This is a genomic window from Sorangium sp. So ce131, from assembly GCF_051519095.1.
Classification (GTDB): domain Bacteria; phylum Myxococcota_A; class Polyangia; order Polyangiales; family Polyangiaceae; genus Sorangium.
The window spans coordinates 3,502,844-3,560,514 of record NZ_CP150455.1; the positions used below are offsets into that span (position 1 = coordinate 3,502,844).

The following is a 57,671-nucleotide window of genomic DNA, read 5'->3' on the forward strand; positions in this document are numbered from 1 at the left end:
GCGCTCGTGCGCGACGGCTTCCCGGAGCTCACGCCGCGCAAGACGGTCGTGGTGGGCGCCGAGCCCGAGGCCGGGACGCGGATCGAGCCCGGCGCGACCCTGACGATGGCCCTGCCGCTGCGCGGGCACGTGCAGGTGCGCGTCGAGGAGGTCGCGCCCCGCGCGATCACCCTCGCGACGCTCGAGGGGCACCCGCTCGCCGGCGCCGTGCGCTTCCTCGCCGAGCCGGCGCCCGGGGGCGACGGCGCGGTCCGCTTCGAGGTGCAGACGTGGAACCGCGCGTCGACGCTCGCGGACCTCCTGGTGATGGAGACCCTGGGCGGGGCGATCCAGACGTACACGTGGACGTCGCTCGTCGAGAAGATCGTCGAGCAGACCGGCGGCAAGGCCGAGAAGGGCGTCGAGGTGACGCGCGACGACCCCGACGAGCACGAGGCGAAGGACTTCGAGCGGTGGCTCGAGGAGCTCATCCTCCGCCGCGTGCGCAGCCAGCACGCCGCGTAACGAGGGCGAAGGTCGCCCGCTTCGGAGACGGGTTCACCCCCACGTTTTCGGTGCTCCGCCTGCGCGAGCGCGCCTGCGCGCCGAAGACGCCGACCTGGGCCCGCCTTCGAAGCGGGTGACCTGCGCTCTGCCCATCCACACAAGCCAGACCAGCACCAGCGGAGACGGAGACGGAGACGGCGCTGCCGGTTCAGGTTGGAACCGAGCTGGACGGATTGGCGCGCAGCGAGAACGGAACGCTGCTGAGGGCCGGTGATGGCTCGAGCAGGCACTGCTGCGTGGGCCAGCGTGCACTCGGCGGTTGATCGCGGAAGCGGCGAGGGGCGCCGTGGTGGCGGTCGCCGCGTCGCACAAGCCATCTCCGAGAGGACCTGCGCGGCGAAGCGCGCGTAGGACAGGCAGCTCCACGCCGGCGTGCACCGACGGGGAGCGCAGGGCCGCGGTGTCGAAGCGTTTATGCCGCTCGCGGCGCGCTCACATGCGCTGCGATGGGCACGCTGACTCGCTGTCTCGCCTCTGCGCCGCGTGCGTCGTCGATGTCGTGAGACTCCGATTTCAACACGTCGGGGTGCTGGCTCGAGCAAGCAGGTGCTGATGACTGCAGCATGCACCCACGCCCGGGGAATCGATGCAACTGGCGCTATGCAGCGCGGACGTTGGTGCGAGGCAGAATCGCGACAAACAAGTCGCTTGACTTCGAATGGTGTCTAGTAGAACAGTTCGCCAGCGACGGCGACGACATCGTTGATACGTCGTCTGTCGTGAGCGAAATAGGGCCGGGGATTCAATCCTATCGTTCAGCCCTGACAGCGAGGGAGGGTCGCCATGTGGCGACTACCGCGCTGCTCGGCTGAGCAACCGTGTTTTTGCCAGGGGCCGCCCAGGGGAGCAGCCGCAGGGGCCGCCGCGAGCGCTCTCCAGCGCTCGCGGGCGGGGATGCCCCTGCGTGAACTGAACCAGCACGACGAACGAAGGAGAACTACGAATGGCAACCACAGAGGTCACCACGCACGCGTTTCGCGTCCTCAACTCCGATGGATCCACCTTCGGCAAGGGCAGCTTCACCTACGAAGGCCCCTCCACCGGGGTGAACATCGCCTACACGGCCGGCGCAGCCGCGGGCCAGGGACCCAAGCTGACGGCCTTCTCGTACCGCGACCCCGTCGTCGGCACGCTCGACCTGAGCAACGTCCTCACCCTGGAGTTCGCGAACGGCGAGGGAACCGCGCCGCGCTTCTCCATCAACCTCGGGGACCCGCCGCGCTACGCCCGCAACCTCGTCGCTGGCGCGGCGTCGCCGGGCCGGCACGGCGACGTCACCGTCCACCGGGGCGTGGCCGGCGCGCTGTGCTGCCACGGGAAGAAGCTCGAGTTCCCGGGCGGGTTGTCGGTCAACCCCGATTTCAAGGCGAGCGTCCCCGCCGTCGACCTGGTCGTGGTCATCGACACGAGCTCCTCCATGGTGGATGAAGCGGAGACCCTCAGCAAGACCATCAGCGGCGCCGTCGCGGCCGCCCAGTCGAGCTGCCCGTCGGACCTGCGCGTCTCCTACCTGGGCATCGAGGGCACGTTCAAGAACACGCGCTTCGACAACACGGTCCGCAGCTACCTCACGAGCAAGGTGAACGTCGACCCCACGGCGCTCCGGGGACGCACGGCGGAGAACGCCGGCAACAAGGACGTGGACCCCTACAGCTACAAGGAGGACGGGGCGCGCGCCATCGAGGACGTCGCGCGCCACTTCGACTGGCGGCCCGGCGCCGCCCGCGCCATCTTCTTCCTGGGCGACGAGCCGCTCGAAGCCGGCCTCGGCGCCACGGGGACGGGGCAGGACGACGAGGACATCGAGGCCGCGAACCGCGCCATCGAGGCCGCGAAGCAGGCCGGCGTCCGCGTCCACATGTACCAGGGGACGGCCAAGCTCTCGGATCGATCGCTCAAGGCGATCGCTGGGGAGTTCGCCCGCGTGGCCCGGGAGACGGACGGCCAGTTCTTCCCCACGCAGGAAGGGCTGAGCGCCTTCCAGGCGATGCTCGAGCGGGTGATCTGCGCCAGCAACCCGCGCGGCCACCTGTTCGACGGGGCGACGACGCCGTGGCTCTACGACATCGGCAAGGGGATCGGCAAGTACGAGTTGGACGGTGCGGCCCTCACGTTCAAGGCCACGGGCACGCCCTTCAGGAACGACTCCACCGACCATTTCAGCTACCTCGCCGTGCCCCTCCTCGGCGACGGCGCGATCACCGTGCGGGTGACGCGCCTGGAGAAGAACGCCGATTCGACGGTGGGGGTCCAGATCCGCGAGACCCTCGACGCCGACGCCCGCTTCGTCATGAGCCACTGGGAGGCGGACAGGAACCTCCACCAAGCGTGGCGCGAGACGGCGGGAGCAGGCGCGAAATGGACGTGGAGCAAAGCCGGCGTCGATCTCCCGCTATGGCTGCGCATCGAGCGCAAGGGGAACGAGTTCATCGGGTCGTTCTCCAGGGACGAGAAGGGCGAGAAGTTCGAGGAGTACTACCGGATCACCGTGGCCATGGCGCCGAGGGTCTACATCGGCGTCGCGGCGACCTCCAATGAGAAGGAGTCGGCCATCGCCGCCCTCGAACAGGTCTCCGTCACGCGTCCGCAGGGCTCGGACGAGCCGCCCTCGGTCCCGCTGGAGCAGTGGTTCGGCGCGCCGGGGGTGCCTCACCTCTACGATATCGGCAAGGGGGTCGGCCGCTGGGAGTGGGACGGCGACAAGATCACGTTCAAGGCGGCCGGCACGCACCTGTGGGGCGTCACGCAGGACGATTGCAGCTTCCTCGCCGCGCCGCTCACCGGCGACGGGGAGCTGACGGTGCGGCTCTTGAGCCTCGACGAGCCCAGCACGGAGGCGAGGGTGGGCATCATGATGCGCGACGCGCTCGACCCGGGCGCACGGTATGCCATGCTCGCATGGGAGACCGACGAGATCGTGTTCCATTACCGCAATAACGAGGAGGTCTCGTCATCGTACCCCTACGCGGGCGTGCCCAGGCTCCCCTCGGGCGCCACGCTCCCCCTGTGGCTGCGCCTCACGCGGAAAGGAGACGAGTTCTCGTGCTTCTACTCCACGGACGGCGCGAGCTTCACCCTGCTCGCCACGACGGTCGTGGAAGCGGGACCCGCGCGGAAGACCATCCCCATGCACCGGACGACGTACGCGGGCATCGTGGTGGCCTCCCATGCGAACAAGGCCGCCACCGCCGTCCTCGATCAGTACTCCCTCAAACCTACCCAGGACACGTCCACGTCCGCCTCCCCGGTCTCGCTCGGCAGCTTCTTCGAGGGCAAGGAAGCGCCGAAGCTCTACGATATCGGCCGAGGGCTCGGGAAGTTGGAGCGAGACGGCGACAGGATCAGGTTCAAGGCGTCTGGCACGCAGCTCTGGCACGTGGCGGTGGACGACTTCAGCTTCCTCGCCTTGCCCTTCACCGGCGACGGGCAGCTGACGATCCGCGTGCTGAACCTGGAGAACACGGACGGTGACGCGAGGGTGGGCGTGATGATCCGCCAGAGCCTCGACGTGGGCTCGCCCTACGTCATGACGGCGTACGAGCCCACGCATACCCTGTTCCACTTCCGCGCGAAAGAGAAGACGGCGACGCCACACCATCTCGTGGGCTCGCCCAAGACCCCCGTATGGGTGCGCGTCGTGCGCGCGGGATCGACGATCACGGGTCTCTACTCGACGGATGGCAAGGCGTTCCAGGTGCTCGGCAGGCCGGAGAAGGTCGAGCTGAACGGACAGGTCTACCTCGGCATCGCGCTGTCCTCGAACGCGATGAAGGCCAACGTCGCGCTGATCGATCAATGCTCTCTCGTCACGGGGACGGTCAGCGACCCCACCCGCTGAGCGCCAGCGCTCCCCGCCGCCGTGACAACCCACCTGCCCGCCCGGCGTCCCCCGGGCTGAGGAGGCCGGCGCGAGCCGACCCGCCCTGAGCCAGGAACACGCGGCCGCCGCGGCGGTTGAGGCGCGGCGAGGGGCGGTCGATGGCGGCGCCGCCCGAGCCGGGCGGCGCGCGCGGCGAGGCCCCGGGCGGATGACGCTCTCGCCCGGGGACCGCCTGTGCTAGGCGAAAGGCGCCCCGCGCGGCGCCCGCGCGGCGGAGCGAGCCGCCGTGTCCCACCCCCTCGTCATCAACGATGCGCTGACCGCCCCGGCCGCGCTCCTCAGCTGGAGCGCCGTGCGCGCGTCGGGCCCCGGCGGCCAGAACGTCAACAAGGTCGCCTCGAAGGTCGAGCTGCGCTTCGACTTCGCCGCGTGGCCCGAGCTCGACGAGGGCGCCAAGGCGAGGCTGCGCGAGCTCGCGCGCGGCCGGCTCGACGCCGAGGGGCGGCTGCTCATTGTGAGCCAGCTTACGCGTGACCAGCAGCGCAACCTCGACGACGTGCGCGAGAAGCTCCGCACGCTGATCCTGCGGGCGCTCGAGCCGCCGGTGCTGCGGAGGCCCACGCGGCCGACGCGGGCGTCGAAGGCGAGGCGGCTCGACGACAAGCGGCGCACGGGCGAGAAGAAGCAGGTCCGCCGCGGCGGGGACAACGACTGACACGCGGCGCGCGCGCCGGGCGCCGAGGCGCTCCTGCGCGCGGCCGCGCGCGCCTGCCGCCACGGACGCGGTCCGCGGCTCCCGGCGGCTCGCGCTCGACCGTCAGGTCGAGAAATTGCTTATCTGGTGAACCTGCTTGCCTGATGCCAGGCTATCCAGGCGAAGATCGATCTTCGGGAAGGGGACCTCCATGAGCCATGACGTGAAGGCGCTGCACCGCGCGCTCGGGTACGATCCGGAATCCATCGTCGAGCTGAGGCCAGATCCGCTGGCGTTCGGCCCTGATCCGCAGGAGTCGTCGCCGGCGTCGGGGGGGCCTCCGGTCGAGATCCCGCCGCTCGACGTGGAGGGGGCGCAGCTGCTCGAGGACATCTTCGAGCAGGATCCGGAGCACGTCGTGGAGCGGTTCCGGAGCCTGTGGGACAGGTCGCTCACCGCGCCGCAGGTGGGCCACGCGATCCGGCGGGCGCGCGCCATGCTGTCGCGCCCTGAGCGCGCCATCGAGTTCTTCGGCGCGAACGAGGAGCTCGAGGCGGCGATCGCGTCGCTCCCGTCCGAGTACTCGTTCGAGGGCATCGACCTGGCGAGTTGCCCGATCGACCCGGGGAACACCATGTTCGAGACCGTGGCCGACGCCGCGCGCTGGGTGATCATGACGGGGCCGTTCGTCGTGCACTCGGCGCTCGCGCGGCTCGCGCCCTTCCGGCGCCACGACGCGCCGAAGTACCGCTCGCGGTTCGTCTACCAGCTCCCGGAGCCGTCGAGGGAGTCGTCGCTGGACATCGCCCTGCTCGCCGATTTCGGCACCGGGCTCTACCATTCTCGCTACATCGCGAGGCAGCTCCAGCGGAGGGCCTTCCCGTACGCCATCCACCTCGGCGACGTCTACTACGCGGGGCGCGAGTCGGAGTTCGCGCAGTACTTCAAGCGGGAGCTGCGCCCGATCCTCGCCAAGACGAAGCTGTTCACGCTCGCGGGCAACCATGAGCGCTACTCGCTGAACGAGCCCTTCTTCCGGTACATCGACGAGCGGAAGCAGGCGGCGCCGGCGGTCCAGGAGCAGGAGGGGAGCTACTTCTGCCTCCGCTCGGAGCGCTTCCAGATCGTCGGCATCGACACGCAGTACTTCGGCTCGTTCCGGTACAAGAACGCGGAGCTGCTCAACTGGGCGGAGTCGATGCTCGACGAGGGGCGCCGGAGCGGCCGCGTCAACATCCTGCTCAGCCCGGACGAGCCCTACACCTACGGATCCAAGGGCACGACGGACCTGTTCACGGATCTCCGCCGCATCGTGGTCCAGCGGCGGCTCGTCGACCTGTGGTTCTGGGGGAATACCCACTACTGCGCCCTCTTCGGCGCCACGAAGGCCCTGCCGTTCGTGGGGAGCTGCATCGGGCACGGCGGGTACCCCTACGAACGGGAGCGGGCGGGGAAGCCGACCCCGGCGCCGCTGCTCTTCCTCGAGACCAAGGGGCGCTTTCCCGACTGGACCCGCCTCCGGCCGGATCGGGGCAACAACGGCTATTGCGTGCTCCGGCTCAAGGCCGACGGGAGCGTCGAGCTTCGTTATATCGACTGGATGGCCCACGAGCGCTGCATCACGACGCTCGAGCCCACGCCGTCCGGCCTCGCCGTGAAGTCGTTGAACGTCGTCTGAGGGCGTTTGCCCTCAAGGGCCCGCGCCGGGCCCCTCCCGCGCGCCCTCTCCGGGGGCGGGAGCGCCCGGCTCAGGCGTGCACCTTCAGGCAGCCGAGCGCGTAGAGCCCCATCCACCCGACCTCCGGGTCCGTGCACGCGCCCTCCCTGAGCTGCGCGATGAAGTCCTCGATCGGCTTCTCGAGCACCTCGATGAACTCGGTCTCGTCGAGCGCCTGCGCCTGCTTCCGCACGCAGTCTACGGCCAGGAACGCGTGCCGCTCGATCGTCGAGTAGGCGCACTCGAGCGGGCGGCCGAGCGGCAGGAGGTCCCGGGCGACGTAGCCTGTCTCCTCGAGCAGCTCGCGCGCGGCGGCCTCCTCCGGCGCCTCTCCCGGCTCGACGCCCCCCGCCGGCAGCTCGTCGAGGATCCGGTCGGGCCCCGGCCGGTACTGGCGCGCCAGGACGACGCGCCGCTCGGGCGTGATCGCGAGGATCGAGACGACACGCCCCTCCTTCTTGAGCGAGAACGTCCGGACCTTCCCGTCCGGAAGCTCGAAGAGGACGTCCTCGATCCTCCGCCACGGCGAGTGCTGGTGCACGCGCCGCTCCAGTGCCTTCCACCGCCCGATCGCCATGGGAGTCGACCTACTACCACGCGGCCTCCTCCCCTGGGCAGGCTGACGCGGCTCACCCGCCGAAGCCGCCGGCCGCCGCCCTCGAGAACGACGCGCCGCCCTGGCTGGCGCGCACCGCCGACTGCGAGAACAGCGCGAACGCCTTGCGGATCTCGGCCGCGTCGCTCCTCGGCGTCAGGATCCAGCGGTCCTCGATGCCCATGTCGCGGAAGACCGCGCGGTAATTGGTGTTCCCGTCGTCGATTCCGATCGCCGCCACGATGTGGGCCTCGGCCCGGCGCATGTCGCGGACGAGCGCGCACACGTCCTTCGCCTTGGCCCACGTGGAGCCCGCGTCGGCCCCGTCGGTGATGAACAGCGTGACCGTGCGCGCGGGCACGCCGCTCAGCGCGAACTCCTGCGCCTTCGCGATCACCGTCCCGAGCAGCACCACGGCCTGGTCGTAGAGCGGCGTGCCGAGCTGGGGATCGTAGTTCTTCGAGGTCATCTTCTCCGCCTGCGCGATCGGGCAATACGGGTACAGCACCGCCCCGTTCAGGTAGCGGTTGTGGGCGAGGAGCGAGTCGCGCTGCTTCGAGTCGGCGAGGGCGGAGACGACGAGGTTGTGCCCGTCCCGCACCGCCTGGGCGTTGCCGGCGAACTTGATGGATCCCGAGTCGTCCGGCATCACCGTCACGAGCACGACCTCCGACGACGCCACGTCGTCCACCTGCACGCCGAAGCCGGCCTGGATCTGGGCGCCCAGGTCGGTGATGTGCAGCGCCTGCATCGCCTCGGCGGAGAGCGCGCCCTCCTCCCGCGCCGCCTCGAAGAGGCCCTCGATATCGATCGCATTCCCATTCTTCGTCCCGCTCTTGGATTCGTTCTTCATGGTGTATCGCTCCTTCATGGCCGGCGTCCGGCCTGTCTCCTCCGGGCTCCGCCCCGCGCCCGCGTCACGCGAGCCAGCGCGCCATCGGGTCCGTGCTCTTCACGAGGTTCATCCCGGCGGCCGCGAAGCGGCTCAGCGCCTTGTCCGCCTCGGCGGTGAAGTCGGCGAGGAAGCCGCCTTTGCCGTCCGGCACGGCGACCGAGGACATGCAGTCGGTCATGACGTAGATCTTCTTCGCGAGCGCGCGATCGGTGAGCGCGATCTCCGTCAGGATGTCCTCGATCGAGCTGCGCACGCAGTGGCTCGCCGCCTGGCCGGCGATGATCACCGCGTCGGCGTGGAGCAGCGTCTTCAGGAACTGGGTGCTGCGCTGCGCGAGCGGCTGGCCGTCGTGCCGCGTGAGCACCTCGGGCTGCATCACCGAGTAGTTCTCGGTGAGGGGGTTACCGCCCTTGACCTCCACCCACGACTGCACCCCGCGCGCGAACGCGTGGAACATCCGCGCCTCGTGCACGACGCCGGCGAGCGCGTGCCCGTCGCTCCCGAGGATGCAGTGCGGCGGCCAGAGGTACAGCCGGTATTTGCCCGCCTTCTCCAGCTCCTCGCAGTAGTAGCGGACCTGCTTCATCAGCCACGGGTAGCTCCCGCCGCACAGCCACCGCGCCACCGCCGGGTTCGGCCGCACCTCGCCCGCGTCGATCTGCGCCGTCGTGATCTCGCGGTGCGCCGAGAGCGGCCGATCCTCGCGATCCACCCAGAAGGCGGGGAAGAAGATCTGGTAAGCGAAGTGCGTGTCCATCGTGACGGTGATGTTCGTGATCGACGCGAGGTTCTTGTAGATGAACTCGGCGATGCGGCGGCTGTCGTCGACCGCGCCCGTGCCGCTCCTGCCGGCGACGTAGAGCGAGCCCTGCGGGAAGCAGAAGTCCTTCTGCACGTCGATGAGCAGGAGGTGCACGTTCCGCGCGTCCGCGGCCGAGGGCTTGAGCCCGTGGGCCTTCTTCCACGCCGCCGCGGCGCCGTGCAGCGCCTCCTCGCCCGGGTGGTATCCCCACCGCTCGGCGTTCTTCGGGTCGTAGAAGGCGGGCAGCGGGAGCTCTGTGGTCTTCATGGTCTCTCTCTCTCCTCTCAATCGGCCCGCGGTCGCGGGCGCTCACACGGTTGACAGCGGTTGATTCACGCGATGCGAAGCAAGGTGATCGTCTGCGCGTCCACGACGAAGAGCCCCTCGGGCCCGACGAAGAGCCGCGACGACTGGCTCACGAACGGCTCGGTGCCGGGGAACTGCCGCGCCTCGACGAGCGCGCCCCCGCGGGCCTCGATACGGACGACGCCGGCGTCGGTCGCCGAGAGCAGGAACCCCGAGGCGGCGCACTTGCCGGTGAGCGCCCCGAGCCAGGAGCCGTCCCCCGCCTCGGCGTCGGCCGCGGCCTCCACGGCGCCGTCCTCGCGCACGACCACGCAGCGGTGGACCGTGCGCCCGGCCTGCTCGGCCACGAGGAAGAGCCAGGCGCGCCCGCGGCCCCGGCGGGGCGGAGATCCGGAGTCCGCGTCGAACACACACGTGGCCCCGGTGAGCTTGCCTCCGGGGAAAGGCAGCTTGACCGTGTCCTTGATCCCCGGCCGCTCGGCGTCGAAGACGAACGCGATCGAGACGTTCCCGGCGCGGTAGAAGCCGAGCCCGAAGCTCGGGCCCACCCAGAAGACCGTCTGTCCCGCGAGCACCTCGCCGAGGGGGACGGCGGCGGCCGCGTCGCCGGGAAGCGCCGCGTCGCCCGGCTTGCCGCTCCGCAGGAGCTGCCCGCCGCGCGCCCAGTAGCGGGCGCGGTCGTTCGCGTCGAAGACGGGCCTCGCGCCCACGCAGTCCACCTGGACGCGCTCCGGCGCCGCCCCCGGCGAGAGCACCACGAGCTCGCCGCCGCGGCCGATCAAGGTCGCCCGCCCGTGCACCGCGAAGCGCATCGCGGGGTGGGGCGCGCCGGCCATCACCACGGACCCGTCTTCCCGCAGGAAGCGCCCGTCCTCGTGCACCAGTACCGCGAGCCCGCCGGCCCCGACCGCCGCCGCGAGGATCACCCCGCGCGTGCTCAGGATCCGCGTCGCGACGACCTCCCCGCGGGCCGCGGCCGACTCCCTCGCCGGGCCGGCGATCGAGCACGCCGCGCTCGCGCACGTCGGGCAGGAGGCCCGCGCGTGCTCCACGCCGCACGCCGGGCACCTCGTCCAGGCGAGCGCCTCGATCAGGCGCTTCGGGAACACCCCGCGCTGGTCCTTCACGAAGATCCGATAGAGCACCTCCAGGAGGTCGTCCGGCAGGACCTGGTACGGGATCGCCGGCTTCGGATACCGCACGTCGCGATCGAACACGGTGATCCGGTGGAGCGGCCTCGCGCATTGCGGCACCCGCGCCGCCGCGGATCGCGGCCGGAAGACGCCGCCGTAGGGGCCGACGCAGAGCAGGCTCTGCATGACCATCACGGCGAACGCGTACCAGTCGGAGCCCTGCGTGTACGGCCTCGCCAGCGTCGGCCGGGGGAGGGAAGGGTCGCAGAGCAGCGGATCGACGAAGCGCTCGGTGAACACCTGGCAGAGGAACGGACCGAACTGGAAGCTGTCGGCGTCGATGACGAACGCCTCGCCGCCGGCGACGAGCACGTTGAGATCGTTGAAGTCGCCGATCACCACCCCGCGCGCGTGGATCCCGTCCACGGTCCGGTGCAGCCGCGCGAGCACCTCCGAGGCCGCGGCCGCCGTGAGCCCGCCCTGGCGCATCGACGGCTCGCCGTACCGGAGCAGCGGCTCCGCGCCGCGCACGAGGCGCATCGCGTAGCCGACGATGCGCTTCTTCGCCTTGTCGGTCGCGAGCTCGACCGGCGCGATCACCTGATCCGGCAGCGCCGGCGGGAACACGCGCAGCTTGTCCTGGTGGCGCTCGATGCGGCCCTCCGCGGCGCGCTGCTCGGCGTCCTGCCCGGCGTAGTCCGGGTGATCGGGCGTCTTCCACACCTTGAGCGCCCTCCCGTCGCCGAGGTCGAAGACGTCCGCCTCTCCGCCTTTGCCGATCGAGGTCCGCGGGTCGAGCCGGACCCGCTTTCCGTTCAAATACACGTCCACCTTCGCCTCCTCCGGGCGTGATCCCGACAGCGATGTCATCCGGCGCTGCCGCGACTCCAGCGCGTCAGCCCCGCTCCGGCGGCGCCCTCCGCGCGGCGACGAGCGTCGTGTCGTCGCGGAGCAGGCCGCCCTCCCGCGCCATCCGCTCTTCCTTCCACACGGGCCGCGCCACCGACCGGTTGATGAGCGCGAGCCGCCTCCTCACCGCGTCCGGGTTGCGGAAATAACGATCGTCCTCCCAGAACCTCGAGAGCGGGCCGACCTCGCCGCCGCCGCCGGGAAGCGCCCGTGACGACGACTCCAGCAGATCGACCGCGCCGTCGGTCCCGAGCAGGGCAGTCCGGAGCGCGCTCGACGGGAAGGCGCGGTGCACGGTGAAGCGCGGCGCCTCGCCGCCGGGCGGCCGATCGAGCAGGCCGTAGCCGAGGTAGGGAGGCTCGTTCCGCGGGAACGGGCCGAGCCGCAGGACCTCCTCGCCGAGCGCGATCAGGCCATCGCCGATCGAGAACACACACGCCGTGTCCCCGGAGACCGCGAGGCCGACCACGGTGAAGAGGAAGTAGGTCGACACGACCTCGGCCAGGCTTTCGCCCATGCCGGCGGCCATCACCCGGAGCGGCGCGAGCGCCCCGCGCCGCACGTCCTCCCAGGTCTCCGTCGACTCGAGATCTCCGCCCCGCCGGAGCGCGGCGAGGACCTGCTCGGCCACGAGCCGCGCGCCGAGCGCCGCGCCCACCTCGCTGCGCGCGCCGCTGCCGCAGCCGTCCGAGACCACCGCGACCAGATGCCGGCCCTCGGCCCGGAACGTATAGGCGTCCTGGTTGGGCCGCCCCGTCGCGAGGTGGTCCGTGCCGGTCGCCGTGCCGCCGGCGAGCTCGAAGCGCAATCCCCCTCCGAGGTCAGCCAGGAAAGCGGCCTCGCACGTCATGATAATCCCTTCTGCGCCCCGCCTCGGGCGCGCCGCGGACGTAACGTCCGAGGAGCGGGCCGGACGGGCCGTGGCGATCCCGACATGGGAGGTCCACGGACGACGCCGGCCGCGGGCGCTCCCACGCGGCGAGCGCCCGGCTGTGTGTTCAAGATACACGAAGCATGGTGTCTAACGGACACTATGTCAACCCCGATCGCTCGCCCGCGTGCGCGGCCGCCCGTGTTGTGGGGAGCGCGCGCGGAGGTGCGAGGCCTACCCCTGAGGAGCGACGCTCGGTCGGACCCCGCTCTGTACAAGCATGAAGCTCGCGCGCGTGGACTCGTTCCGTGCCTCGAAGGTCTGGCCAGGGATCCCGAGAGATTTCAACGCAAAGGCGCAAAGGCGCAAAGACGCAAACCAGAATTTTCTCTGTATTTTTGCGCCTTTGCGCCTTTGCGCCTTTGCGTTGAATCTCTCTTCTCTCGCCGTGGCGGCTTCAGGGCTCGTCGGGGGCGACCCGTGGATCGATGTCTCCGGCGTCGTGCGTGACGGGGCGGGCAGCCCGATCAGGGTGCAATGTCGTCACGCTGGATGCCATCCTGTGACGCGCCGGAGGGGCTCGCCCCGCGCGCCTCAGATCTCGAAGCTGAACCCGTCCTTCTCGAGCCGCTCGTACTTCCGCCGGTCGAACCGGTAGAGCCGCGCCGCGCGGTGGGCCACGTCCTGCTCGACCTCGTCGAGCTCCACGAGCAGCCCGGTGCCGAGCACCTTCTTGCGGAAGTTGCGCTTGTCGAGCGGCCGCTCGAGGATCTTCTCGTAGAGCCGCTGGAGCTGCGACAGCGTGAACTTCGGCGGGAGCAGCTCGAACCCGATCGGCCGATACCGCACCTTGCCCTTGAGCCGCTCCAGCGCCGTCGCGAGGATCTCCTCGTGATCGAACGCGAGCGCCGGCGTGTCGTCCACGGAGAACCACGCGGCCTCCCGGGCGTCGGTCGCCGCCTTCACGCGGTGGTCGCCGAGCTTGACCAGCGCGTAATACGCCACCGAGACGACGCGCTCGCGCGGGTCGCGCCCGACCGCCCCGAAGGTGTAGAGCTGCTCCAGGAACACCCCCGAGAGCCCCGTCTCCTCGGCGAGCTCCCGGCGCGCGGCGTCGTCCAGCGCCTCGTCCACGTGCACGAAGCCGCCCGGGAGCGCCCACCGGCCGCGGAACGGCTCGAGCTCCCGCCGGATGAGCAGCACCTTGAGGTCGTCGTCATCGAGCCCGAAGACGACACAATCCACCGTCAATGCCGGCCGCGGGTACTGGTACGTGAAGGGCATCCGAGCGCTCCGGGGCAACCGAACACGGTAACTTAGTGTATGCTGTACACCATGTCAACCCGGGCGCCCCCGGCGGCGGGTGGGGGGAGCCGCCGCGCCTCGCCGCGGCGCCTACGTCTTCGGCTCGATCTCGAGGTCGGGCAGCCCTTCCAGCTTGGCCTCTACCTCCGGGGCGGACGGCGGGAGGGGGACCTCCTCGCGGCGCGGGACCATGACCTTCAGGGCGCCCGGGAGGCACTCGACCACGAGCGGCGTGGTCCCGGCCTCCTCGCCGTCGATGAGCACGTGCTGGGGCGGATCGGTGGTGACGCGGACCTTCCGGACGGCCAGGAAACCCACGTTGTCCCGCTCGACGGGCTCGCCGTCGATCGCGGTCTTCAAGAGGTGCAATCCGGTCGCGACCGCCTCCACCAGCGTGGTGGCCGACACGATGGTCAGATCGAGCTGGCCGTCCGCGGGCGAGACGACCGCCGGCCCCTGCGCCAGGACCGTGCGCGCGGGCGCCATGTTCGCGATCGTCACGGCGGTGGCCCGGCAATGGATCCGCTGGTCCTCGGTCTCGATCTCGACCTGGAACGGCTCCAGGCTCATCAGCTTCTTGAGCCCGGTGCCGATGTACGCGAGCACGCCCCAGCGCTGCTTGGCGTCCTGCGGCGTCTCGCCGACCGTGTCCGCGTGCAGCCCGAGCGCGGAGAGCAGGACCATGGTCCGCCCGTTCGCGCGGGCGGCGTCCACCTGCACCGGCTCGCCCTGGACGAGCACATCCATGGCCGCGTCGAGCGCGCTCGGGATGCCGAGGGTATGCGCGATCGAGTTCGCGGTGCCGAGCGGCAGGATCCCGAGGCAGGTGTCCGTCCCGAGGAGCGCGGAGGCCACGCTCGAGACGGTCCCGTCGCCGCCCGCCGCGATCACGAGGGAGGCCCCGTCGCGGCGCGCGGCCTCGGCGCACGTCGCGGCGCAGCGGTCCTGCGTCGTCTCGTAGACGCTCAGCGTGAACGCGCCCTGGAGCCGGGCGGGGAGCGACGCGACCGCATCGCCCGCGTGGCCCGCCGCGGGGTTCAGGATCAGCGCAGCCCTTCGTTCGGTCATCGCGTCATCCTAGAGCATGGAGAGCCGGGGCGGGAGGGGGGCGCGGCGACGAGCGCGCCGCCTTCCCGCGAGTTCCCGCGAGGCCGGCGGGTCAGCGGTGGATGATGACGCGCGTCGAAGGGTCTTTGCGCGTGACCTGGACCGCGTGCCACCCCTCGGGCAGGGCGGGCTCGGTCCAGTGAAAGAGCCATTTCGCGTCGATGGGCGAGAGGTTCACGCACCCGCCGCTCTGCCCGTCGCCCCAGCTATTGTGCCAGTACGCCGCGTGCACGAGGTACTTGCTGAAGAAGTGCTGGCTCCAGGGCACCTCGGCCTCGATGAAGTCGTCCTCGTTGACGTGAGGCGTGATGAGCGTCTTCGTCACCCATTTGTTGTTGATGTGGTACTGGCCGAGCGGGGTCGTCGAGGGCGGCACGAACGGCTCGGTGGACACCGGCTTCTCGGCCCCGTTGCGCCCGGCCGAGATGAGCGTCGCGAAGACGGGCCGGTCGTCCTCGTAGGCGATCATCCAGCCCTCGAGGGCCGCGATCTCGAGCCACGTGTTCCTCGGCCCGTCGGTCCGCGCCTCGCGCGCCTCGCCGGCGAGCCGGATGGGGCGGCCCCAGGGGGTGCGCCCCTTCCGGGGCTTGACGACCACGGCGTCGCGCTCCAGCACCCAGCGCCCGTCCTCGCGGGTCTCGAGGTACGTCGACGTGCCGACCCGCTTCGACTTGCCCGTCAGCCCGACCCGATCGAGGCGCTCCCACACGTCGTCCATCTTCGCGAGCTGGCCGTCCTCGGTGAGGCGGTACTTGGGGCGCGGCTTGCGGCGAAAGAACGCGATGGGGAGGCGGACGTCGCCGGTGAGGAGCACGCCCCGGAAGCTGGTGGGCTCATAGGGCTTCACCTTGCTCTTCGGGGCGAACGTCAGATCGGCTGTCCAGAGCCACGTTTGCCCGCCGGCCTCGACCTCCTTCGTCCAGGCGACGGACGACCGCGGGCGGACGTCGACGTGGCGGAGATCGTGGATCCCCTCGGGCCAGGACGGCGCGTCGATGCCTTCCACCTGGAAGAGGCGCTTCAGGCCCAGCGACTCTCCGTAGCGGTACGGCAGCGGCTCATCGACGAGCGGGGCGTGGGCGAGCAGCGTTTTGAGCATCGGGTCGCCCGCGTCCAGGGTGGCGCGCTCGCCGTCGACACAGACGTACCCGCGCGGCTCGACGGCGTAGAACGCGGGGCAGTCGCGGCCGCCGCTGCGGGCGGGCTCGGCGCTCTTCAACCGCACCGAGCCGCCGATGGAGAGCGCGCCGATCCACGAGGCGCTCTCCCGCGGCGCCGACCGGATCCACACGTTGCGCCCCTTCGAGTACACGCGGGTCGCTCCCCCGGGCGCCGCTGCGGTCGCCGTCGCCGGGACCGCGGCGGACGGGCTCGTCGCTGCCTGGGCCTCGGCCGCCGGCGAGGACTCCGGAACGATGGCCGGCGCGCCCGCGTCCTGGGAGCCCGCCGGGCGCTCGTCGGAGGGCTCCGCGACCGCGACCCCCGCGCTCGCGGACGGGTCGGCGCCGCGGCGGGTGTCGTCCCGCGCCGGCGTGCACGCGAGCCACAGGACACCGAAGGCGGCGGTACAGAAGCGGCCGGACATAGGCGGGAGCACGGTAGCACGTCCACCCTGTTTGGCGGAATGACCTGCGGCGCTCGACCGAGGCGCTCGCGCCGCGGCGGCGACACCGCGATCTCGCTCGCGCCCCGGATCCAGGCGCGGCACCCTGGGTGTGACATGGAGAAGGCAAGATCGGGCGCCGGGGAGGCGTCGCCCGTTGCAAGCAGGAGCGCGGCGCCGGCCGAGGGGTCGGCGCGCTCTCCCTGGCGCCGCGGCGCGGACCGCCTCCTTTCCGCGCTGGTGTGGCTCACCCTCGCCGCGGTCGCCGCCGCGTGGGGGCTGCTCGTGTTCTTTTCGGATCGGTGGTGGCCGGCGACGCTGCTGCTCTTCGGGCCCCGCTGGGTGCTCGTCGCGCCGGTGCTCGCCCTCGGCTCGCTCGCGCTCGGGCTCCGCCGCCGCCTGCTCCTTCCGCTCGCGGCGGCGGCGGCGATCGTCTTCGGCCCGATCATGGGGCTGCAGCTGCCGAACCCGCTCCGGTCGGAGGCCGAGGGCCCGCGCGTCCGGGTGCTCACCCAGAACCTCGGCCGGGTGAAGCTCGCCTCGGACCCCGTGAGGGCGTTGCTCGCCGAGCTCAGCCCCGACGTCGCCGCGTTCCAGGAGTGCTCTCCTCCCGCAGATCGTGTGTCGCCGATCGACGGCTACACGCTGCACGTCGATTACAACACCTGCCTGCTCACGCGGTACCCGATCCGCAAGGTCGACGCCCGCGATCGCAAGGATGTCTGGCAGAAGGACGGCTCCGGGGCGATCACCCTCTACGAGCTCGAGAGCCCCCACGGCGTGTTCTCCCTCCTCAACGTCCACCTGGATACGGTGCGCGACGGGCTGGAGGCGATCGCCGTGAAGCGGCTCGGCGGCGTGCCCGATCTCGAGGCGAACACCGCCGCCCGCCGCTGGGAGTCGGAGCTCGCGAGGGAGTGGGCGAGGCGCGCCGCCGGGCCGCTCCTGATCGCCGGGGACTTCAACTTGCCGGTGGAGAGCGGCATCTACCGCGATCTCTGGTCGGGCTTCACCAATGCGTTCTCCGCCGCCGGCCTCGGTTACGGCTTCACGAAGAAGACGAGGCTGATCAGCGTCCGGATCGACCACATCCTCCTCGGCGAGGGCTGGGACGCCGAGCGCGCCTGGACGGCGCGATCCATAGGGAGCGATCACCACGGGATGGTCGCCGATCTGCGGTGGACCGGCGCGCCGGCGGCCCGCTAGCTCCGTGTCTCACAAGTTTGGCCAGGGATCCCGAGAGATTTAAACGCAAAGGCGCAAAGGCGCAAAGGCGCAAACCAGAATTTTTTTTCTCTGTATTTTTGCGCCTTTGCGCCTTTGCGCCTTTGCGTTGAATCTCTCTTCTCTCGCAGTGATCCCTGCCAAGACTCCTGACAGGCCGAACTAGCCTACCGCGACCTGCGCCGGCATGGGCTCCGGCGTGCCTACGCCAGGAGCTCCGGGCTATTGCAGCGTCACGGTGTAGGAACCATTGGGTCGGATGCCGAGCATCTGGATGACCCGGACGACGTACTCGCCAGGTTGCTCGAAGAGCGACGACACGTCATTATCACCTTCCATAAGATATGCCTCGAGGGGGAGCTCTTCGGCCGGCGCGTCGCGCCGGATCACTTCGACGCGGCCAGTGTCCGTATCCCGCATCACGACGTGGAGGTTGGTCGACGCGCCTGCGCTCACCAGGAACCAATCCTCGTCTTCTCCCTTCGCCGGCTCCCACTTGCCCTCGACGGCCTCGCCGGCCTCCAGCGTGGTCGCCGTCTCCAGGGACGCCCCGTGATCGTCCGCGTAGAGGGAGATGTACCGATCGATCTCTTCGGGGCGCGGGAGCAGCGGCGACGAGACCATCTGTTCCCCCAGCGAAGCTCGGAGGTAGTATGTGCCCGTCTGGCTCGGCTTGAACGAGACCACCCGGTCCGAGGCCGATGCCACGAGGTTCTGCTGGGCGTCGAAGAGCTCGAGAGGCACGCGGCCACCGAGGGAGTAAAGCGAGCTCGCCTGGAGATCGACGGCGAACATGTCCACATCGCCGGGCGGCTCGATGCGCGCGCTCCATTCGCCGGGATCGACCACGCTGGCCGAATCGGGGCGATCGCCGTGGTCGTCCTCTACGTGGCACAGGGGCCGCGACGCGTCGTCCGTGTGACCCTCGCACTCGCGGAAATCCCGGAGGAGACCCAGGTAAAGCGAGAGCCAGCGGGAGAAGACCTCATGGTTCTCCTCGTTCATGTTCGACTGATCGACGGCGCCTTGCATCTGGTCGGCGCGAGCCAGCATCACCTCGATCTGGTCGAACAGCGTGGGGCTCTGGTTGCGCCGCAGCCAGTCCGCGAACGCGTCTCGGTTCTGTTCGAGCGTGCGCCCCTCGTTGGCCACGTAATCCGGCCGGGACACGCCGACCAGGTCGAAGTCGTAGGGAGCGTGAAATATCGCCTTGCGCTCGGGGTCGACCAGTTTGACCAGGTTCTTCCCTTCGATCCCGTCGTATTGAATCACGAAGTCGTGCAGCAGGTTGAGCAGCACTTGACCAGCCTGGTCCACCTTGAGCTGCGAGGTATCGACATCGACCTCGGACAGATCCTCCTCTTCCACCATGCCGCAGCGCTCGGCCATCTCGTCCTCGGGCTCGCGCACGAACGCGAAGTGCGTCTCCTCCTTGCCGGTCGGCGTGTCGTGGTAGGTGAGCCGTACGAGCCGCGTCTTGAGCGAGGGCACCTGCAGCTGATCGAGCACTTGATAAACAGTGTCCTCCATCAGCACGCGCTGTTCGTAGGTCTCGATAGAATCCGCCTTGAGCGTGGGTGACAAGCCTTCCCTGTCTCCGCAATGCGTGACGAACTTCACTGACTTGCCGAGGTGCGCGAAGATGTTATCTTTCTGCTTTTCCCCGAATTTGATCGAGAACGGGCGAAAGCCGCAAGTGAAGCGCGAAGCGCCCCGGGCGATGATGTTCGCGGTGATCGGCGCCGCGCCGCTCTGGTCGCTCAGCTCGATCACGGCCTGCGAGCCCGATTCCTCTTTTGTGGGTGCGCTGTTCAGCTTCGTAAAATCGGCAGAGATCCGCATGTTCAACACGTCGCGGCTCTCGAACATGGGCGACTTTGAAGCGTGGCAGGTGAACGCCTGCCAGTCCGGCGACGTGTCGGCGGGCGTGTCGTCGCCATTGTCGGCGGGCGTGTCATCGCCATTGTCGACGGGCGCCTCATTGACATCGGGATCCAGAATGGATTGCTTCGGGCTGTTGGACGGCTCACTGGAGCATGCCCCGCTCAAAGCGAGTCCAGGCAGGAGCAGGGTCGCGAGGGTAATCAAGCGTGCTTGTTTCATGGGGCATTCAACCATTGCAAGTGGGTGGTGCCGCGAGCGGAAACATCTCCGCTGCGGATGAAATCTTCGGAACACAACGAACGACAATGCTTGCGTTCAAGTGCAACTACATCGTCGATGGCCGCACACCGGGATTGATGCCGCCAGGGGGCGCGAGCCTTCAGATTATTTGCCGTGGCGGCCTCGATTCGCTCGCCTGACAACTGGAGGGGGTATCGTTGCGGAGTTTTCGATCCGTCGAAGCGCAACACTTGCTATCGTACTAAACTTCGGACGCGTTGACGGCAGCCACACGTCTTAGCCGCTCGACCGCGCTTCCCCGCCCGACGGGAATGCGATGAGGCCGTCCGGGGCGGTCTCGCCGAAGCAACGCTCGAAGGTCGCCGCGGCTTCGGGTGCCGCCTTCGCTCCACGAACAAACATCTCTTCTTCGTATTCGGCGAGCGCGGCTTCGAGGTCGTTCGGGTGCGCGGCGATGGCCTTGCCGAGCTCGGCGCCGCGTGAGCGCGTAGAGCGCGCCCCCGCCGACGAGCTTGGCGCTGGCGGAATGCCGCGCGTCGGCGTCGAGCAGGTACGTCTCGATGTAGGCGGTGCCGACGTAGTCGGGCTTCACGTCGGAGAGGAGCGGCCGAACCTTCGACGGACGCTAATTGACGGGGCCCGCAGAGAGACGCCCGCGCCGTTCAGCTTGAGAGCGAGCCCACCCTAGAGCGACAAACGGGTTGAACCAGCCTGAAACGAGCAGAATTCGAAGCGCCAAGGACGCCAAGGCGCCAAGGCGCCAAGGACGCCAAGAAGAAGAGAATATCTTGGCGTCCTTGGCGCCTTGGCGTCCTTGGCGCTTGATTTCTCGCTCGATGCAACGTGATCGGTGCCCTAGGGCAGATTGGCAGAAGAGACCTGCCAGGATCTGTCGGTGCAGAAGCGGCAGCTCGCGCCGACGAGCATGCCCTTGCCGGTGGCCGATTCGTCGCCCTTGAGCCACCAGTTGAGCCACGCCAGGTTGACCTGAGTGAACTCGCCGCCGTTCCGGGCCCACAGATCGCCCCCGTGGTCCGCGCCGACCTTGGCGAACATCATGACCGGGATATCATCCCGGGCGGCGATGTACTCGAAGTCCCTCGCGCCGTTCGCGTACGCGCCCGCGCTGTCCGCGGTGCCGGTGACGATCAATACGGGGGTGTGAATCGAGTCGTAGAAGGCCTGATTCGGGGAGAACGTGCCGCTGCTCGTGTGTCCCCAGGTCGTCATCCTGGGATCTGCGGCGGTCCCCGCCGCCATCAAGCCGCCGCAGGAGAAGCCGTTCGAGGCGACCTTCGTGGTCTCGATCTTCCGGTAGTAGGCGCTGCAAGGCTTCGCGTTCTCAGCGATCGCCCAGCCGACGTAGGCGAGCAGCACGTCGCCTCCGCTCCCGAGATCGCGGTTGGGCTGCGTGTTTTCCGGTGTCCCGTCCGCCACCACGAAGTAGCCATGCGAGGCGATCTCGACCATGGCCGCTTCATTCGCGAGCCCATCTCGCGAACATCCGCCCTGGCCCCAGACGAAGATCGGATACTTGGCGTCCCCACCGAGATCCGCCGGACGAAAGATGGTGCCTTGGTTGATGCCCGGCTCTGAGTTCGTCTCGACGACCACCTGATGAGGGCCGCTCCCCGACCGGGGTCGACCGACCGATTCTGACGCGGTGCACGTGCCGGTGAAGCCGCCGCCGTCGCCCGAGCCTCCGTTCCCGCCCGACGTCTCCCCGCCGCCGGCAGGCGCCCCGCCCGAGCCGGAGGGCTCGGACCCTCCGGTGTTTTGTGAGCCGCTTGAGCCCGCAGGCAGAGCCCCTCCGGTGGAGCCCGCCTGCTCGCCGCCCGAGCCGCTCACGCTCGCTCCGGCGTCCGCCGGGGCTCCGCCGCCTCCACCAAGGTTGCCGTCGTCATTCGAGCCGCTGCAAGCGCCGACGATCATGCCAAGCGCGGCCCAGGTGAAAGCCCGAATCAAGTCATTTTTCATAGCGACACCGTGTTACCTCGAGTGAGGAAAGAAATATCTGAGCTTGCCATCCTCCCGTGGTGCTGACGGGGCACATGTACACGGGTCTTCAGGCGCCCCACGGCCCCCGGCGGCGCGCCGTCGATCGCCAAGTGATCGCCGAAGCAAAAGGATGCCCACAACGAGAGTGTGAACGTTCACATTCCGGATGTCAATTCCAATCGGCCGGCCTGCGGCTGTCCTCGATCCCGAGGGAGGACGAGGCTGGCGGGTCTCCGGGTCGCATGACGGGATAATGTACTTTGGCCAGGGCTCCGTGGGCTTGCAGGGCGTCGTGGTGCCCGAGGGCTTCACCGTGGACCTCGCCAAACACCCCCACGCGCACGACGTGCCGGGCCAGGACGTCACGCTCACCGGCGATACCGTATGGGCGCGCGACCCACGCCTGCCCTTCCCCTACTATGCCGAAACCGGACCCTTCCAGCCCTATCTGGCGCGTGACCAAGCGGTGAGGGAGGGCAATATGGTGGATGGAGTCGACGTGGCCGATCCCGAGGGCGCCGAACCCGCGGCGATCGAAGGCCCCTACCTCTTGAATCTCCACGGCGAGACCTGGGACGTGCACCTCGACGCCATGGGCGCCTTCGCCATCGCCGAGCAACTGGGTCTCGCCCTCGCCCATCACGAGCTGCGCGACCTCGCCTTCGCTGTGGAGGCCGAGAAGTCCACCGACCAGCTCATCCTCAAGGAGCTGATGCTGGAGATGGCGGCGGTCTCCATCCTCTACGGCGAGCAGGTCTGAGGCGTGGCCGCGCTGCGCCGGGGACTGCTCGTCGTCCGCCCGGCTGCAAAATTCCACTCCTGTGGTTCCTTCGGGATGTCTCACCAAAAAAGGCGAGTGGACGTCTCAGAGTGGTGACCGAAAGCCAGCACCTCATCCCACATACCCGTCGAGTTCTGGAAGCGGCGATCTCGGACGTTCCGCAGCGGCGGCTCAGCGGCCCCTCGGCAGCGGAGTGATCCGCGACCAGCTCACGTACGCCACGTCCGGCAGCGCCGGCGTCGGCGTTCGTCTACTTTTTGATTGGCTTGAAAGGCGAGCACTACAATGAGAGACATTGCGTACGGGACCATGGCGCTGGTCGTGGCGGGAGCCCTGAGTGCGTGCAGCGGGTCCGAGTCGGGCGATGACGGTGCCGGCGGCGCTCCGAACGCGGGCGGCGCGTCGGGGTCGACGTCCAGCGGCGCGTCGGGGCCGGCGTCCAGCGGCGCGTCGGGGCCGACGTCCAGCGGCGCGTCGGGGCCGACGTCCAGCGGCGCGTCCGGCGGTGGAACATCCGGCACCGGCGGCACGAGCAGCCCAGGCGAGTCCATCTGCGGGGTGACGCCGGCCGCCGCGACTGGCCACGTCACGCTGGAGAACCTGTGCCGCGGCGTCGTGGCCGTGCGCGCGGGCGAAGGCAACTTCATCAGCTGGCGGCTCATGGGCTACGAGGATCCCGAGATCGGGTTCAACGTCTACCGCGACGGCACCAAGGTGAACGACGCTCCCATCACCGACTCGACCAACTACTTCGACCGGGGGGCCCCCGGAGACGCGAAGTACACCGTCCGCGCCGTGATCGACGGCGCCGAGCAGGGCGACTCGGCCAACACGCGTGACGGGGACCCGGGCACACCCACGTGGGAGCGAAACTACCTGACCATCCCGCTCGAGACGCCCGACAATTACAAGGCCGGCGACGCCTCTCCCGGCGATCTCGACGGCGACGGCGACTACGAGCTCGTGGTCAAAGAGCAGAACAACCCGCGCGATCCGTCGCAAGACGGCCGCACCGGCCAGCCCAAGCTCGCGGCCTACGACACCGACGGCACCTTCTTGTGGCGCATCGACCTGGGCATCAACATCCGCGAGAGCGAGCACACCACGCCCTTCGTCGTGTACGATCTGGACGGCGATGGTCGCGCCGAGATCGCCGTCAAGACCGCGCCCGGCACACGCGACGGGAAGGGAGCGTTCCTGCACACCGGTCCCGCCGCCGACGATGACGACGCGCGAGACTACCGCAACGGGGCGGGCAAGATCTTGAGCGGGCCGGAGTACCTCACGGTCTTCAGCGGCGTCGACGGCGCGGAGCTCGCGACCATCGAGTACCACGCCCTCATCACGAGCGGCAGCTTCGGCGACAACAACGGGAACCGCTCGGATCGCTACAACGCCACGCTGGCGTTCCTCGACGACTCGGGCCGACCGAGCGTCGTCATGCAGCGGGGCTACTACGCCCGAACGACGTTCGGGGCGTACAATTACCGCGACGGCCGGCTGAGCCTGGTGTGGCGCTTCGATTCGTCCGCGATCGGCAACGGCGCCTTCGCCGGCAAGGGCGTTCACAGCGTCATGGCGGCGGATACGGACGGCGACCTGAGGCAGGAGATCATCCCTGGCGCCGCGACGATAGGCCCCGACGGCAAGGGCAAGTGCGCCGTCGACTTCTACGGACACGGCGACGCGATCCACGTCGCGGACCTGGTCCCCTCACGCCCCGGGCTCGAGGTGTTTCAGCCGACCGAAGCGGACGGCGTGCCCGCGTACTTCCTTCGAGACGCGGAGACCTGCGAGATCCTCTGGCGCGGCCCGAACAGCGACGGCGAGGGACCGGGGCGCGGCGCTGCCGACGACATCTCTCCCGATAACCCCGGAGGTGAGGCCTGGACCAACACCGCAGGCCTGTTCAATGCGGAGAGCGGTCGCAACATCGGCTCCCGTCCCCGCCAGGTGAACTTCCTGATCTGGTGGGACGGCGACGAGAGCCGCGAGCTGCTCGACGGCAACACCGTCACGAACTTCGACGGCGAAGGTCGGGGCTTCACCGCGAGCGGCTGCACCTCGATCAACGGCAGCAAATCGGTGCCGACGCTCAGCGCGGATCTGTTCGGCGACTGGCGCGAGGAGGTCGTGTTCCTTTGCGGCGACAGCCTGCGCATCTACACCACCGACCAGATCACCGAGCGCCGCATCTACACGCTGATGCACGATCCGCAGTACCGCGCGAACGTGTCGGCGCAGAACGCGACCTACAACCAGCCGCCGCACACCAGCTTCCACATCGGCGACGGCATGAGGGAGCCCCCCAGACCCGACATCACGGTGCGGTGATGCGGGCGTGCCGTCGCGCGGCCGGAGCGCTGCCGTCAGCGGCTTCGCTCCGCCGCGCGACGGGCTGGGCGCACGGGTATGAACGACCTCGCTCTCCTGCGCTGTCCTACATGGTCGCCATTCAACTGTGAGCCATCGCGCGTCCGGCGAGCGAACGGATTGGATCCGATCGCCGGACGACGTACGCTCGTTCGATCGTGGCAGCGCTCGAACCGCGTCAGAGCGACATTTGGATCAGAGGCCATGACGAAGAAACGCCGGACGATCGCCCTGTTGATGGACTACATGCGCGGCGAGTACCAATCCGCCGTGCGGATCGGCGTCGAGCGCGCCGCGGAGGCGCACGACGTCAACCTCATCTTCGCCGTCGGGGAGATACTCCCCGGCGACGCCTCCTCCGCGGCCGTCCGGAACAGCATCTATCGCCTCGTCGGCGCCGAGGCGGTCGACGGCATCATGGTCGCCTCGGGGACGCTCTGCAACTACCTCGGCGTCGAGGAGCTGCAGCGCTTCTGCCGGGACTTCGCGCCCGTTCCCCTCTGCAGCATCGGGCTCGTGCTGGAGGGCATCCCCAGCATCGTCGTCGACAACGGCCTCGGGATCGAGATGACAGCCGGGCACCTGATCGACGACCACGCGCGCCGGCGCATCGCGCACGTCGGCGGCTCGCCGAGCAACGGGGAGGCGCGGATCCGCGCCGAGGCGTACCGGAGGGCGCTCGCCGCGCGCGGGATACCCTATGACGAGCGCCTCGTCGCGTTCGGCGAGTTCACGATCGACACCGGGCGCCGCGCGATGCGCGAGATCCTCGAGCGCGGGGTCGACTTCGACGCCGTCGTCGCGGCGAACGACAACATGGCGCTCGGGGCGATCGAGATGCTCAAGTCACAGGGCATCGGCGTCCCGAAGGACATCCTCGTGTGCGGCTTCGACGACGTCGGCGTGGCGCGTTACACGAAGCCGTCGCTGACGACGGTGCGCCAGCCGATCAAGCGGCTCGGGGCGATCGCGGTCGAGACGGTGCTGCGGATGCTCGACGGCGAGGAGGTCCCGGAGCTCAACCTGCAGCAGATCGAGCTCACGCGGCGCGAGTCGTGCGGCTGCGCGTTCCGGCCCGTCGTCGTGCGTCCGCTCACGACGCCGCCGCCGCGCGGCGCGCCGCCGTCGCTCGGCGGTGGGCGCGACGAGCTGGAGCGCGCGCTCGAGCAGGCCGTGGGCATCCCGGCCGCCGCCTTCGGGGGCTGGCCCGCCGAGCTCCTCTCGGCGCTCGAGGAGGAGCTCGAGGGACACGAGGGCCGCTTCGTGCAGGCGCTGGAGCACCTCCTCGACATGGCGGCGCGCGAAGGCGTGTTCCTCGACCTGTTCCAGAGCGTGATCACGCTCCTCCGCGCGCGGCTCCGCCGTCCGTCCGGGGATCCGGCCGCGGCCGCGACCAACGAGACGCTCGAGCGGCTCTGGCACGCTTGCCGCGTCCTCATCGGGAGCGCGTCGGTACGCGCCGAGGGGCGCCAGCGCCTCCAGGTCGAGGTCACCTCGATCAACCTGAGCTGGAGCGGCCGGTGGTTCTCGACGTGCCTGAGCCTGCCGCTCGTCAAGCGCATGCTGGCCTCGGAGATGTCGAGGCTGCACTTCACGCACGCCGCCGTCTCGCTCTACGAGGACGCCGAGCGGACCACCCTGACGCCGCTCTTCCTGATGCAGGACGGCCGCGAGGTGGAGCCTCCCTCCGAGGGCTTCCCGGTCCAGAAGCTCGCCCCGCCCGGGTTCCTGGACACGAGCGAGCGCAGGAGCGTCGTCATGATGCCGCTCATGCTGGGCGACACCGAGCATTTCGGCATCATCGCGGTCGACAGCGGCGCGAACGAGATGGTCTACGGCTCGATCTGCCTCCAGCTCAGCTCTGCGGTGAAGACGGTGGGGCTCCACCGGGAGGTGGTGCGGCAGGTGGCGCTGCGCGAGCGGCTGGAGCAGGAGCGGGGGCGGGAGGAGAGCCTCGTCGCGGCGCGGATCCAGACGACGCTGGTGCCTGAGGGGCGCGAGCAGCTGGAGATCGAGGGGCTCGAGATCAGCGCGGCGATGACGCCGGCCACCGAGGTCGGCGGCGACTACTACGACGTCATCCCCACGCCCGAGGGCGGGTGGCTCGGGATCGGCGACGTCGCGGGGCACGGGCTCGCCGCCGGGCTCGTGATGCTGATGATCCAGAGCATGGTATCGGCGCTGACGAGCAGCGACCCGGGCGCCAGCCCGAGCAAGCACATCGCCGCGCTCAACAAGGCGATCTACAAGAACGTGCGCGGTCGCCTGAAGCGGGACGAGCACGCGACGCTGCTGCTCTTGCGGTACGAGCGGAGCGGCCGCGTGACGTTCGCGGGGGCGCACGACGACATCATCGTGTGCTCGGCGCGCACGCGGCGCTGCGTGTGCATCCCGAGCACCGGGATCTGGATGGGCGTGTTCCCCGCGATCGACGCGATGACGCGGGACTCCGAGTTCTTCCTGGAGGACGGGGACGTCCTCGTGCTCTACAGCGACGGGGTGACCGAGGCCCGCAACGACCACCGCGAGCAGTTCGGGCTGGAGCGGCTCTGCGCCGCGATCGAGGCCGCGCAGTCCGCGCCCGTCGAGGTGATCCGCGACCGGATCCTCGGCGAGGTCGAGGGCTGGTGCTCGAGCCCCGACGACGACATCACCGTCGTCGTGGCGAGGTACCGCGCGCCCCGGTAGCCGCCCGGGGATGCGCCGGGCGGCGTTCTTCGAGGCGCGCTGGCCCTCCTGGTCAGAAGTACTCGACGAGGCTCTCCTTCGTGAACGGCTTCAGCTCTGAAGCGCGTCCGGTCTCGATCTTCTCCACCCAGGCCGGGTCGGTGAGGAGCGGTCGCCCGACGGCGACGAGATCGAACTCTCCGCGCTCGAAGCGGCGCACGAGCTCGCCGATCCCCTGGGGCGCGGAGCTCTCGCCTGAAAAGGCCCCGATGAGATCACCCGACAGCCCGACGGATCCCACGGTGATGGTGGGCTTCCCGGTGATCTTCTTCGCCCATCCCGCGGTGTTCAGATCGGAGCCGGCGAACTCGGGCTCCCAGTAGCGCCGCTGGGAGAGGTGGAACACATCGGCGCCCGCCTCCGCCAGCGGCAGGAGCCACTGCTCCATCTCCTTCGGCGTCTTCGCGATCTTGTCGTCGTAGACTCCGACCTTCCACTGCGAGAGACGGAGGATCACCACCATCTCCGGCCCGACCGCTTCCCGGACCGACCTGAGGATCTCCACGGCGAAGCGGTTCCTCTCGCCGATGGTCTTTCCTCCGTACTCGTCGGTGCGCTGGTTCGTCGCCGCGTCGAAGAACTGATAGATGAGGTACCCGTGGGCGCCGTGAATCTCGATGGCGTCGAAGCCGAGGCGCTTCGCGTCGGCCGCCGCCTTGCCGAAGGCGCGCACGGTGGCCTGCACGTCCTCGCGCGACATGTTCTCCGGGCCTTCGAGCTCCGCGGGCTGTACGTAGGCGTTCGGGTCCGTCTTCGCGAGGCCGACGTGCCACAGCTGAGGAGCTATCTTTCCCCCCTCCCTGTGTACGCCGTCGACGACCCTCTTCCAGCCGTCCAGCGCCCGTTCACCGTAGAAGTGCGGCACGTCGCGGTAGTGGAGCTTGCCCGGCCGTTCCACGACCGTCCCTTCCGACAGGATCAACCCGACGCCGCCGGCGGCGCGACGCGCGTAGTACTCGGCATTCGACTCGTCGGGCGCATTGCCCGGCGAACGCTGGCGCGTCATGGGCGCCATGACGAACCGGTTCTTGAGCGTCAGCCCCTTCAGCTCAAAGGGCTGGAAGAGCGCGCTGACGTCCTGGTTCTGCTTCGGGTCCTGATCCGTCATCTCTCGATCCCTTTCGGCGCGCCGCCGTCGGCGCGATCCATGATGTAAAGCCAACCAGACGTCCCGTGCTCGACATCCGGCGAGCCACGGGAGAGACCTCGATCTCCTGCGTCACCATCACGGAGGGCTCCGATGCCGCCTGGCGGCCGCAGGGAGGGAGGCGCGTGCTCCTCGACAAGCGGAACGCGGTTGCGCGCCTCGTCGAGGAGCGACGTGGACTCGCCTCTGGACATCGTGGCCACGGCTTACTTGACATCGCGAACGATGCGCAGCAACAGGACATTTTACAAATAATCCCTCTGGGCGGCAGGGTCTTGCGGACCTGAACGCTCCAGGGGGCGGCGCCGTCGCAGCGCCTAACCCACGTTCAGCCACGCGCGAGGGGGATGCGCGCGGCGCCCCCTTGCTCGAGCCAGGTCGCGAGCGTCCTCAGCCCCGGGTGAAGCGCGCGGAGCGACGCGACGTCGACGTCGACGCGGAGCTGGATCGCGGCCTCGACGATGCGCTCGAACAGGGGGTTCGCGCGCAGGGCCTCGGCCGGGATGCGCGCGTACGCGAGGGGCCGCCCCGTCGCGCGCTCGATCGCGGCCGCCACCTCGACGCTGGTGAGCACGTCGCCCGCGAGCTCGAGCGTCCGGCCGGCGAAGGCCTCGGGCGCCGCGATGACCGCGGCCGCGATCGCGCCGATGTCGTCGGCCGCGATGAAGGGAATGGGGTGCGCCGGCGGGTAGAAGAACGTGAACGTCCCCGGCGTCGAGTAGAAGTGTGCCTGGGTGAGCAGCTCGAAGAACGCCCCGGGACGCAGGATGGTGAAGGGCACATCGAGCGAGCGAACGTACGTCTCGATCTGCCACTTGCTCTCGAAGTGGCCGACGCCCGTGCCCGGCACGAGGCCAGCCATCGAGGTGTAGACGAGGTGCCGGGCCCCCGCCGCGCGCGCGGCGTCGGCGACGTTCTTGCCGAAGCGCAGCTCGTCGTCCGAGGTGATGCCGTACTCTGGCTGCCCCTCGCTCGGCTGCACGCTGAAGATGGCGTCCACCCCCCGGGCCGCGGCCTCGATCGAGGCGCGGTCGCCCAGATCGCCGCGCGCGATCTCGGCCCCGAGCCGGCGCAGCGCCGCGGCGGGCTCGCCCTCGGGGTTCCTGACAAGAGCCCGGACGCGGACGCCGCGCGACAGCAGCGCTCGCGCGGCGCCGCCGCCCTGCTGTCCGGTGGCCCCCGTGACGAGAACGAGCTTCTCCTTCGTGGTCATGACTGGGTCTCCCTTCGCTCGTGGGTCGGGCCCGTCGCGCCGCGGCGACGCCGCCCACACACGCCACGATAGTGGCTGGCGTGCGGACGAGTAGCGCTGTATCGTCCAAAGAAATGGTTCGATCGTCCAGCATGGGTCGACGTTTATGGATGTCCTGACCGAGGCGCTCCGCAGCGTGCAGCTGCGCAGCCAGATCTATGGGCGGCTCGAGCTGAAGGCGCCCTGGGGCATGCGGGTCGACGCGCACGACGTGACGAGGTTCTACGCGGTCTCGCGGGGCGGGTGCCTGCTCGAGGCGGGCGGGCGGCGCCTGACGCTGGCGCCCGGCGACGTCGTCTTGCTGCGCGCCCGGCTCCCGCACGTGCTGCGCGACCGCCCCGGCTCGCGCGCCGCCTCGCCCGAGGAGGTGTACGCCCAGCGCGGGGGCCGGTGCGGGGGCATCGTGCATTATGGCGGCGACGGGGCGCCGACGACGATCGTCGCGGGCGGCCTTCACTTCTCCGATACCCGCCTGAACCCGCTCGTGTCGAGCCTGCCCGAGCTCATTCACGTGCAGGGCGACGGCGGCGTGGGGACGCGGTGGCTCGAGTCGACGTTGCAGTTCGTCGCCGCCGAGATGGACGCGGAGATGCCCGGCTACGAGCTGGTCGCGGGCCGCCTGGCCGACGTGCTGTTCGTGCAGGCGCTGCGCACCTACGTCGCGGGCGTCGCGTGCGAGCAAGCGAGCTGGCTGCGGGCCCTCTGGGACCCCACGCTCGGCGTCGCCTTGCAGCGAATGCACGAGCGGCCCGCCGACGCCTGGACGGTCGAGTCGCTCGCGCGCGCCGCGGGCGTGTCGCGCTCGGCCTTCGCCGCCCGCTTCAAGGGGGCGCTCGGCGTCCCGCCGCTCGAGTACCTGACGCGCTGGCGCATGCACCGCGCGGCCGAGATGCTCGCCGACGGGGCCGCGCGCACGGCGGAGGTGGCGAGCGCGGTCGGCTACGAGACCGACGGCGCGTTCGTGAAGGCGTTCAAGCGCCACACCGGCGAGACGCCGGGCGCCTACCGGCGCAAGGCGCGCGCCGGGGCCGACCGGTAGCTCGGTCCGGGGACGGCTGCGATATGCTCCCGCGCGCGCCTGCCCGGTGATCGCCCGGCGACTGGCGCTCATCGCGGCACACTGACAACGGTAGAGAAAGGTTCTCATGGTCACTCCTGGTCCGGCGCGCGCCATTGGCTGGTGGGCGCTCGCGCTCTTGTGGGCAGGCATGCTGGGGGCGCTGTGCGGCTGCAGCGAGGCGGCCGATCGGCTGGACGCGCGGGCGCTCCGGCGGCAGTTCCCCGAGCAGGCAGCCGCGATCCTCGAGGCGGAGCGCGCGTTCGCCTGGGCGGGCGACGGGTTCGAGGCGGCGCGGCCGCTCGGCGCGGAGGCCGGCGAGGACGGCGAGGACGGCGAGGACGGCGCGGGCGCGCTTTCGCCGCGGTTTCCGCGGGAGGGCGCGGGCGCGGTCCGGTTCACGCTGGCGGACGGCGCGGAGGTGGCCGTGCAGGAGCTCGACGCGGCCGGGGAAGGGGAGATCGCGGACAACGCGGTGGCGTACACGCGGCGCGGGGGGACGTCGTTCTGGACGGCGCTGTCGGACGACGGCTACGAGGAATGGCTGCTGCTGGAGGCGAGCGCGGTGGTGCGCGACGCGCCGGTGGCGGTCTGGCAGGTGCAGGGCGCTGCGCTGCGGCAGCAGGGGGAGGCCGTGGAGCTCGCGGACGCGCGGGGCGCGGCGCAGCTGCGCGTGACGGCGCCGGAGGCGTACGCGGCCGGAGGCCGGCCGGTGGGGACATGGCTCGTGGCGCGGGGGGAGCGGCTGGAGCTGTGGGTCGAGGCCGAGGGGGAAGCGGTGCTGGTGGATCCGCAGTGGAAGCCCGTGCGGAACATGAACATCGCCCGGCACCTGCACGCCGCCGCGCGGCTGCCGGACGGGCGGGTGCTCGTGACCGGCGGCCTCACCGCGAGGGCGACCTCGCAGAAGGTGATCGTCGACAGCGTCGAGGTGTTCGACCTGGACTCCGGGACCTGGTCGCCTGCCTCGCCCATGAGCGCCGCTCGCTTCGGGCACTCCGCGACGGCGCTCACGGATGGCCGGGTGCTCGTCGCGGGCGGCGAGGGGCCTCGAGGCGTGCTCGCCAGCGCCGAGGTGTTCGACCCGGTCTCCGGTGAGTGGGCGCCTGTCGACACGCTGGAGGAGATCCGCTCCACGCACTCGGCGACGCTGCTGAAAGACGGCCGGGTGCTCATCGCCGGCGGCCAGGATCAGGATGGAACACCGCTCGGCACCGCCGAGGTGTTCGACCCGGCCTCCGGGAAATGGACCGGTGTCGGCGACATGAATGCTGCCCGGCTGTGGCACACGGCGACGCTGCTGAAAGACGGCCGGGTGCTCGTCGCCGGCGGCGATAGCACGGAGGGCACGGTCGCCAGCGCCGAGGTGTTCGACCCCGAGCTCGGCGCCTGGTCGGTCGTCGATTCCATGGACGATGTTCGTTACGGACACGGCGCGACGCTGCTGAACGACGGCTGGGTGCTCGTCGCGGGCGGCTACAACGTCGACCAAGGAGCGTTGCCCGGCGCCGAGGTGTTCGATCCGAGCTCCGGGAGGTGGCACCCCGTCGGGCCCCTGCGCGACGCCCGCTTCGGGAACTCGGTGACGCTGCTGGAGGACGGACGGGCGATCGCCGTCGGCGGCTACGAGACCACGCTGGGAAAAACCTCGTTTGGTACTCTCGCCAGCGCCGAGGCGTTCGACCCGGAGTTCCGTGTATGGCTGCCCCTCGCGCCCATGCAGCGCGCGCACAGCGAGCACATCGCCACGCCGCTGGAGGGCGGTCAGGTGCTCGTCACCGGCGGTCAGGGGCACGGCGTGATCGCCAGCGCCGAGGTGTTCGACCCGACCTCCAGCACGTGGACGTCCCGCGAGCGCCTGAGCGTCGCCCGGACGCGGCACACGGCGACGCGGCTGGAGGACAAGCGGGTGCTCGTCGCCGGCGGGTCCAACGAGGACATGGCGAGTTCAGGAGGCGTCGTCGGCATCACCGAGGCGTTCGACCCGGTCTCCGGCGCGTGGCAGCAGCTCGGGGAGATGCGCGTCGCCCGCGCCGATCACACGGCCACGTTGCTGCAAGACGGGCGGGTGCTCGTGGCCGGCGGCACCGAGGACGGCTTCTCCTCGAGAGGACAGATCGCCAGCGCCGAGGTGTTCGAGCCGGGCGCCGACGCGTGGCGTCTCGTCGGGGAGATGCGCGAGGTCCGGGCGTTGCACACGGCGACGCGGATGAACGACGGCCGGGTGCTCGTCGCTGGCGGGTTCCACGTGGAGGGGAGGGAGGGCGGCAAGGTCATCGCCGGCGTCGAGGCGTTCGATCCGGCCACCGACGCGTGGCAGCACGTCGCGCCCATGGCCGCCGCCCGGTACTATCACACAGCGACGCTGCTGGAAGACGGCTGGGTGCTCGTCGCCGGCGGCTACAACGCAGAAGAAGGGGCGACCGCCAGCGTGGAGGTGTTCGACCCCGCGACCGGCGCGTGGCGGTCGCTCGAGCCCATGCTCACCGCCCGCTACCGGCACGCGGCGACGCTGCTGCAAGACGGCCGGGTGCTCGTCGCCGGCGGCTTCAACGCCGGAGGCATCGTCGACACCGCGGAGGTGCTCGAGCCGGACTCTGGCAGGTGGGTCCCCGTCGGGTCGCTGCGCGCCGGGCGCAACGAGCACAGCATGACGCTGCTGCCGGACGGGACCGTGCTCGTCGTCGGCGGCGCCGACTTCGCGGGCCGGACCCTCCAGCCCTACAGCGTCGAGGCGTTCGACCCCTCCTCCAGCGCGTGGGCAACCGTCGATTCCATGCTGAACGCCCGGTTCACGCACACCGCGACGCTGCTGGACGACGGCGGCGTGCTCGTCGTCGGCGGCGGCACGACCACCGGCGACATGCGCGATGATCTCGAGCTCAACAGGGTCGAGGTGTTCCGCAAGCTGCCGCAAGGCCGCGGTTGCGCGACGGCCATCGAATGTCAGAGCGGCTCCTGCACCGACGGCGTCTGCTGCGACCAGCGCTGCGACGTCTACCTCTGCGAGGCGTGCTCGGCCGCTCGGGGCGCCTCGGCGGATGGCGTCTGCACGCTCCTCCACCCCGACTACGAGCCTTACGCCTGCGCACCTCGCACCGGGGAGCCGACGGACCCCTGCAAGACGGTCCGCGACTGCGCTGACGGCTATGTCTGCGATGGCGAGGGCCATTGCGTCCCGCCGCCGCCGAGCAGCGGTTACGTCGACAAGGGCGGCTGCCACCTCGCCACGTCGGCGGGGCGGACGTCGCGTGGGCCGGTGGAGCTCGGCCTGCTGATCGTCGCCGCCCTCTCCGCGGCGCTGCGCCGGCGCCGCGATGGCCAGCGCGGCCGCGCCTCCTGAACACGAGAGCTCACCGCCGCGACCGCGGGGCTCCTGCTCGCCCGAGCTCCGAGCTCGGAGCGCGCGGCGCGGCCGGCCAGCCGGCGCACGGGGCGAGCACATGCAAAACGATTCGACGATGTCAAGGACGAAGCGCCGCTCGGCGCGGGCAGGAACGTGGTAGGAAGCTGCGACGGCGGGAGCGCAGCGTGGGAAGGTATGATAACAACGCGGCGCAAAAGCTTGCAGGTGGCGGCGTGCAGCCGCGGCATCCGCGGCACCGGCGCGTCGGCCGCGTGCTTCGCGTTCTCGCCATCATCCGCCGTCACATGACCGGCGTTTGTGATCTGAACAACTTACCTGCACCACGGAGCGGCATGTCGCGACCGAAGCCCCTGGTCTCCCACATCTACACCGCGGACCCGCGCGCCCACGTCTTCGAGGGGCGCGTTTACATCTACCCGTCGCACGACATCGAGAGTGGCATCCCCGAGAACGACAACGGGGATCACTTCGCCATGCGGGACTACCACGTCCTCTCCATGGCGAGCATCCCCGGCGAGGTGACCGATCACGGGGTGGCGATCGACATCAAGGACATCCCCTGGGCGGGGCGGCAGCTGTGGTCCGGCGACGCGGCGTACAAGGACGGCACCTACTACCTGTACTTCCCGCTCAAGGACGAGGGCGGCGTCTTCCGCACCGGCGTCGCCACCAGCAAGCGGCCGGAGGGGCCCTTCAAGGCGGAGCCCGAGCCCATGAAGGGCAGCTACAGCATCGACTGCTCCACCTTCCAGGACGACGACGGCACGCACTACATGGTCTTCGGCGGCATCTGGGGCGGGCAACTGCAGCGCTGGCAGAGCGGGCAGTACGACCCCGCCGTCCCGCCCGAGCCCACGGAGGCGAAGCCCGCCATCGGCCCGCGCATCGCGCGCCTGAGCGACGACATGCTGCAATACGGCGAGACGCCGCGCGAGATCCACATCCTGGACAAGGACGGCGAGCCCCTCCTGCAGACGGACCATGAGCGCCGCTTCTTCGAGGCGCCGTGGATCCACAGGTACAACGGCAAGTATTACCTGTCGTACTCCACCGGCGACACGCACCTCCTGGTGTACGCCACGGGCGACAGCCCGTACGGCCCCTTCACGTACCAGGGCGTCGTGCTCACCCCCGTGCTGGGGTGGACGACGCACCACTCCATCGTGGAGTTCGAGGGCAAGTGGTGGCTCTTTTACCACGACTGCGAGCTCTCCGACGGCAAGACGCACCTGCGGAACGTGAAGGTGACAGAGCTCACCTACCGGTCGGACGGATCGATCGTGACGGTCGACGGCAGCTTGTAAAGACCAGCATGGGCCAGCCCGGATCTTCGGGCCGGCGCGGCGGGTGACGCGAGAGAGCTCTCCTCGGGCGACGGGCGCCGGCGGAGAGCTCTCTTGTTGTGCGGGCACGGGCGTCGAGCGCGCTCTGCTCGCTTGACCTCGGTAGACCACTCTCCAGAGGGCGACGAGCCTGGGTGACGGGGCGCCGGCGGCCGCGCGGCGTCGAGCCCTCTTCCTCCACAGCCCGGCGCCGCGGCCGCGCACATCCCCTCACGTGGCGCGCGGCGGTCCGGCGGTTTGCTTTCGCGCGCCTTACGCGGCGCGCGCGGGATGCGTATCCTGGCCGCCCTCCAGGACGACGTGGTGTGAAGGCGGACAGCGACGCACGCGACGGCGACCCCGGCGCATCGAACGGGCAGGACGACCGGACGCTCGAGCGCCCTGTCGACCCCGACATGGGCGCGTCGGGGCCGATCAGCTCCACCGGGCGCGGCGCCACGCGCGCCACGATGCCCGACGCGCACGGCGCCGCGGCCCGCGAGGCGCGGGGCCTCGCGGCCGGGGCCGCGCCGGCCGGCGCGCGCCCGCGCTCGTTCGACCCGCCGACCCGCGAGGACGCCGACCTCGCGGCCATGGTGGGGCGCCGGATCGGCGCCTACGAGATCACCGGGCTCATCGCGCGGGGCGGCATGGGCATCGTCTTCGCCGGCCGGGACACGCGCCTCCAGCGGCCCGTCGCGATCAAGGCGCTCCCGCGCGCGTTCACGGACGACCTCGCGCAGCGCGCGCGGCTCCGGCGCGAGGCCAAGCTGCTCGCCTCGATCTCGCACCCCAACATCGCCACGGTCTACGGCCTGGAGCAGGACGACGCCGACTACCTCGTCATGGAGCTCGTCGTCGGCTCCACGCTCGCGGAGCGGCTCGCCCGCGGGCGGCTCGCGGTGGTCGAGGCGCTCTCGCTCGCGCTGCAGATCGGCCGGGGCGTCGAGGCGGCGCACGAGGCGGCCCTCATGCACCGCGACCTCAAGCCGAGCAACGTCCTGCTCACGCGCGACGGCAAGGTCAAGGTGGTCGACTTCGGGCTCGCGCGGGCGGTGCACCCCGAGGCGGACGAGGGGGGCGCGCTGCTCGCGTCGAACGTGCCGCCCCTGTCGGCGAGGACGCTCACCCAGCCGTTCGTGATCCTCGGCACGCCGGGGTACATGAGCCCCGAGCAGATCCGGGGTCGCAACGTGGATCGGCGCGCCGACATCTTCGCGTTCGGCGTGATCCTGTACGAGTGCCTGACCGACGCGCCGGCCTTCCCGGGCGAGACCGTGGCCGATCGGCTCGCGGCCACCCTGGAGCGGGAGCCCGACATGGCCGCGGTCCCGCCCGAGGTGCCCGCGCGTGCGGTCGACGTGCTGCGGCGTTGCCTCGCGAAGGACCCGGCCCGGCGGATCCTCCACATCGGCGAGGTCTGCCTGGAGCTGGAGGAGGTGCTGCTCGAGGTGCGCGCGCCCCGCGCGACGTTTCCGTCGGCGCCCACGCCGGCGCCGGTGGGCGGAGCCGCCGCCTTCGCGCCGGCGCCTGCGCGGCCCGCGTCGGCGCCGGCGCCCGCGCCAGCCGGCGGAGGCCCTGCCGCGCCCGCGCCGGCCGGCGGAGGCCCTGCCGCGCCCGCGCCCGGCGGCGGAGGCCCTGCCGCGCTCGCGCCGGCAGGCGGAGGCCCTGCCGCGCTCGCGCCGGCAGGCGGAGGCCCTGCCGCGCCCGCGCCGGCAGGCGGAGGCCCTGCCGCGCCCGCGCCGGCAGGCGGAGGCCCTGCCGCCGCCCCGCCAGCCGGCCGCGCCTCGGCCCCCCCGCCAGCCGGCCGCGCCTCGGCCCCCCCGCCAGCCGGCCGCGCCTCGGCCCCCCCACCCGTCGCCGGCCGCGCCGCCGCGAGCTCGTCCTCCGCCGCCGCGCCCGCGCCGGCCGGCCGCACCTCGGTCGTCCCCGCGCCGCCGAGCCGGGCCTCCGCCGCCGCCGCTCCCGCCGGCCGCGCCTCGGTCGTCCCCGCGCCGCCGCGCGCCGCGCCCCGGTCGTCCCCGCGCCGGCTCGCGCTCGCCATGGCCGGCGCAGCCGCGGTCGGCGCCGTGTCCGCCGCGGGGCTCACGGCCGCCCTGCGGGCCCCGCCGCCGGCCCAGCCCGCGCGGCAGCTCGACCTCCTGTTCCCGGGCCCCCAGGCGCAGCTCGCGAAGCTGCGCCTCGCGATCTCCGACGACGGCCGCCGCGTCGTCTTCGGCGCGGCGGGCCCGGACGGCGCCTTCGGGCTCTGGTCGCGGAGCCTCGACGACGGGACCACCGCCCCGCTCCCGGGCACCGAGGACGGCTGGGACCCCACCCTCTCGCCCGACGGCCAGTGGGTCGCCTTCTACCGCGGCGGCGAGCTCTGGAAGCGGCGGCTGGTCGGCGGCAACAGCGTCAAGGTCGCCGCCACCGCCTGGTCCGCGGGCTCCACCTGGGGCACCGACGGCGCCCTCTCGTTCTTCGCGGAGTGGGGCAAGGGGCTCGTTCGTGTCCCGGAGCTCGGGGGCGAGCCCCAGCCCGTCACCGCGGTGCGCCCGGAGCTCGGGGATTACGCCGAGGCGCTCCCCTGCGTGCTGCCGGACAACCGCGCGGTCCTGTTCACCTCCTGGGACGGCAAGAAGATCACCCGGATCGAGGTGGTCGAGCTCGCGACCGGCGCGCGGTCGACGGTGGTCAACGACGGCTCCACCCCGCGCTTCGCCCGCACGCCGCGCGGCGATCACCTGCTCTGGGAGCGCAAGGGCACGATCTACGCGGCCCCGTTCGACGTCGCCGCCCGGCGGGTCGCCGGTCCGGAGCGCGCGATCGTGGACGGCGTGCTCACCGACGGCGCGGACTGGGCCGCGTTCTTCGACGTCTCCGACGAGGGCACGCTCGTCTGGGTGCCCGGCTCCATCTTCCAGGAAGAGAGCCAGCTCGCGTGGCTCGGCGAGGGCGGCGCGACCGCGCCCTTCGCCGCCGACGTCCTCCCGTTCGCGGAGCCGCGCTTCTCCGCCGACGGCAAGAAGCTCTCCGTGGTCCTCAAGCAGGACGTGTACGCGGCCTTCGTGCGCGAGGAGGGTCGGGGCACCTTCGATCGCATCGTGTTCGACATCGACGTCCAGTCGGCCGCCATCTCGCCGGACGGGGCCTGGCTCGCGTTCAGCAGCCTGCGCGACGGCCGCTTCGGCGCGTGGGTGAAATCGCTCGCCTCCGGCGACGAGCGGCGGCTCACCGACGCGCTCGGCAGTTATGCGTTCGGCCTCGACTGGTCCCCCGACAGCCAGCATGTGGCCGTATCCATGGCCCCCGCCGGGCAGCAGCAGCGCGACATCTGGGTGTTCTCGCTGAGCGATCCCGCCGAGGCGCGGAGCTTCATCGCCGACGCGGCCGACGACCGGTATCCCCGCTTCTCGCCGGACGGCCGCTGGCTGGCGTACACGTCCGACGACGCCGCCGGCCGGCAGGTCTACGTGAGCTCCTTCCCCGACGGCAAGGTGAAGCGGCAGATCTCGACGCGCGGCGGCACCGAGCCGACCTGGGCCCCCGACGGCGCGCGCATCTACTACCGCGCCGACGGCAAGCTGTACGCCGTGCCCCTCTCGCCCGGCGACGCCCGTCCGGTCGGACCGCCGACGCTCGTGTACGACAAGCCCTTCGGTCAAGCCGACGTGGACCTGCGGAGCTACACCGTGGCTCCGGACGGCCGGATCCTGATCATCGGACCCCCGCCGCAGCGGACGCAGGTGACCCACCTGCGCGCCATGCTCGGCTGGTACAGCCGCCTTCCCTGATCGACGCGCCCCGCGCGACCTCCGCGCGGCGTGGATCGCGCGGTCGAGTGTCTCCACTGTCCGGAAGACACCGTGAGTGAAGGCCTATGTGAGCGACGAACGCCGGGCGATCGACCTGGACGGTAGTGATTGCTTATGTCGCAGTACTATGGCAAAGGTATTTCCTGACCTTTGTCAGGCGGCGCACGGGGGTGCTCGCCGCGCAATCGAGCCGCTCGGGCGCAGCCGGCCCCGGGCGGCTCCGTGCTGGCCTCGATGCCCGGGGGTAACTGCGATGAATCAAACGATCAACGTGTTCGATCCAGCGTTTCGTGCGGACCCGTATCCTCGTCTCGCCGAGCTCCGGCGCGTGAGCCCGGTATGTCAGATCGAGCCTGGCGGCATGTGGGCCGTGACGCGTTATGAGGACGTGCTCTTCGTCCTCAAGAACCCTGAGCTCTTCTCGTCCGGGGGCTTCAAGGCGGCGTGGGAGCCGCCGTGGGTGGGTTACAACCCGATGGCCAACTCGATGCTCGCCATGGATCCGCCCGCGCACGCGCGGCTCCGCGGCCTGATCCACCGGGCGTTCGGGGCGAGCACCGTCGCCCGGCTGGAGCCGCGCGTCCGCGCCGTCGCCGACGCGCTCGCGGGCGATCTCGTGGGAGAGGTCGAGTTCGTCGACGGGTTCGCCCTGCCGCTGCCGGCCTTCGTCATCGGCGAGCTCCTCGGGATGGACCCGGCGCTCCGCCGCAATTTCAAGCGATGGACCGACGATATCCTCTCGATCACGCCGGACCGCCCCGAGGACGCGGAGCGCGTGCGAAAGACCATCGCGGATCTCACCGGGTACATCCGGGAGGTCATCGCGGCGCGGCGCCGCGCGCCCGCGGAGGACACGGTGACGGACCTGATCCGCGCCGAGGTCGACGGGCAGCGGCTCACGGACACCGAGATCATCGACTTCCTCGTGCTCCTGCTGATCGGCGGGCTGGAGACCACGACGCACCTCCTCTGCAACTCCATGATCTACCTGGCCGCCCATTCCAGCATGATGGACCGCCTGCGGGCCGATCCCGCCCTGATCCCGCTGTTCGTCGAGGAGATGCTCCGCTACGACGGCACGGTCCTGGCGCTCCCCCGGCTCGCGACCAGGGACGTCACGCTCTCCGGGGTGACGGTGCCTGCCGGGGCGCTGGTGCTCCCGTTCCTGTCCTCTGCCAACCGGGATGAGCGGAAGTTCCCCGATCCGGATCGGTTCGACCTGCACCGCGGCTCGCAGGGCGCGGTCAGCTTCGGGCACGGCGTTCACTTCTGCATCGGCGCCGCGCTGGCGCGCATGGAGATGCGCGTGGCGCTCGAGACGCTGCTCGCGCGCTTCCGGCGGGTCGAGCGCGGCGCGGGGGAGCTCCAGTACAACCGCGCCATCACCGTGCGCGGCCCGGTGGAGCTGCCGCTCCGGTTCATCCCGGCGAGCTCCGGCGCGGTCCGGCCGGCGCACGTGCACGCCGGCGCCGCGCAAGAATCCGCCGTCGCCGAGTGAACGATCTCCCGCCGTCCGGGAACCCACCTCCAGGAGGACAGCTCGGCTCCGCCGGCGCGGAGCGGGGGGAGCGTACGCCGCGCGCCTGCGCGTGAGGCGGGCGCGCTCCTGCGCGCGCCGGGAGAGGCCCGAGCTGCCCCAGGAAGGCAGCGGGATCCTCTCTATGCGCACGTCCATCGTCCTCATCGCATTGCTCGGCGCGCACGCGCTCGCCGGGTGCACCTCCGGAGACGCCGGCGATCCGTCGCCGGACAGCGATCGCCTGGAGTCGCCTCCGCCCGGCGCCGGCGTCCAGTACCGCATGGTCTCGACGGTGGCGCCCGGGCAGGAGATCGAGCGGTGCAAGCTGTTCGTCGCGCCCCCCGAGGGGCTCTATGTGAACCGCGACGAGGTGCGGTTTTCGCCCGGCAGCCATCATGTCGTCCTGTACAAGACGGCGTACCGGGAGATCCCGGCCGAGACGCGCGAGGGCGTCGCCGTCGACGCGACCGAGGTCCATGATTGCAACAGCGGCGCCACGGCCGCCTGGGAGATCACCGGGGTGATCGCCGGCTCGCAGTCGTACGAGGGCAATTCGTTCCTCGGCGAGCTCCCGGAGGGCGTGGCGCTCCGGGTCGAGCCGGGCACCGTGCTCGTGATGAACACCCATTACCTCAACGCCACGGCGGCGCCGCTCGAGGCGGACGCGCGCGTGAACCTCTACACGATCCCGCCGGAGCAGGTGGAGCAGGAGGCGGGCATGCTGTTCCACTACAACCCGTTCATCCGGGTGCCTGCGCAGGGGGAGTCCTCGGCGCGCATGCGGTGCCCGATCGCCGAGGACATCTCGCTCGTGCGGGTCCAGTCCCACATGCACCGCCGCGGCGTGGGCTTCGTCGCCCACCACGTGCGCGCCGGCGGCGGGATGGAGGAGATCTACGCGAACGAGGCGTGGGAGCAGGTGCCGGTGAAGGTCTTCGACGCGCCGCTCGAGGTCAAGGCGGGCGAGGCGCTCGATTTCCGCTGCGACTACGAGAACACCGAGCCGCGCGACGTCGCGCAGGGCCTGACCACGCGCGACGAGATGTGCATGCTCATCGGCCCGTATTTTCCGCGCCGCCCCGGCGTCGACAACTGCAGCGACGAGCACGGCGTCCCCGCCGAGACGTGGATCGGCTCCGGCGCGGCGACGTGCGCGGACACGCTTGCGTGCACCGCCGCGGTCGCGAGCAACGCCGACTTCTTCGGTTGCGTGGTCGACAGCTGCCCGGGCGTGGCGGAGCAGCTCGCCGGCGTGCTGCGCTGCCAGATCTCCGCCGGCTACGGCGCGTGTGACGACGCGTGCGCCGAGGGCGCCGAGGCGCCCGAGTCGCCCGACGCGTGCGCCGCGTGTATGGCCGACGCGTGCGCCGCGGAGTCCTCCGCCTGCGCGGCGGCGGCCTGCGACTGACCTCCCCCGATCCTGACGAACGCCGCGCCCTCCGCGGGCGCCGGCGCCGCGGGCGCCAGCGCCGCGGCCGCCAGCGCCGCGGCCGCCAGCGGCTGCCCTCGCCAGCGGCTGCCCTCGCCAGCGGCTGACCTCGCCAGCGGCTGACCTCGCCAGCGGCTGACCTCCCCCGACCCCGACGAGCGCCGCGCCCTCTACGCGCGAGACGGCACGCGTGTGCTGGCACGCTGGCACGCTGGCACGCTGGCACGCCGGCGTTGGGCACCCGCGCGTGTCCCCTCGTGCCGCGCGGGCTCCGCGCGTCCGCCGCGCGTGACTCCCTGTCGAACTGGCGCCCTGCGGCGCTCCTGTGTCCTGGCACCAGGCTTGCTCTCGCCCTCGCGAGGCCGCGTGACACGGCCGCTGCGGCGACGCGCGCGACAGGCACCCTGCGCGCGCACGCGCTTGCTTGTTTGGATGGAGAGCTGCTCTCCACCGCAGGAGATTCGCACGATGAAACCGCATCCGTGGCAGCTTCAGTTCGGCGCCGGCGTCCCCCCTTTCGTCGCCAGGCCCAGCCCGTCGCAGGGATCCCCCCGTGAGCGCTCCGCCGCCCCGGCCCGCTGGGCGGGCCTCGGTCGAGGCGCCTTGGCCCTCGCGGCGGCGGCCGCGCTCTCCGCGGGCGGCGGGTGCATCGCGGAGCCCGTCGCGCCCGACGTGCTGTCGATCGAGGCCGATCCGGGCCTCATGCCGGCCTCGGGCGGCCCGCCGGACATGGAGGCGATCGTCCTGGAGCACCGGCTCTGGGAGACGTTCCACGACGCCTGCGACGCCGCGGTCCGCAGCCTCTACGGCGCCGCGTTCGGGGGTTCCTGCGACATCCAGCAGACGCACCGCAGGATCATCGACCCGGACTACCACATCGCCGAGTACACGGTCGCCGTGAAGGTCGGCCCGGGCGCGCGCGACTTCATCGGCCTGCACCGGGTCGTCCGCGAGGCGTCGCGCTACCGGCCTGCGCAGCTGAGCGAGGCGGTGATGCTGGTGCACGGCGACGCGTGGCCCTTCCGCGGCGCCTTCCTCGACGCGCCCGATCGCAAGACGTTCGCGGAGTTCCTCGCCAGGGAGGGGATCGACGTGTGGGGCATCGATCTCCGCTGGACCCGCGTCCCCGCCGGGACCGCCGACACCTCGTTCATGAGCGGGTGGGGGATGGAGAAGGACGCGGACGACCTCGGCATGGCGCTCTCGATCGCGCGTGTGAACCGGGATCTCACCCGCGCGGAGGGGCCTCTCCACAGCGCCGGCCCCAAGATGAAGCTGCTCGGCTGGAGCCGCGGCGGCCAGCTCGCGTATGCCTACGCGGGCCGCGAGTCCCAGGTGCCGATCCTGGCGCGGCGGCACGTCGACGGGATCATCCCCGTCGACATCTACCTGAAGACCGACCTGAGCACCCCGGAGGGCCTGCTGCGGCGGGATTACGCCTGCGAGCGCCTCGCCGTGGACCTCGCCCAGTACAACGACGCCTCGCGGAGCGACCGGTATTACTCGTCCCTCGGCTCCGTGATCTCGGCGCTCGGGGGCGCGGCGCTCGCGGATCCCACGGGCGCCTCGCCGATCCTTGCCGGCATGAACAACCGTCAGGCGGCGCTGCTCGCCGGCCAGGCGACATACCTGCTCGAGGACGGGCGCCCGCCCACGCCCTTCTATCACCTCGTCGGCGGCACGTTCGACACGAGCGGCCTGCCGGTCGATCTGACGTACCTGGCCGACGAGTCGCGCTGGTTCTCGGTCGAGACGCTGGCCGCGCCGTACCAGCCGATCAAGGGGCTCATCGACTCGGAGCGGGCGATGTGCGGCGATCCGGGGCCGACCATCGCCGATCACCTCGGCGACATCACCGTGCCGGTGCTTTACGTCGGCGCGGGCGGCGGCTTCGGGCAATCGGGCGTTTACACGACGACGCTCCTCGGCAGCACGGACAGGAGCTCGATCGTGAAGAGCGATCCCGCCGCGGGGGGCCAGCCCCGCGACATCGGCCACAACGACATCTTCCTCGCCGACGACGCCCAGGCGCTGTTCTGGAACGGGATCCGGGACTGGATCCTGGCGCGGTAGCCCTCGCGCCGCGCCTCTCCGGGAGCCGCCGAGCGCCCGGCCGCGCGGCGTCCGGCGGGGCGGCCTGCGCGCCCGCCGCGACGGCGCGACGGCGCGACGGCGCGACGGCGCGACGGCGCCGAGGTGATCCCGGGCAGGCCGTGCTAGAGCTTCCGCCGAGAGGGATAGAGATGGCGGCTGCCCACCCGGCGAGCGAGATCTCGGCGCGACACGTGAACCTCATCAGCCGATTCCTGGCGGTGCGCGACATCCCGTCGCTCACCGCCGAGGCCTGCGAGCGGGCGTTCGGCCGCCCGCGGGCCGATCTGCTGATCTTGCTCGGGAGCGGGGTCCTCGCGACGGCCGAGCGCGCGGCGGAGGCCTACGGGCGCGGGCTGGCCGATCGGCTGATGATCGCCGGCGGCATCGGCCATTCCACGGTGCACCTGGTGAACGCCGTGAAGGCCAGCCGCAAGTACGCGGGCATCGACGCGGCGGGCAAGCCGGAGGCCGTGATCCTGGCGGAGGTCGCGCGGATCCACGCCGGCGTCGATGTCCGGGAGGTGGTGCTCGAGGTCGAGTCGACCAACTGCGGCAACAACGCGACCTTCGCGCTCCGCGTGCTGAAGGAGCGGGGTTTGCGCCCGGAGACGATCCTCCTGATGCAGGACCCGACGATGCAGCGGAGGACCGGCGCCTCGTTCGAGAAGGCCTGGAGCGACGGCCAGGAGCGCGCGCGGCTCGTCAACTACGCGGCGTTCGTACCGGAGGTGGAGGCGAGGGACGGAGCGCTCCGCTTGACGGCCGCGTGCGAGCAGGAGGCGGCGCCGCTGTGGGAGATGGAGCGGTTCCTGTCGCTCCTCTCGGGGGAGATCCCGAGGCTCCACGACGACGAGAACGGCTACGGCCCGAGAGGGAAGGGCTTCATCGGGCATGTCGACGTGCCGGACGAGGTGCTGAACGCCTACCGGGCGCTGCTTCCCCTGCTGGGCGTTCACATGCGCATGTGAATCCGTTCACATGCGCATGTGAATCCGTTCACATGCGCATGTGAACGGGGTCGCGCAAGCGCATGGCCTCGGGTGGATGGTGCGTTGCTCTGGCCGAAGGCGCGGCACCTGGTGAGCGGCCAAGACGCCATGAGCGCCACGAACCCAATCCATCGGCGTAGTGGGCGTCTTGGTGGCGAAATCCTCCATGTTGCCTGACGTGATCCCGCACCATCGCTCGGGCGGACGTCGCAGTTCACCATTGACATCCTCGAACCGCTTTTGTTCTGCTTCCTCTCGCGGTGATGTCAGGATGAACCGCGAGGTCGCCCACGCCTGAGATGCTGCCTCCCCTTTTGCAATCGGACGTCGACGCGCTCTTCGAGCGAGCTCGAAGCGCCCGTGTGATCGAGGGCGGGGCCGCGCGCGGCAAACCCATGGGCGGCGCGGTGCTGGCGACGTTCGGGGCCGAGGAGCTGCCGGCGCTGCGCGAGGCGCTCCGGATCGTGGAGGACGGGCCGCCGTTCCACTGCGGGTGTCATGGGGACCTCGCCATCGAACTGCGCGGGCTGCTCCTGCGCGTGGGCGTGCTCTCGTACCACCACGGGAAGTCGGTGCGCCTCGAGGGGGCGTTCTCCGACGCGGCGCTCGTCGACGGTCCGGCGCTGCTGCGCCTGCTGGCAGCGCGCGGCGTCACCGAGCCGCTCGCCCGCCACGAGGCCGGCGAGCGGGACCTCGCACGGATGCACACCGAGCGGGATCGCTGGATGGAGGCGGCCCCCGAGGCGCTGCGCGAGCGGCTGCTCTCCCTCGAGGGCGGCCCGCTCGGCCTGCCGCCGTCCGAAGGGAATGTGGTGTTTGATGCCGGGATCGCGGCGCTCCGGGCGTCAGGGGACGACGACCGCGCCATCGCCTCGCGGCTCTTCGCCTGGCTCGGGACCAGCACGAGCCCATGGTCGGGATATCCGGCGTACGAGCACGCTCCGCTCGTGCTGCTCCAGCGCCTCTCGTCCGAGGCGGTGCTCGCCGCGCTCCTCGCCGCGCGAGACGACGACACGCTGCTCGGCGCCGCGCGTTACGCCGCGGACCATCAGGTCGTGAGCTTCCGGAAGCGGTTCGTGCGCGAGATCCCGGAGGAGACGTTCGTGCGCTTCGAGGAGCGGCTCGCGCGTGTGCCCATGACGCCCGACGGGCTCGCCGACGCGAAGGCGAGGCTCGCCGCCGCGCGGACCGTCGCGGCGTCGGTGCGCGGCAGGGCCGCGGAGCTGGCCGCGCAGCGGGGCCGCGCGCTCGCCTGCGTCGCGCTGAGCGACGACGGGCCGTTCGGCGCGCTGGTCACCGACGGGCAGACGCTGGCCGCCGTCGATGTCTACACGGTGGTGCGGATCGATCCGGAGCGCGGCTCGCTCGCGCCGCTGACCACCTACGAAGGATCCCCGTTCACCGACCTCGTCTTCGTCGACGGCGCGCTGCTCGCCGTGCGCGGCAACGAGGGGCGCGTCGATCACATCGCGCTCGATGGGGGAGGGCGCAGCGTGGTCGCCTCCGAGCTCGCCAGGCCGCTCGATCCCGTCGATTCGGGCGGCGTCCTCTGCTTCGTCTCGGCGCCGTTCGAGGATCGGATCGTGAACGGGGTGCGCTCGTCCGTCCAGCGGACGTCGCTGGTCCGGCTCGGGAAGAGCGCGGGTGTCGAGGTGATCGCGCCCGTCGAGGCGGGCGTCGCCGCGCTCGCGGCCGACGCGACGCACCTCTATTATGCGACCACCAACCTGGAGCGCGAGGGCGCGCTCTTTCGTGTGGCGCGCGCCGGCGGCAGACCTTCCATGCTGACCAAGGTCGGCCGCCTCGGGCACGCGACGGCGCAGCCTGCGCTGGTCATCGCCGGCGAACACGCCGTCTTCGCGGACGGCCGCGATCTCCGGCGCGTCCCCGTCGGCGGGGGTCAGGCCGTGACGCTGCACCGGACCGACGCGCCGATCGGGGCGCTCGCGGTCGTGTCGGACGGGATCGTCGTCATCCTCGGCGACATGTCGGACGGCTCATGGGACGTCGTTCACTTGCCGAGCAAGGGGGGAAAGCCCCGAAAGCTCGGCGCGCTGCAGCGGCGCCCCTACGACCGGCTGCGGATGGTGAGCCGCGGCGGCGAGGCGTTCTTCACGCTCGACGACAGGCTTTACCGCGCGCGGTGAGGCATCCGGGCTTCGGTGTCGCCTTTGTCACGGCGGCACGGGAGAACAGAAGAGGGGGAGAGGATCCCGCGATGCGAGCGATCGAGATCAGCTGTGCGCGGGCGCATGCCGCGAACGAGTACGTTGCCGGGCGGGGCGAGTCGTACGGCGGCGCGGGACGTCGGCTTCAGCCACGGGTTCGGCGCACTGGAGGCGAGCCGCGGGGCGTTCACATGCGCATGTGAATGGGCTGGTGGTGGTCAATTTGACCAACCGGCCCGGCGCGGTCTTGACGACGCGCGGCGCCTGCCGCCCAGCGCTGGGTAGTGGCCCATTCGCTGAAATGGGGCCACCTCGAAGCCACTGCCACCACCTCGCCAGGACCCGCTCGATGCGGGCGTCCGCCGCGGGCGGATGCCACTACTTTCTTGACGGCTGGTGCGCGTAAGGCGGACGCTTTGCAACCATGGCGGACAAGTTTGCGGGCGCTCGCGCGGTGATGGCTGTGGTCGGGCTCGCGGCTTCCTCGTCCGGCGGATGTGGATCGCTCATCGGGGCGGATTGGGACAAATATTCGTATGCCGGAGCATCTGACGGAGGTGGGGGCGACGCCAGCGGTGGGATTGGAGGCGCACAGAGCGCGGGCGGCTCGGGCGGCTCGGGCGGCTCGGGCGGCTCGGGCGGCCCGGGCGGCTCGGGCGGCTCGGGCGGCTCGGGCGGCGGAGGCGCCGTGGGTCCTGGCTGGGACTGGACCGGCATCGTCGGCACGGGACAGAGCCTGTCCGTCGGCACAGAGGGCAATCCCATCCGCGGGTCGGAGCAGCGCTTCAACAACCTCAAGCTGTCCCTCGGGGACGCGAGCGTGCCCCCCTTCGATCCGCTGAGCAGCGCCCTATCCATGGTGCCGCTCGTCGAGCCCATCCGCACGTTGTCGACGACCTACCCGAGCGCCTATCCCAAGAACATCTACGGCGAGACGCCGCACACCGCCATGGCCGACCAGATCACGTCGCTCGCGCAGGCGGCGTCGGTCGGCGACTACGTCACCGTGCACACCGTCGTCGGCGAGAGCGGGCAGGGGATCGAGGTCATCCGGAAGGGCGGCACGGAGATCGTCGAGGGCGCCACGTCGTCGGGCCGCGCGTATGCGGCGACGCTCTTCGAGGCGGAGGCGATCGCGCGCCTCGCCCGCGAGGCCGCCAAGACCTACGGCGTCGGCGCCATCGTGATCACCCACGGCGAGTCAGACGGCGGGCGGGCTACGTACGAGGACGACCTGTTCAAGCTCTGGTCCGACTACAACCAGGATATCCGGGCGCTCACCGGGCAGACGCGGTCCATCCCGATGCTGGTGTCCCAGCAGCACGCGGTGCCCTTCGAGGCGGGATCGCGGTCGGCCGTGACCCAGGCGCAGTGGCGCGTGGGCGTCGAGCACCCGGGCGACATCGTCTGCTCGGGTCCGAAGTACCAGTACCCGTACGTGGACGACCACCTCGATCTCAACGCGCACGGCTACGAGCTGCTCGGCGAGAAATACGGCCAGGTCTTCTTCGAGAAGGTGGTCCTCGGGCGCGACTGGCAGCCGCTCCAGCCGACGGGCGTCGAGCGCGCCGGCAGCACCATCACCGTGCACTTCCATGTCCCGGTGCCGCCGCTCGTCTGGGACAGCGCGCTGCCGCCTCCCCACGAGACGCTCGAGTGGAAGGAGGGCAAAGGCTTCGAGGTCTGGAGCGGCACTACCCGGATCGAGATCGCGCGCGTGGAGATCTCCGGCGAATCGGTGGTGATTACCGCGCAGAACCTCCCCGCATCCGGCGTGATGGTCGGCTACGCGGCGACGACCGACGGGACGCCGATGACGGGCGGCACGATTCGCTGGGGCCAGCTACGCGACTCCGATCCATTCGTCGGCTCGATGACGGGGGTCGAACAGCCGAACTACGCGGTGGCGTTCGAGTTGCCGGTTCCCTGAGCCGCGCGAGCGCGGCGCGTGTCGCTCTGGCACCGCGACCGCGCTCGTAGCTCCGCCTCGTCGTGCGGGTGTGAATGGGTTCATGTGCGAGTCTATACATCTCTCAATCTGACGCCCCGGAGCAATCCTCCCTCGAACAGCTCGTCCCGGTAGAGTGTCGCGCCGACCACTCCGCGCGCGGCTCATCCCCTCGCTTGGTCCTCCGCTCGGCTCCCCACCGCGATCTCCCCGACCGAGGTCTCCGCGAGGTACTCCAGCCCGGCCGCCCGCGCGAAGAGGTCCGAGTCTCCCCCGCCCACCGCGCACACGGCGAGATCCATCGCGCTCGCGACGAGGTACAGCGTCTGGTACAGCCCCCCGACGTCCTTGAGGAGCGTCGCATACGCGATCGACTCGTACGCCCAGCTGACCCTCGGAAACCGCGCCGCCACGACGATCAGCACCTCTGGCGGCGCGCTCGCGCCCATGGCCCTCCGCGCCCCTTCGAGCAGCGCAACAGCCTCTCTCGTGAGCCCGGAGAGCGCGCTGAGCGCATGCTCGTCCGCCCGGTAATGGTAGAGCCCCGACCCGAGCCCGTCGCACGTGCGCACGACCGGGTACAGCTCGAGCGCGTGGCACGCCCCTCCGCTCGGATACGGCCGCCGGGTCTGCTCGTACGCCCGGCCGGGCCCGCGCTCCTCGATCCGGTGGATCCTCGCCGCGCGGTAGAGCAGCTCGCCGAGCTGCTCCGCGCGGATCGGCCGCTCGCCGTGCTCGCGGATCGATCGGCGCTGCTCCAGCACCCGCGTGAACGGCACGTCCGTCGCCGCGAGCGCCTCCAGATCGGGCCGATAGAGCGGCACGACCTCGCCCGGCATCCGCGGCTTGATGCCCGGCAAAGGCGCAAGCGTCTCCCGGTGAGGGCAGGTCGCCCCGTACGGCGCGTCGTGGCGCCCTTGCCGGCTCCGCGTGTGGAAGGCGAGGTCGTGGAAGCTCCACCCGGCGAGCGCCTCTCCCGATCCTCGCCCGCCGCCGTCCAGCGCCCCGCACCCGAGCAGCAGCCCGACGATCGCGCGCACCACCTCGATCGACGTCGCGCACGCCCCGCTCGTCCCGCGCGCAGCGCCCAGCACCTCCTCGGCCGTCCGTGGCTCCGCGAGCGCATGGCAGACGGCCGCGGCCTCGGCGTCGTGGATCTCCACGCGCCCGCGCCCGAACGGCGACTCGAGCACCCACGCGCCCCCGTCGCTGCGGATCCACGCGAACCGCGACATCACATGCCGCGCCCCGGCCGCGGGCGCCTCGGGTGCGGCCCCCGCGAGCGTCGCGAGCCGCCGGCCTTCCCGCGCCACCGTGTACGCGAGCAGCCCTCGATGCGCGAGCCGCGCGAGCTGGTGCGCGACCTCCATGAGCCCCGCGCCCCCGTCGTCGCGCGCGGCCCGCTCCAGCAACCGCCGCTCGGTGTCGCCCTCGCCGGCGAGCGCCTCCACCACGGCGCGCAGGCCCGGCGTGGCGCGCTCGATCTCGACCGCCGGCTCCTCCGCGCGGCGGATCACGAGCACACCGTCCGGCCGCTCCGCGACCGCGACGCCGCTCCGGAACGAGAGCACCTGCACGACGCAGGGCCCCCGTGAGCCCTGGCCTCCCTCGCCCCGCTCGCCCCGCTCGCCGGGCCCGTCCCGTTCGCCGCGCCCGTCCTGCTCGCCCACGCCCTCCCGGCGCCCCTCAGCGCGCCGCGCGGTGGTCCGCGATCACGCTCGCCACGCAGCAGGTCAGCCGCTTCCCCATGCCGATGTGCAGGAACTCGTTCGGCCCGTGCGCGTTCGACGCCGGCCCGAGCACGCCCGTGATCAGGAACTGCGCCGCCGGGAACTTCTCCCCGAGCATCGCCATGAACGGGATCGTCCCGCCCTCGCCGATCCCCATCGCCGGCTTGCCGAAGAACGCCTTCGACGACGCCTGCATCGCCGCCTCGAGCCAGGGCGCCGTCGCCGGCGCGTCCCATCCCCCCGACGGCTCGGACACGTGGAACCGCACCTCGGCGCCGTACGGAGGATCCTTCTCCAGCGCCGTCTTCAACGCCTTCGCCGCGGCGCTCGGGTCGACGCGCGGCGGGATGCGCATCGAGAGCTTCGCCTTCGTGAACGGCCGCAGCACGTTCCCCGCGTTCGCGAGCGGCGGCAGCCCCTCGGCGCCGGTCACCGAGAGCGCCGGCCGCCAGGTGCGGTTGAGCAGGAGCTCCGCCGCGTCGTCCGTCACCGGGCGCGCCCCGCCCACCCAGGGGAGCTCGCTCACGACCGTCGCGCCCAGCACCTCGGCCGCGGCGCGCGCCTGCGCCGCGCGCTCCGACGGGATGTTCACGTGCAGCGCGCCGACGAGCACGCGGCCGGTCGCCTCGTCCTCGATGCGCGACAGGAGCTGCCGCAGGATCCGGAAGCTCGAGGGCACCACGCCGCTGCCCACGCCCGAGTGCACGCCCTCGCGCAGGATGTTCACCTCGAGCGTGCCCTGCACCAGGCCGCGCAGCGACGTGGTGGTCCAGAGCTGGTCGTAGTTGCCGCAGCCCGAGTCGAGGCACACGACGAGGCTCGGCCTGCCGATGCGGCCGGCGAGCGCGTCGATGTACGCCGGCAGGTCGCGGCTGCCGCTCTCCTCGCAGCCCTCGATGAGCACCACGCAGCGCGCGTGCGGGATCCGCTGCTCGTGCAAGAGGCGCAGCGCCGCGAGCGACGCGAAGCTCGAGTAGCCGTCGTCGGCGGCGCCGCGGCCGTAGAGCCTGTCGCCCTCGCGCACCGGCTCCCAGGGGCTCAGGCCCTCGCGCCAGCCCGTCATCTCCGGCTGCTTGTCGAGGTGCCCGTAGAGCAGCACCGAGTCGTCGCTCTGGCCCTCTCCCGGCACCTCCATGAAGATCACCGGCGTGCGGCCCTCGATGCGCACCACCTCGACCTTGAGCCCGGGGATCGGCTGCGCCTTGCACCACGCCTCGATGAGCGACGTCGCCCGGTCCATGTGGCCGTTCTCGCGCCAGGCGGGATCGAACGCGGGAGACTTGTTGGGGATGCGGATGTAGTCGTGCAGGGCGGGGACGATCTCCTGCTCCCAGATGGACTCCGAGGACGCGAGCGCTTGGGCGACGTTGAGCTTCGTGGGCATGACCTCTCCGGGCGATCGAACCGAGGAGAGCTCGGCCTGGCCAGCGTGGACCAGCGAGCTCGTTCGTTCTTGTAGCGATTCTCATGAGAATGCCGCAATCCACCGCCGTCGCAATCGCCTCGGGCGCCCCGCTCTGCGCGCCGTCCGCCGCGGCGGGCTGCGGCGGCGCGGGGCCGGCTGCCGGCCCGTCTGCTCCCGCCACGCCCCGCCACGCCCGCCGCGTCGGCCGCGCCCGCCGGTCCGTCCACGCCCGCCGGGCCTCGGGACGGCGACCGTTCGAGGTCAGCTTTCCACGCCGCCTGTCGCGTGCGACCCTCTTGGCGCCATGGGTAAAGTCACCGCGCTCCACATGGACACCATCACCGAGAAATCCGGTCACCAGATGACCGGAATGGCGGTGAGCGTGTGCCTTACCCCCGCGGCCCCGAGCCCCTTGCCGATCCCCTATCCCACGATGGGCACCGTCGCCGAGGGGATCATCGATCCGTGCATGCGCACCAAGATCGAGGGCGCGAAGATCCTCACCGTCGGCGGCTGCATGAAGGCGTGCCACGGCAACGAGCCCGGCACGCTGAAGGAGGTCGTCAGCCTCAACACCGCCGGGCCCTGCTTCCCGTGGCTCGGCGCGCCCAACGTGCTCATCGAGCTCGGCATGGCCGGCATCACCGGCAGCATGGGGCAGATGAACAAGTCGATCACCGTCGGCGCCGGCGCGAGCGCGAGCGGCGCTGGCGGCGGCGGCGGGGGAGGGGGCGGCGGCGGCGGCGGCGCGGGCGGGCCGGGCGGGGGCGGGCCGCAGGGCGCCGGCAACGGCGGCGGCGGCGGCGGCGGGAGCAACCAGGGCGCAGGGCCGCCCAGCCCGCCCGCGGCGCCCCAGGCCGACGGCCAGGCCAACGCAGGGCACCCCGTCGACATCATCACCGGCGCGATGTTCACGCCCCCGGAGACCGACTTCTCCCTGCCCGGCTTCCTCCCGGTCAGCTGGATCCGCACCTACCGCACCTCGTCGGTCCTGCGCGAGTGCGGCATCGGCCGCGGCTGGTCCCACTCCCTCTGCTGGCAGGCCGAGATCCGGGGCGATCGGCTCACCCTGATCGACGAGACCCTCCGCGCGACGACCCTCGCCGTCCCCGCCGGCGACGTCCAGGTGCTGCTCCCCTTCGGCCGGCGCGTGTACTGGGAGGGCGACGCGCTCGTCGTCGATCTCGACGACGGCATCCTCCGCGTCCTCCGGCCCGCGCAGGCGCCCGGCGCGTTCCGGCTCGCGCAGCTGCGCGACCGATCCGGCAACTTCGTCGACGTCACCTGGGACGACCGCGAGGTCGTCCAGATCGTGGACTCGGTCGGCCGCCGCGCGCGGCTCGTCGGGGAGGGCCCGTACAAGAGCTGGTGGGTCGCCATGACCGACGCGGACGGGGTGGAGCACACGAAGCGCCTCGTCACGTACGAGATCGACGCGAAGGGCGACCTCGTCCGCGCCGTCGACGCGGGCGGCGTCGAGACGCGGTACGTGTACGACGACGAGCACTACCTCGTGCTGGAGCAGCAGCCCGGCGGCCTCCGGTACCACTTCGTGTACGCCGACCTCTCGGGGGAGCGGCGCTGCGTGGAGACCTGGGGGGATCTCGAGGGCGCCGACGTGCTCCACGAGATCGGCGCGCCGGAAGCCGCGATGGAGGCGCGCCCCAAGGGCCTCTTCCACATGCGCTTCCAGTACGGGCCCGGACCGCACGAGACCACCGTCATCGACGGCCTCGGCTACCGGTTCCGCTACAAGGGGAACGCGCTCGGCCTCGTCGAGCGCTACGAGGATCCGGCGGGCCAGCAGAAGCACCTCGCGTACAACGCGACGGGCCAGGTCGTGCGCGCCTCCACGCCGGACGGGAGCGAGCGGCGCTCCTACGACGCCATGGGTCGGCTCGCGTCCTTCACGGACGCGATGGGCCGCTCGTTCAGCCTGAAGCGCCGCGAGGACGGCGCCATCCTCGAGGTGCGCGATCCCGCGGGCGCTCGGTATTCCTTCGTCGTCGACGGCCAGGGGCAGACGCTCGAGCGCACCGATCCGCTCGGGGCCACGACGCGGACCACGTACGACAAACGCGGGCGGGTGCTCAGCATCGTGGCGCCCGACGGCTCCGCCGAGACCTTCGAGCACGACGCCCACGGCAACCTCGCCGCGCGGACGCTGCCGGGCGGCGGGACGACGCGGTACACACACGACCTCTTCGGGCAGCTCGTCCGCGTCGAGACGCCGGCGGGCGCCGTCTACGAGCTCGATTACGACAGCCGAGGCCTGCCGGTGCGGGTGCGGGCGCCGGACGGCGTCGTCGTCGAGCGGCAGTTCAACGACGCGCGCCGCCCGGTGTCGATGCGCCATCCAGGCGGCGGCGTCTCGTCCGCGCGTTACGTCGGGCACCTCGTCGTCGAGGAGGTGCAAGCGGACGGCAGCCGCTACCGGTTCGGCTACGACGCGCGGGGCCGGCTCGCCTGGGTCAGGAACCCCGCCGGCGAGCCGCTCACCATCGAGCGGGACGCCTGCGGCCGCGTGATCCGGACGAGGACGTTCTCCGGCGTGGAGACGGCGTACGAGCACGACGTGCGCGGCCGCATCGTGCGCGCCGAGGTGGCCGGCGGCACCGTCCGGAGGATCACCTACAACGCGTGCGGCCAGGTGATCCGGCGGGAGGACGGCGACGTCGCGACCACCCTCGAGTACGACGATCGCGGCTTCGTCGCCCGCGGCACGCGCGGCGCGACGGAGGTGCTGCTCGAGCGCGACGCCGCGGCGCGCATCGTGCGTGAGGAGCAGCGGGTCGGGGGCTGGCGGTACCGGGTGGATCGGGCCTTCAACGAGAAGGGCTGGGCCGCCGCGAAGCGCTACTCGACGGGGTGGCAGGTGCAGCTGGGCCGCGGGCCGAGCAGCGCCATCGCGTCCGTCACGATCGAGTCCGCGGCCGGCGTGGAGCGGATCCTGCGCGAGGTCGACGCCCGCGGGCACGAGACGGCGCGCGTCCGGGAGAACGGCTATGCCGTCCGCACCGAGCGCGACAGCATGGGTCGCCCCGTGGTCACGACGCTGGAGGACGCCGCGGGCAAGCCTGTCCGCGCGCGCCGCTACGCCTGGAGCCAGACCGGCCCGCTCGCGCAGATCGTCGACAGCAGCGCGGGCAGGCGCACGTACGAGCTCGACGTCTTCGGGCGGCCGCTCGTGGTGAGCGGGCTCGGGGCCGAGGAGCGGATCCGGTACGAGCCGAACGGGACCCCGCTGCGCTCCGGCGACGATCGCGTGGGGCCCGGCGGGCGCGTGCTCCGCACGGCCGCCGCGGCGTACACGTGGGACGCGGAGGGGCGGCTCGCGTCGCGCGAGCCCGCGGGCGGCTCCTTCGCCTGGACCTACGCCTACGACGGCCTCGACGCGCTCGTGCGCGCGACGCGCAGCGACGGGCTCGTCGTCCAGTACCACGTCGACGCGTTCAACCGGCGGCTCGGCGAGGTGCGCAGCGACGGGGCGAGCACGTGGTTCGGCTGGGACGATCAGGCCCTGGTCGAGGAGGTGAGCAGCGGCGGCGCCTCGGTGCGGCGGGTCTTCGCCGACGACGAGATCACCCCGCTGCTCGAGGGCAACGCCGCGGGCCCGTGGTGCACCGTCGTCACCGACGCGACCGCGACGCCGTGGCTGATGGTCGACCCGACCGGCGCCGCGACGGGCCAGGAGCTGGGCCCGTTCGGCGCGGTGACCCGGCGGGAGGGGCCCTTCACGGCGCTCCGGTTCGCCGGGCAGCGCCACGACGATCTCACGGGGCTCACCTACCACCGCGCCAGGGTCTACGCCCCGGACCTCGGGACCTTCACCACGCCCGACCCGCTCTGGATCGACGCCTCCATGTTCGAGCTGGCGTTCGTTCCCAACGTCACGCTCTGGGTCGATCCGCTCGGCCTCATCATCCTGCTGATGAGCGACGACCCGACGTGCGTGAACGGCGCGAACGCGCGCGCGGCGTCCACGGGCCAGCTGATCGTGCATTACAGCCAGCTCGGGAACCCGCGGGCGCTGGCCGGCGAGAGCGATCTCTACGTCTACGGGCACGGATCGCCCGGCCAGCTCCACTACGCGGATCCGAGCGGGCGGTTCACGGGGGCCACGATGAACGGCCAGCAGCTCGGGAGCAGCATCGCCGGCGCCGGCTTCACCGGCAGCAACATCCACATGACGGTCTGCCACGGCGGCACCGACCCGCCCGGCCAGCCGGGTGGATCGATCGCGCAGTCGGTGGCGAACGCGACCGGCGCGACCACGGTGGCCTGCGTGGGCGACAGCATGTACGACCACCCCACGATCCCGGGCCTCACGATGGCGGGCCCGGCCGGCTCGATGCAGCCCTTCACCCGCCGCCCCTGACCCCTGGTCTTGGCAGGGATGACGGCGAGAGAAGAGAGATTTCAACGCAAAGGCGCAAAGGCGCAAACCAGAATTTTCTTTGTATTTTTGCGTCTTTGCGCCTTTGCGCCTTTGCGTTGAAATCTCTCGGGATCCCTGGCCAGACTTGTGAGGAACGGAACTAGCTCTCATGCCGCCCGTCTGCGCGAACCTGTCCACGCCGCACGCGTCTCCCCGGGAAGATCTCGTGTTCTGCGCCGCGTTCGCGCTCGCCTGGGCGCAGCTGCGGGCGCGGTTCGGCCCGATCCGGATGGATCCCCAGCCGGCGCTGGCCGACGCGCTCAACGCGGCGGCGCTCGGGCCCGAGGTGGTGGACCCGGCGTGGAGCGTGTCGGGCGCCGGGTTCGGCGGAGAGGGCGTCGTGGAGGCGCTGCGGGCCGAGCTCCTCGCGAAGTTCCCCGACGCGAAGCCGGAGTACCTGCCCGAGGTGGTGCCGGCCGACGCCCTGCTCGCGTACGGCTACCTGAGCAAGGTCCTGAAGTTCGGGACGACGTTCGCGG

At 71.2% G+C, this 57,671-nt stretch carries 34 protein-coding genes (2 of these 34 running past the window's edge); 20 read left to right on the forward strand and 14 right to left on the reverse strand.

Annotation, left to right across the window (positions count from 1 at the left end; all coding sequences use genetic code 11):
* From WMF43_RS13020 to WMF43_RS13035, 4 genes are all read left to right on the forward strand, one after another.
* Positions 1-504 carry the end of a DUF1990 family protein gene (locus tag WMF43_RS13020; protein WP_437680243.1) on the forward strand. It extends 993 nt beyond the left edge of the window, so the window shows 504 of its 1,497 coding nt (coding positions 994-1,497); the start codon falls outside the window, past its left edge; it ends in the stop codon at positions 502-504.
* Between the two features lie 985 nt (positions 505-1,489).
* Entirely contained in the window at positions 1,490-4,384 is a 2,895-nt protein-coding gene (locus WMF43_RS13025) for a hypothetical protein (protein ID WP_437680245.1), read from the forward strand.
* A 268-nt stretch (positions 4,385-4,652) separates the two neighbouring features.
* Entirely contained in the window at positions 4,653-5,081 is a 429-nt protein-coding gene (arfB, locus tag WMF43_RS13030; protein WP_437680247.1) for an alternative ribosome rescue aminoacyl-tRNA hydrolase ArfB, read from the forward strand.
* 190 nt (positions 5,082-5,271) lie between these two features.
* Complete coding sequence (locus WMF43_RS13035) at positions 5,272-6,738, forward strand: metallophosphoesterase family protein (protein WP_437680249.1); 1,467 nt, start codon at positions 5,272-5,274, stop codon at positions 6,736-6,738.
* A 70-nt stretch (positions 6,739-6,808) separates the two neighbouring features.
* Here WMF43_RS13035 and WMF43_RS13040 read toward each other — a convergent pair whose 3' ends face one another.
* From WMF43_RS13040 to WMF43_RS13075, 8 genes are all read right to left on the reverse strand, one after another.
* The gene (locus tag WMF43_RS13040) at positions 6,809-7,354 is read right to left on the reverse strand and encodes an NUDIX hydrolase (RefSeq protein ID WP_437680250.1); all 546 of its coding nucleotides are present in this window, start codon (positions 7,352-7,354) and stop codon (positions 6,809-6,811) included.
* 52 nt (positions 7,355-7,406) lie between these two features.
* Positions 7,407-8,225 carry a hypothetical protein gene (locus tag WMF43_RS13045; protein ID WP_437680252.1) on the reverse strand — a complete coding sequence of 273 codons (819 nt, stop codon included), beginning with the start codon at positions 8,223-8,225 and terminating at the stop codon, positions 7,407-7,409.
* Positions 8,226-8,289: 64 nt separating this feature from the next.
* Positions 8,290-9,336: a nicotinamidase gene (locus WMF43_RS13050; RefSeq protein WP_437680253.1), complete on the reverse strand. Its 1,047-nt coding sequence runs from the start codon at positions 9,334-9,336 to the stop codon at positions 8,290-8,292.
* Between the two features lie 65 nt (positions 9,337-9,401).
* Positions 9,402-11,339 (reverse strand): hypothetical protein, encoded by a 1,938-nt coding sequence (locus WMF43_RS13055; protein WP_437680255.1) that lies wholly within the window; start codon positions 11,337-11,339, stop codon positions 9,402-9,404.
* 64 nt (positions 11,340-11,403) lie between these two features.
* Positions 11,404-12,267 carry a protein phosphatase 2C domain-containing protein gene (locus WMF43_RS13060; protein WP_437680257.1) on the reverse strand — a complete coding sequence of 288 codons (864 nt, stop codon included), beginning with the start codon at positions 12,265-12,267 and terminating at the stop codon, positions 11,404-11,406.
* 615 nt (positions 12,268-12,882) lie between these two features.
* Positions 12,883-13,572, reverse strand: coding sequence for an NUDIX hydrolase (locus WMF43_RS13065; protein WP_437680258.1), 690 nt, complete (start codon positions 13,570-13,572; stop codon positions 12,883-12,885).
* Positions 13,573-13,683: 111 nt separating this feature from the next.
* Entirely contained in the window at positions 13,684-14,661 is a 978-nt protein-coding gene (locus WMF43_RS13070; protein ID WP_437680260.1) for a YegS/Rv2252/BmrU family lipid kinase, read from the reverse strand.
* A 91-nt stretch (positions 14,662-14,752) separates the two neighbouring features.
* Positions 14,753-16,297, reverse strand: coding sequence for a L,D-transpeptidase (locus tag WMF43_RS13075; RefSeq protein ID WP_437680262.1), 1,545 nt, complete (start codon positions 16,295-16,297; stop codon positions 14,753-14,755).
* 123 nt (positions 16,298-16,420) lie between these two features.
* Here WMF43_RS13075 and WMF43_RS13080 point away from each other — a divergent pair, with 123 nt between their 5' ends.
* Positions 16,421-17,509: an endonuclease/exonuclease/phosphatase family protein gene (locus tag WMF43_RS13080; RefSeq protein WP_437680264.1), complete on the forward strand. Its 1,089-nt coding sequence runs from the start codon at positions 16,421-16,423 to the stop codon at positions 17,507-17,509.
* 240 nt (positions 17,510-17,749) lie between these two features.
* On the opposite strand, the gene WMF43_RS13085 is transcribed toward WMF43_RS13080, so the two are convergent.
* Both WMF43_RS13085 and WMF43_RS13090 read right to left on the reverse strand, forming a co-directional pair.
* A complete protein-coding gene (locus WMF43_RS13085; RefSeq protein WP_437680266.1) occupies positions 17,750-19,630 on the reverse strand; it encodes a hypothetical protein in 1,881 nt (626 codons plus the stop codon).
* 876 nt (positions 19,631-20,506) lie between these two features.
* On the reverse strand, positions 20,507-21,628 hold the full coding sequence (locus WMF43_RS13090) for a poly(ethylene terephthalate) hydrolase family protein (protein WP_437680268.1): 1,122 nt from the start codon (positions 21,626-21,628) through the stop codon (positions 20,507-20,509).
* Positions 21,629-21,902: 274 nt separating this feature from the next.
* Here WMF43_RS13090 and WMF43_RS13095 point away from each other — a divergent pair, with 274 nt between their 5' ends.
* The 3 genes from WMF43_RS13095 (at position 21,903) to WMF43_RS13105 (ending at position 27,491) form a co-directional block, all read left to right on the forward strand.
* Positions 21,903-22,409: a hypothetical protein gene (locus tag WMF43_RS13095; RefSeq protein ID WP_437680270.1), complete on the forward strand. Its 507-nt coding sequence runs from the start codon at positions 21,903-21,905 to the stop codon at positions 22,407-22,409.
* Positions 22,410-22,715: 306 nt separating this feature from the next.
* Positions 22,716-24,764 carry a rhamnogalacturonan lyase gene (locus WMF43_RS13100; RefSeq protein ID WP_437680272.1) on the forward strand — a complete coding sequence of 683 codons (2,049 nt, stop codon included), beginning with the start codon at positions 22,716-22,718 and terminating at the stop codon, positions 24,762-24,764.
* A gap of 243 nt (positions 24,765-25,007) precedes the next feature.
* Positions 25,008-27,491, forward strand: coding sequence for a SpoIIE family protein phosphatase (locus WMF43_RS13105; protein ID WP_437680274.1), 2,484 nt, complete (start codon positions 25,008-25,010; stop codon positions 27,489-27,491).
* A 52-nt stretch (positions 27,492-27,543) separates the two neighbouring features.
* Here the strand turns inward: WMF43_RS13105 and WMF43_RS13110 are convergent, their stop codons facing one another.
* Both WMF43_RS13110 and WMF43_RS13115 read right to left on the reverse strand, forming a co-directional pair.
* Complete coding sequence (locus WMF43_RS13110; RefSeq protein WP_437680276.1) at positions 27,544-28,638, reverse strand: NADH:flavin oxidoreductase; 1,095 nt, start codon at positions 28,636-28,638, stop codon at positions 27,544-27,546.
* Between the two features lie 367 nt (positions 28,639-29,005).
* Positions 29,006-29,890: an NmrA family NAD(P)-binding protein gene (locus tag WMF43_RS13115; protein WP_437680278.1), complete on the reverse strand. Its 885-nt coding sequence runs from the start codon at positions 29,888-29,890 to the stop codon at positions 29,006-29,008.
* A gap of 145 nt (positions 29,891-30,035) precedes the next feature.
* Between WMF43_RS13115 and WMF43_RS13120 the strand changes: the two genes are divergently transcribed.
* From WMF43_RS13120 to WMF43_RS13165, 10 genes are all read left to right on the forward strand, one after another.
* On the forward strand, positions 30,036-30,968 hold the full coding sequence (locus WMF43_RS13120; RefSeq protein WP_437680279.1) for an AraC family transcriptional regulator: 933 nt from the start codon (positions 30,036-30,038) through the stop codon (positions 30,966-30,968).
* Between the two features lie 106 nt (positions 30,969-31,074).
* A complete protein-coding gene (locus WMF43_RS13125) occupies positions 31,075-34,329 on the forward strand; it encodes a kelch repeat-containing protein (RefSeq protein WP_437680281.1) in 3,255 nt (1,084 codons plus the stop codon).
* Between the two features lie 356 nt (positions 34,330-34,685).
* Complete coding sequence (locus WMF43_RS13130) at positions 34,686-35,657, forward strand: glycoside hydrolase family 43 protein (RefSeq protein ID WP_437680283.1); 972 nt, start codon at positions 34,686-34,688, stop codon at positions 35,655-35,657.
* A gap of 344 nt (positions 35,658-36,001) precedes the next feature.
* Positions 36,002-39,451, forward strand: a complete 3,450-nt coding sequence (locus WMF43_RS13135; protein ID WP_437680285.1) for a protein kinase domain-containing protein — start codon at positions 36,002-36,004, stop codon at positions 39,449-39,451.
* 274 nt (positions 39,452-39,725) lie between these two features.
* A complete protein-coding gene (locus tag WMF43_RS13140) occupies positions 39,726-40,970 on the forward strand; it encodes a cytochrome P450 (protein WP_437680288.1) in 1,245 nt (414 codons plus the stop codon).
* A gap of 163 nt (positions 40,971-41,133) precedes the next feature.
* The gene (locus WMF43_RS13145; protein ID WP_437680290.1) at positions 41,134-42,399 is read left to right on the forward strand and encodes a hypothetical protein; all 1,266 of its coding nucleotides are present in this window, start codon (positions 41,134-41,136) and stop codon (positions 42,397-42,399) included.
* Positions 42,400-42,888: 489 nt separating this feature from the next.
* Entirely contained in the window at positions 42,889-44,493 is a 1,605-nt protein-coding gene (locus WMF43_RS13150) for a hypothetical protein (protein ID WP_437680292.1), read from the forward strand.
* A gap of 170 nt (positions 44,494-44,663) precedes the next feature.
* Complete coding sequence (locus WMF43_RS13155; RefSeq protein WP_437680294.1) at positions 44,664-45,482, forward strand: YdcF family protein; 819 nt, start codon at positions 44,664-44,666, stop codon at positions 45,480-45,482.
* Between the two features lie 320 nt (positions 45,483-45,802).
* Positions 45,803-47,650, forward strand: a complete 1,848-nt coding sequence (locus tag WMF43_RS13160) for a hypothetical protein (protein ID WP_437680296.1) — start codon at positions 45,803-45,805, stop codon at positions 47,648-47,650.
* A gap of 709 nt (positions 47,651-48,359) precedes the next feature.
* Entirely contained in the window at positions 48,360-49,601 is a 1,242-nt protein-coding gene (locus tag WMF43_RS13165; protein ID WP_437680297.1) for a dockerin, read from the forward strand.
* A gap of 182 nt (positions 49,602-49,783) precedes the next feature.
* Here WMF43_RS13165 and WMF43_RS13170 read toward each other — a convergent pair whose 3' ends face one another.
* Both WMF43_RS13170 and WMF43_RS13175 read right to left on the reverse strand, forming a co-directional pair.
* A complete protein-coding gene (locus tag WMF43_RS13170) occupies positions 49,784-51,289 on the reverse strand; it encodes a SagB/ThcOx family dehydrogenase (protein WP_437680299.1) in 1,506 nt (501 codons plus the stop codon).
* 16 nt (positions 51,290-51,305) lie between these two features.
* On the reverse strand, positions 51,306-52,733 hold the full coding sequence (locus tag WMF43_RS13175) for a M20 family metallopeptidase (RefSeq protein ID WP_437680301.1): 1,428 nt from the start codon (positions 52,731-52,733) through the stop codon (positions 51,306-51,308).
* Between the two features lie 325 nt (positions 52,734-53,058).
* Here WMF43_RS13175 and WMF43_RS13180 point away from each other — a divergent pair, with 325 nt between their 5' ends.
* Positions 53,059-57,132, forward strand: coding sequence for a PAAR-like domain-containing protein (locus WMF43_RS13180; RefSeq protein ID WP_437680302.1), 4,074 nt, complete (start codon positions 53,059-53,061; stop codon positions 57,130-57,132).
* Positions 57,133-57,301: 169 nt separating this feature from the next.
* Positions 57,302-57,671, forward strand: the 5' portion of a protein-coding gene (locus WMF43_RS13185) for a hypothetical protein (protein ID WP_437680303.1). It continues 695 nt past the right edge of the window; only the first 370 of its 1,065 coding nucleotides appear in the window; the start codon lies at positions 57,302-57,304; the stop codon falls past the right edge of the window.

Excerpts from the sequence above, each read along its gene's own strand:
- WMF43_RS13025 (WP_437680245.1), top strand. The coding sequence starts at position 1,490 with ATGGCAACCACAGAGGTCACCACGCACGCGTTTCGCGTCCTCAACTCC.
- WMF43_RS13035 (WP_437680249.1), top strand. The coding sequence starts at position 5,272 with ATGAGCCATGACGTGAAGGCGCTGCACCGCGCGCTCGGGTACGATCCG.
- WMF43_RS13040 (WP_437680250.1), bottom strand. The coding sequence starts at position 7,354 with ATGGCGATCGGGCGGTGGAAGGCACTGGAGCGGCGCGTGCACCAGCAC.
- WMF43_RS13045 (WP_437680252.1), bottom strand. The coding sequence starts at position 8,225 with ATGAAGAACGAATCCAAGAGCGGGACGAAGAATGGGAATGCGATCGAT.
- WMF43_RS13050 (WP_437680253.1), bottom strand. The coding sequence starts at position 9,336 with ATGAAGACCACAGAGCTCCCGCTGCCCGCCTTCTACGACCCGAAGAAC.
- WMF43_RS13060 (WP_437680257.1), bottom strand. The coding sequence starts at position 12,267 with ATGACGTGCGAGGCCGCTTTCCTGGCTGACCTCGGAGGGGGATTGCGC.
- WMF43_RS13065 (WP_437680258.1), bottom strand. The coding sequence starts at position 13,572 with ATGCCCTTCACGTACCAGTACCCGCGGCCGGCATTGACGGTGGATTGT.
- WMF43_RS13070 (WP_437680260.1), bottom strand. The coding sequence starts at position 14,661 with ATGACCGAACGAAGGGCTGCGCTGATCCTGAACCCCGCGGCGGGCCAC.
- WMF43_RS13080 (WP_437680264.1), top strand. The coding sequence starts at position 16,421 with ATGGAGAAGGCAAGATCGGGCGCCGGGGAGGCGTCGCCCGTTGCAAGC.
- WMF43_RS13085 (WP_437680266.1), bottom strand. The coding sequence starts at position 19,630 with ATGAAACAAGCACGCTTGATTACCCTCGCGACCCTGCTCCTGCCTGGA.
- WMF43_RS13090 (WP_437680268.1), bottom strand. The coding sequence starts at position 21,628 with ATGAAAAATGACTTGATTCGGGCTTTCACCTGGGCCGCGCTTGGCATG.
- WMF43_RS13095 (WP_437680270.1), top strand. The coding sequence starts at position 21,903 with ATGTACTTTGGCCAGGGCTCCGTGGGCTTGCAGGGCGTCGTGGTGCCC.
- WMF43_RS13100 (WP_437680272.1), top strand. The coding sequence starts at position 22,716 with ATGAGAGACATTGCGTACGGGACCATGGCGCTGGTCGTGGCGGGAGCC.
- WMF43_RS13105 (WP_437680274.1), top strand. The coding sequence starts at position 25,008 with ATGACGAAGAAACGCCGGACGATCGCCCTGTTGATGGACTACATGCGC.
- WMF43_RS13110 (WP_437680276.1), bottom strand. The coding sequence starts at position 28,638 with ATGACGGATCAGGACCCGAAGCAGAACCAGGACGTCAGCGCGCTCTTC.
- WMF43_RS13115 (WP_437680278.1), bottom strand. The coding sequence starts at position 29,890 with ATGACCACGAAGGAGAAGCTCGTTCTCGTCACGGGGGCCACCGGACAG.
- WMF43_RS13120 (WP_437680279.1), top strand. The coding sequence starts at position 30,036 with ATGGATGTCCTGACCGAGGCGCTCCGCAGCGTGCAGCTGCGCAGCCAG.
- WMF43_RS13125 (WP_437680281.1), top strand. The coding sequence starts at position 31,075 with ATGGTCACTCCTGGTCCGGCGCGCGCCATTGGCTGGTGGGCGCTCGCG.
- WMF43_RS13130 (WP_437680283.1), top strand. The coding sequence starts at position 34,686 with ATGTCGCGACCGAAGCCCCTGGTCTCCCACATCTACACCGCGGACCCG.
- WMF43_RS13140 (WP_437680288.1), top strand. The coding sequence starts at position 39,726 with ATGAATCAAACGATCAACGTGTTCGATCCAGCGTTTCGTGCGGACCCG.
- WMF43_RS13145 (WP_437680290.1), top strand. The coding sequence starts at position 41,134 with ATGCGCACGTCCATCGTCCTCATCGCATTGCTCGGCGCGCACGCGCTC.
- WMF43_RS13150 (WP_437680292.1), top strand. The coding sequence starts at position 42,889 with ATGAAACCGCATCCGTGGCAGCTTCAGTTCGGCGCCGGCGTCCCCCCT.
- WMF43_RS13155 (WP_437680294.1), top strand. The coding sequence starts at position 44,664 with ATGGCGGCTGCCCACCCGGCGAGCGAGATCTCGGCGCGACACGTGAAC.
- WMF43_RS13160 (WP_437680296.1), top strand. The coding sequence starts at position 45,803 with ATGCTGCCTCCCCTTTTGCAATCGGACGTCGACGCGCTCTTCGAGCGA.
- WMF43_RS13175 (WP_437680301.1), bottom strand. The coding sequence starts at position 52,733 with ATGCCCACGAAGCTCAACGTCGCCCAAGCGCTCGCGTCCTCGGAGTCC.
- WMF43_RS13180 (WP_437680302.1), top strand. The coding sequence starts at position 53,059 with ATGGGTAAAGTCACCGCGCTCCACATGGACACCATCACCGAGAAATCC.